Consider the following 57,671-nt stretch of genomic DNA (forward strand, 5'->3'; position numbering starts at 1 on the left):
CAGGCCGTTGGGCCAGGCAAGACCGCCTGCAAGTTTGCGGGAGGTCCTTGCCGCGAGGTCGAACTCCCAGATGCTGCCAGAAGCATTTCCTTCCATGAGGTCCCATTTCCATCGCGATGGTCGATTGGTTGCAGAACCGAACGCGACCACGAGCCTGGACGAGGAACGGAAAAGGCAGGCAGTCGGCGAAATAATTCCTCCACCCAAGTCGGGCTTGGGTTCCGCGCCGTCAAAGGCGCCTCCCCGGACGAGCAGCTTGCCGGCGTCCAGACCGATCGCCACGACATTGTCACCGTTGGACGCGAGGCAGGTCACATCGGCATCAAAGTGCATTTCCGACTTCGGCTGGTCGAAGTTTGTGAAAACAGTTCCGCCGCTTGAATAAAACAGCCTGCCCTGGTGGACCATAAGGTTGTCGGGCTCAGCCATGGCTGCCAGGATTAAAGCATGATCCAGTTCGTCGTTGGGTTTGAGGGCACCATCCATGGAGGGGATGGTAACGGCGTATTCTCCAGCCCCGCGCAACCAGTCTAACAGCCGAAGAATACTCATTGTCTGCCTCCCCAGTAGGAACGCGGCCCCGACCATGCGGGATCGGCATCCGGCAATGCGATCTTGCCTATGCGGTTGTTGAAGATCCCGCCCAGATAGAGATGACCTTCGTGCTCCCGCATCGATGTGATCATCGGGTGAGTTTCGCCCGCGCTGTCCCAGAGCGAGTATAAAACCTCGCCATCGAGTGTCATCTTCAAGACCGTGCCGGTGTTGAGGTTGGGATAGATCCACTCGTCAAAGGCCACGCGTTGAGCCATTCGCTTGCGAAAGTCAGGCATTTCCAGCGCGAGATCCAGGGCCTGCGTCCGCATCCCCAGCAACGCCACCCAGAAGGTCCCGTCGGACGCGCGATTAATGTTGTCGGGGTAGCCGGGCAGATTGTCGGCGATAATCTCAACTGTTCCGGCCTTTCGCCCGCCAAACCAGTAGCGGCTTACCCGGCACGCCCAAGTCTCGGCAAACAGGAGGGACTCTCCATCGTGCGCCATACAGATCCCGTTCGGGAAGATAAGATTCTTCAGGACGGTTCGCGTTGACCCGTTCTTGGGATCGTAGCAGAGGATCCTGCCGTTGCCGCGCATCTCCAGGGAATCCGACGCCCATTCGTATATATCGAAACGCACGGTGGCCTCGCTGTAGTATACTCGTCCGTCGTCGGCGATATCGAGGTCATCGGCAAAGCGGATACGGGAATCGTCACGTATTGAAAACATGCTACGGTTGGTCTGGTCGGACAATTTCCGCACCGTCCGACTTTGGTCGACCGAATAGAGTCCCATGCCTGATACGCAGACATGAAGCGTGTCGTGCTGATCGATCGCAAAGCCAAGCGTGGCACCACCTATATGAGCAAAGATCTCCGGCTTGTCATAGGAAGGAGCGCTGAACCTCATCACGTTGCCATGACGGCTGCCCGTGTAGAGATGCCCTTTGCTATCGAAAATCACGTCTTCCGCACCATCGACCATGTCCAACCCGATCGGCTCGGCGTTGGCGAGCATGTCATTCATGGCAAAGACAGTGCTGGAATCCCGGTCCGTTGCAGGACAGGACGGCATCTTGAAGTAGGTCGGAGAAATGTAGACCCGGGACAGGATCTTGCTCCGGTTCTTGATCCAGCGCACGTCGACGACGACAGCAAGGAGAAGAATGAGACCCAGCACCAGATTGGTGCCTCCACTCCTTAGGCCGAGCGATATGATGCTATTGGTGATCAGCAGCACTGTAATCGCGCCGATCAGGGCTTTGCTGACCGATCCCCGCCCTCCGCCCAGGCTGTTGCCTCCAAGCACCACAGCCGTCAACGCCAAAATCTCCATGCCGTTGCCGACGTCAGCACCCGCATTCGTCAGCCGGGCTGCATAAAGGCTCGCTGCTATTCCAGCGCAGGTTCCCGAAATGACATAACCAAGGCAGACAATGGCGCGGACGTTGATACCTGCGTTGTGCGCAGAGCGTCGCGATCCGCCCACGGCCTGGACATGCCACCCAATGCGCATTCTGGTCAGGAAGATGTGGAAAAACACAGCAGCAGCGATCATCACTACGAAACTGAGGGGAAAGCCGAGGATCGCGCCCTCGCCGAGATACTCCCAAAGCTCGTAGTTTTCGGGCTCGCCAATCACCCGATCCCCGTAGAAAGTTACCAGGCTCTCCAGCACAGCACGGGTGATGATCAGCGTAACGAGCGTCGTCAAGAATGCCCGCAACCGGAAGAAGCCCACGAGTATGCCGTTGACAAGGCCGATTGCGCCCCCAAGGGTGATCGACAATGCGATGCCGAGCGGAATGGGGACTCCCAGGCCCTGGATGAGAGCAAGCGCGACGAAATTGCAAAGACCGAAGACTGCGCCGACGCTCAGATCTATTCCACCGGACAGGATAACAATCGCCAACCCGATCGAGATGAATCCAACCTCCCCGAACTGCCGGGCGATGTCCGAGAGACCATAAAGGTCAAAGAAGCCCGGTACGATTGTCCCGAAAACCGTGATCACGAGGACGAGAAACATGACCGGGATTGCAGTATCGATCCAGGATTTCGACAGAAGCTCGCCGATCAAGTGATCTGGAAGGAGCTTGTAGCGAAGACGAGTAATAGATGCGTTCACTGCCATTGGAATGGCCTCCCTTACACCCTTTAATCGCCTACTAGCCGCCGTTCTTGCGGATGTCGTCGACGGTCCAGCAAGAGTCGGCTCTCAATGTGTCAGCCGACAGCACCTTGTTTCTCGAATAGAGCGCGAACGGCATCGACCCGGCTTTGAAGTCGGTCTGCAACAGCATTTTGACCGCGGCATTCAGGTCGCGCGCCTGATTGGCGGTATCCATGCTTACATAGTAATTGTAGGTGCCGTCCTTGACTTTGGCGCAGGCCGCCATCTCGCCACCGCCCTCAGTCGCGAGGATGATCTTTCCCTTCATGCCCGCATTCGAAATGGCGCTGGCGGCACCTGTGGCCTGGCCATCCCAGGCATCGATGATCGCGCAGAGATCGGGATGCTGTTTGATCAGCGTTGAGGCGATCGCATTGGACTTGCTCGGGTCCCAGTCGGCTGCCTGCGTTGCCACGACCTCAATCGACGCATTGTCGGCGAGTCCATCCATGATTCCTTTGACTTGATTGATGCTGGCGGGCGCTGTCGCGGCACCGGTGATGATCGCCACTTTCCCGGACCGCCCATCATTCCCGCACGCTCCGGCAACGACCTTTCCGTTTTCCAGCCCGACGGAATAGAAGTCGGTTCCGACAAAAATGTCCGGGAGCGCCGTGGTCATCTGGTTGATTTGAACGACACGGATGCCCGCTTCCTGTGCCTTGCGCACGACGCGCGATAGCGATGTCGTATCCGGTGGCTGGATTACAAGCAGATCCGGTTTTTCGCGGATTGCCGCCTGCATTCCCTGGACGAAATTGTCGGTGACCCAATTCGGATCGCGAATGATGATTTCGTATCCCAATCGCGTCGCTTCGCGCTCAAGCCCCGCCACCCAAGCCTGCGAAATGTCGTAGCTCAAAGCGAGCGGCATATAGACGATTTTCTTCCCCTTTAGCGCTTCGTAAGATTTGACGCTAAGGCCATCGTCAGGGCGTTCCGCGAATGCCGGCATGACCATCAGGCCGGCTGCGCAAAAGACCGCAATCGCAGTTGCTTTCAGTATTGGCATCGAAATCCTCCTCCTCTTGAAAGATGTGATAGTCGAGGGCCCAAGGCTCATATGTCGCCTTGCTTCTCTGTCTGTTCGTCTCGCGGGTTCATGTAAGAATCGACAAGTATGGCCAGCAGCAAGATCGCTCCCTTGACGATGCTTTGTATCGAGTAGGGGATGTCGAGAAGCGTCATGCCATTGAGTAGAATCCCGATGAGTACCGTTCCGGCCAGCACGTTTCTCACCGCGCCCTTCCCCCCATTCAGTCCGATACCGCCTATCACCACGACCAAGATGATGTCGTACACCATGGTCGAGTTGATGATCCGGGTGCTCATGCTTGAGACCGACGCAAGCGTCATCAGTCCACCAATGAAAGCGGTCAGCGACGACAGGATGTATTGAAGCACTGTCATGGTCCGCACGGAGATGCCCGCGAGCCGGGCGGCGGCAGGATTATCGCCCATTGCGTAAACGAAACGGCCGAATTTGGTGTAGCGGAGGAAGACGTGAAAAGCGCAGGCGATGAGCACCAGCGCGTAGACTATCAACGGGATCCCAAGAGCATTCGTGTTCCCGACGAAGGGGAGCAATGTCGCATCGTCAGGCAGGTAGTTCACGTCCTGCTCGATCAAAAAAAACTGACCAAATCCGTAGACGGCAACGCCTCCGGCAAGCGTTGCGAAAATGGCCGGGACCTCGCCGTATGCGATCAACACGCCCTGCGCCAGGCCCACCGCCAACGCGAAGCCGAGACCACAGGCTCCCGCAATCAGCGGGGACATCCCGCTATTGTAGAGCACGAGAAAAAAAGCGGTCGAAATAACCATCACCGGCACGATTGCCAGGTCGATCCCACGGCCGATGACCACGACCGACATGGCGAGCGCAAGCACCCCAAGGACGGAGACGTTCTTGAGAAGCGACAGGAGGTTGTCGACCGAAAGGAAGCCGTCGGTCGCGATGGAGAATATTATGAACAATCCAAGTGCGGTAGCGACGACAATCTGCTCCTGACTAAGCGGCGTTGTCGCGGGCAGATCTTTCTTGACTGCTTCCATGGCGTCCTCCCGACACAAGAATTCTAACAACCGTTTGATTGCACACAGCCTTCAGAGAGTCAATTTACATCGAACAAAATCTCGAAAATTATATAATATAATCATATACATATAAAAACATATGCCAAAGCTTCGAGAAGCCGAAGCACTCTCGATCGGGTACGACAGGGTTGCGGCGTTCTAGCGGCGCTCGGAATTTGTCGGGCCGACAGCCTCGTCGACAACAAGGGGCTTGAGAACCAAGGACAGTATTGTCTCGCCCTTGTGATTGTTCGTTTCCAACAACAGCGAAACAATGCCTCGTCCCGCGGTCTTGGAGGGCCGTTTGTCAAGCACCGTGATGCGGACGCATATCGTGTCATTTGGCCTCAGCGGCCGGACAAAGCGAAGATCGTCGATCCCAAGCCCGGCCAAAGCGGTGTCCTTGACCAGCCCGTGATCAAAATAGAGGCGATAGCTCAACATCAGGGTCTGGAGACCGCTTCCGATCAATTCGCCGAAGATGCTCTCCTGCGCGGCAAAACGGTCGATATGAAACGGTTGCGGATCCCAAAGCAGCGCGAAATCGATGATCGAGCTCTCTGTGACCGTCATTCGCGCGGTATGATACACCGCGCCCGGCTCAAATTCTTCGTAGACAAGTCCACGAGCGACCATCAGCCAATCTCGACGATGGCGATCTCGCCGCCGATCGGAACCAGATCGCCGACATTTGCGACCCTTTGCAAGAGGCGGCCGGCGGCCGGCGACACGACTTCGAAATTGGCCTTGTCACCTTCAACGGTGGCTATGACCTCGTCGGCAGCCACGCTATCACCCTCGTTCTTTTCCCAAGATGACAGTGTGACTTCCTCAATCGTCAGACCCAGCTTCGGCACTTTCACTCTGATTTTCATGACCTGCTCCTATCTGCCCGTGTATTGCGGTGCACGCTTTTCAAGGAAGGCACTCATGCCCTCCTTCTGGTCTTCGGTTGAAAACAGGCTTGCGAACTCCCGAAGCTCGTATTCCAGCGCCACGTCCCAACTCGCTTCGCTACCGGTATTGACGCTGGCCTTGGCGGCCCCCAGCGCAAGGAGTGCCTTTTCGGCAAGCTGGAGCGCCAAGGCCGTCGCCGCCGCGAACAGTTCACTTTCGGGCACACAGCGGTTGGCCAATTGCCACTCGACGGCCTCCGCGCCGGATAGCAACCGCCCGAGCATCAGAAGTTCCTTGGCACGCAATCGCCCCATGAAGCGCGTCAAACGTATTGCTGCTCCGGCGCCCGGGATGACGCCTATGTTGATTTCGGAAAGGCCAAACCGGGCCGATTCCGCAGCGAGCACGAAGTCGCAGGCAAGCGAAAGCTCCGTTCCCCCGCCCGTGGCCCATCCCTTCACCGCAGCGATGACCGGTTTGCGGCAAAGCTCTAGCGTGCGGAACAGGTCGAGCCAGCCTCTGTTATAGTCGAGAACATCGGCTGTACTGAAATCGCGAAGCTCGCTGATATCGGCACCCGCGGTGAAGGCGTGATCACCGGCCCCGGTGAAAATGATCGTGCGAACAGCAGCGTCCCGCTCGGCCTCACGCACGGCGGCGGTGCATTCGGCGACGCATCTGCGGTTGATGGCATTGAGCACTTTGGGGCGATTGAAAGTGATCCACCGCGCGGTGTCCTCGGTGGACACAAGGATTGTCTCGTACGTCATGCCACGACCCCCATCATTTCTGAAACTGTGTCGGCGATGCGTTGGGCTGATGGCAGATAGATCTGCTCCAGCGACGGGGTAAACGGACAAGGGGCAAAGGGGGGCGTAACCCGGCAGGGAGGAGCCTTCAACCTGTCGAGCGATGTTTCGGCGATCTGGGCGATCACCTCGGACCCAACACCGAACGGGCTATGCGCCTCGTGGACCACGCACAATCGGCCCGTCCGCTCGACTGAGGCCCGCACCGCACTTGAGTCCATCGGGCTGATCGAACGAAGGTCAATCACTTCAGCCTCGCAACCGCGCGATGCAAGCAGCTCAGCAGCGGCAAGGCTGCTTTGGACCATTTGCCCCATTGTGACGATGGTAACGTCGCGTCCCGCACGACGTACGGACGCCTTGCCGAGCGGAACCAATGTCTCGTCGCCTGGATCTCCCACGTCGCCGGAGGTTCCAATGAGCTTCTTGCTGAGCAGGCAGACAACCGGATTGTCATCCCGGATCGCCGATTTCATCATCCCCAACAGATCTACAGGCGTAGATGGCATGATCACTTTCAGTCCCGGGACATGGGCAAACCATGCCGCGAGGCTCTGGGAGTGCTGGGGACCGGCGTTCACGCCGCCGCCGCCAAACGTGTAGAGCACCATTGGAACGGTTACCTGTCCGCCAAGCATGTAGCGAAGCTTTGCCGCCTGGTTCACCAACGGCTCCATGCAACATGTGAGGAAATCCTCGAAACCGATTTCGACAATAGGCCTTAGCCCCGTCATGGCTGCTCCGACGGCCGCGGAGACGAAACCATTCTCCGCGATCGGCGTGTCGCGAACGCGCGTGCTGCCGAAGGCGTCGTAGAGCCCCCGCGTTTGCGCGAAGATGCCGCCACTGGCGCCCACGTCTTCACCCATCAGAATGACGGATTCGTCACGTGCCATCTCTTCGCTGATCGCCCGGGTGAGCGCCTGATAGTATTTAAGCCGCGGCATTTTCATCTCCCGCATAGACGTCTTCGACAAGAACAGATGGCGGCGGGCTCTGAAGCCCAGCGGCCCAATCGGCAGCTTCGCAAACCTCCTGGATTGCCTGCTGTTCGATCCCGGCAAGATCGTCGACAGTCAGCCCGTAGCCGGCCGCGCGCTCTTTCAAACGCAGGATCGGGTCGAAAGACTGGCCGTTCTTCTTTTCCTCGTCGTTCTTGTAGACCTGCGGATCCCCCTCATAGTGGCCGTGCCACCGAAAGGTTTTCGCCTCAATCAGGCTCGGCCCATCCCCGCGCCTGGCTTTATCGACTGCGACCTTGACGGCCGAATAGACGGCCATGACATCTTCACCGTCAACGACAACCCCATCGAATCCGTAGGCAGCGGCCCGGGACGCGACGTCGTTGACAGCGACGTGCACCTCGTAGGGGGAAAGTTCGGCGTATCGGTTTGCTTCGCAGAAAAACACGATCGGCAACTTCCAGATCGCCGCCATGTTCATCGCTTCGTGGGCGATACCGGCGCCGGATGCGCCCTCGCCAAAAAAGGCGACGACCACGTTCGGCTGCTGGCGGATCTGGAGCGATAGAGCAGCACCAATACCCAATCCCATCGACTGACCAACGATACCGTTCGCCCCCAGCACGCCCGCCGACACGTCCGCGATGTGCATGGATCCGCTGCGTCCTTTTGAATAGCCCTGCGCTTTGGCAAACAGCTCGGCCATCATCCTTTTGGCATCAGCGCCTTTCGCCAGACAATGCCCGTGCCCGCGATGCGTGCTGGTGATGTAGTCGTTGGCTTGAAGGGCAGCACAGGCACCAGCCGCGCAAGCTTCCTGACCGAGCGAAAGGTGGATGAAACCCGGCAGTTCGCCATTTTTATAACGTTCCGCAGCGACGAGCTCGAAGGTACGAATCTCGCACATCGTTTTGAACAGGTGGGATACGAGTTCCCTTGAAAGCTTCCCGGTCATCTCAGCACCCCAAGGCACGGGCGATCAGCAACTGCTGGATCTCCGTGGTGCCCTCCCCAATTTCAAGTATCTGGGCTTCGCGATAGAGGCGGTTGACACGGTATTCGTGCATGAACCCGTACCCGCCATGGATCTGGTAGGCGTCGGTTGCCGCCTGGACAGCCAGGCGTGTGCCAACGAGCTTGAGCATCGCCGCCTCGGTGTGGCACTCCATGCCTTTCGCATGCATCCACGCGACGTAGTGGGCAAAACGGCGGGTAGCCTCCGCATGGGCGGCCATATCGGCGAGCTTGGCCTGTGTGAGCTGAAAGGAACTCAGCGGCTTTCCGAACTGGTGCCGGCTCTGGGAGTAAGCGCGAGCCTCCTCGAGGCATGCCTGAATCAACCCGCAACCAAGCGTACCAAACACGATCCGCCCAAGGTTCAATGCCGAAAGCGCCTGTTTTAGCCCCGCCCCCTCCACGCCGAGGAGGTTGTCCTGCGGCAGCAGCACGTCGTTGAAGATCAGCTCGCGATTGTCCATGCCGTGCCAAGCCATCTTGTCAAACGATTGACCGAGCTCGTAGCCGGGCGTGCCTGTTGGCAGGATGAATGAGGAGATCAGATTCCGACCATCGGAACGTTGGCCAGTTACCGCCATCACGACGGTTCCGTCGCTGATGGCGGTACCGGCGTTGCTGATGAAGATCTTGTTGCCGTTCAGTTTCCATTGGCCGTTGGTTTCTCGCGTCGCCTTGGTTCGCATCCCACCGGCGTCGGAGCCTGCGCCGGCCTCTGTCAGCGCGATCGCGCCGAGCTTGGAACCGTTGGCAAAGGCCGGCAGCCATTCTTCCTTCTGCGCCTGCGTGCCGAGTTGCACGTACATATTGGCAACCATGACGTGGACTTGCCAAATGAGGGCGAACGTCTGGCTCACCGCGCCCATTTCCTCTATCGCGAGGACATAGGTGAGCGAGTCGAGCCCGCTGCCCCCGAACTCTTCCGGGATCATGATCCCTGCCATCCCGAGGTCGCCCCATCTGCGCCAGAGCTCGTAAGGGAATTCGTGGTCGCGATCCATCTTCTCCTGGACCGGCGCCACCTCGGTGCGAGCAAACTCTCGCACCATGTTCTTCAATTCCGTCTGTTCCGGATTGAGCGAGAAATCCACAGCATCCTCCGTTCGCAACAACACCGCGACGCCTTCACCTCCGCGCCCGGCAACCGTCCCCAATCTAAATACACCGAGACGGGAAAAAATCAAACGCTTGTTTGACAGATTTTTTCGGAGGATCTACATTTTGCAGGAGGACAGCTCGACGGGAGTGCATTTTACGCCACTCGAAAGCAGGTCACGGCCAAGGAGGCCGTCTCGCCCGGTCGGGGAGCTGGATAGGGTTGGTCACGGGAGGATTGACGTGAATAGAGACTATGGATTTGATCACCTGCCGGGATCGTTGCATGACCTGATCGACATGCGCGCCGGGACTGCGCCGGACCGCACCTTCGTGATCTTCAACGAGGCTGCCTACACTTACAAGCATATCGCGGACCTATCGCTGCGCTACGCAGACAGACTGCGCCAGAACGGCATCCGGCCGGGACACCGCGTGATGGTCCTCATGCACAGCTGCGAGGTCTATCTGGCCATATGGTTTGCGATCTCGCGGGTTGGCGCAATCGAATCCCCGGTCAATCCGGCGTATAAGGGGCAACTGCTGCGTCAGCTCATCGAAACCGCAGACCCAGCCCTGTGTATCGTCGCAGACGATTTCCTCGACGAGTTCAGGTTGAGCAGTGAAGGGCTCGTGGATCCAAGCATGATCTACAGTCCGGACAGCTTCCTCGCTCTGCAATGGGTCGAGCCATGCCCGCGCCTCCAGATAGATCCCCGCGATACCGCGGCGATCATCTTTACGTCGGGAACGACAGGGCGCTCCAAGGCAGTGATGATTAGCCACAATCATCAGCTCTCGTTCGGGCAGGCTTTCGCAGAGATTACGGGCCTTAGCGAAAGCGACACCGCCTACAATTTCCTGCCGTTCTTCCACATCGCCGCTAAATTCGTCGCGCTCGCCACGCTACTGACGGGCGCAAAGATGCTCTTGCGTCCGGGTTTCAGCGCTTCCAATTTTTGGCCGGACGTGCGGCGGCATGGTGCGACGGTATGCTCGGCCGTCGGCGGACTATGCCATATGCTGCAAAGCCAGCCGCAGATGCCTGACGATTCCTCCAATCCCATGAGGCTAATCTATGCCGTTCCGGTGCCATGGGAATTCAAACAATCGTTTGAAGAACGCTTTGGCCTCAGACTGGTGGAAGGCTATGGCGGCACGGAATGCAATCTGGTCGCCTACTCGCGGCTCGACGAGCCGACACCACGCGGCTCCTGTGGCAGGCCGAGCCCCTACTTCGACATAGAAATCCAGGATGGCAACGGGCGCCGTGCAGCTCCTGGCGAAGGTGGCGAAATCTGCGTTAGGCCGAAGCATCCCGCAACGATGATGAATGGTTATTTCGGGATGCCGGAAAAGAGCCTCGAGACAATGACCGATTTCTGGTTTCACACAGGAGACCGGGGATATTTCGATACGGATGGCTATCTCTTTTTCCTCGACCGCCTCAAGGATTCCATCCGGCGCCGAGGCGAGAACATATCTTCCTTTGAGGTTGAGCGGATATTGAACAGCCATCCGGCCATCGCCGAGTCCGCTGTTATTCCCGAGCCTTCCGAACTCGGTGAAGATGAAGTGAAGGCAGTTATCGTTCTCAAACCAAACCAGCAGGCCAGCGAAGAGGACATTTTCAGGTTTGCGGTCGACAACATGCCGTATTTCATGGTCCCCCGCTTTGTGGAACTTCGAAAAGAGCTTCCCCGAACACCAACGATGAAGATAAAGAAGGCGGAGTTGACGTCGCAGGGCAACAGCCAGGGGACTTGGGATTGCGAAAAGGCGGGGCTTCGGGCAACCCGCCTGGGCCTTGTGCTCCTCGGAACCCGAGGCTCCTGATGCTGATGTGGATGGCGACGTATGCAAACGAGTATATTTGAGGATGAATTGTAATGGCTAATGCCGGATTGGAAGGGGCGTCGAGGAGAGATATCGTCGTCGAGGCTGCGGCTAAGCAATTCGCCAAACACGGCTACGATGCGACGACCATGCGCAATATCGCTTCGTTGACGGGCATATTGCCGGGGTCAATGTATTACTACTTCACATCAAAGGAAGAACTCTTCGCCGCCGTGCATGAAAAGGCGATCAATCACATTTGCCTGGGAGTGATCCGGATGATCAACCCCAGCGCTGATGCGTGGACGCGACTGGAACAGGCATCGCAGGGCTACTTGGACGCCATGCTCAACTCGAATGTTTATGCCAGTCTGATTGTGACCGAGTTTCCGCGTCGAAGGTCGCGCAAACTGCGCGAAAAGCTCGTTTCGGACCGCAGGCGGTTCGAACAGCTCTTTGTCGAGATCATCGATGAGCTCCCCCTCAAACCAGGTGTTGATCGGAGCTATTGGCGACTGGCATTGCTCGGAATGCTGGCCTGGACCTACGTCTGGTACAAACCGAGTGGCGACCCGCCCGCCGTTGTGGCCAAGACCCTGATCGACCTTCTGAAGAACCAGACGGCAGAAGACAGGTAGCGCGCCGCGCTTCCGTTGGTGCAGACGGAAACGAAGGTGGCCGCTGCGTGCTATCGGTCCAAAACTTCGCGCACGATGATGATCGGCAAGTGACCATCGGGAAGGAAATTGGCCTCGTCGGCGCGGGTTTCCTCGTATTGCGGCGTGCCGGCACCCGCCCGCATGGCAGCCGTCGATTCGAACCAGGTGATGGCAAGTCCGTCATAACGCGGCGTTGCTCCGCCTTCATAGGCGCACAACGCGAGGTGGTTCTGCTCGTAACGCAGGATAGACGGTATTGTGGCGCCAAGTGGGCCGTGGACATTGCGCCAGTAGTGGCGAAAAGTCAGGAGATCCATGCCGGGCCTTCGATTGACGAATTCGATGTTTTTCACCGCACCCGACGGCACGACCCTGTCTTTGACGCGGTAAACCTCGACGGCCATAGTCAGACATCTGTGCCCGCGCAACAGTAATTGGCGCCGGCGCAGGATTGTCTTGTAAAGGTGGGACTTGCAGAAATAGTCGGCAAGCGCATCCGACTCTAGTACAAACTCCTCCACGGCGTCGAAAAGCAGCTCGCCCTTGCGATAGCCTTGGACGAGCGTGTGCGACTGAACGTACCGGCGCAGCCCGGGAATTGGCGGATCCTTCGAGCTGACCTGAGCCAGCTTGTGATGAAACTCCTCAACGCCTAGGCCTTCGGCGCGTTTGTGGAGATGAACTATTTTGCGCATGACATATCCTCAGCTAAAGACGTCATTCCGTCTCGGGTCCATAGGCATCTCTTTGCTGCCTAGCGCGCCGCATCAGCCACCAGCCAAACTGGTCGGGCCATTTCTGCCATGCCGCATTGCCCTCAAGATGCAAAGCCGCCTCGCAGGGCCAATTGGGGTTCATCAGGGCCTCTCTAGCAATGCTGATGAGATCGGCCCGGCCTTCCGCCAAGATGGCTTCGGCCTGTTTCGGGCTGCGGATCAGGCCGACGGCGATCGTCGCGATTCCCGCCTCGTTTCTCACCCGCTCAGAATAGGGGACATGAAATCCGGGCTCGCGTGCCAGGAGGTTTTGATGCTTCTCGAGCTTCATGCCACCTGACGAACAATCCACGACATCGACGCCCCGCTCCTTGGCAGCGGTCGCGAAACGTACGGAATCTTCGATCGACCAGCCGACGTTGATGCCGTCGACGCTGGAAATGCGAACGAATAGCGGCTTGTCCGCCGGCCAGACTTCTCGCACCGCCTCTATTACCGAAAGAGGCAGGCGCATGCGGTTCTCGAGACTGCCTCCATAGTCATCCTGCCGTTTGTTCGCGAGTGGAGACAGGAATGAATGGAGAAGGTATCCGTGCGCGCAGTGCAGTTCGACAACGTCGAAACCCGCTGTGTCAGCCCTTTTTGCGGCTGTAGCGAAATCCGAGACCAACCTCTCGATATCCGCCTTGTCCATCTCGGTAGGCACGGGCCATCCATCGTCGAATGGCTCGCCCGTCACTGCCTCGGTATCCCAGGGACCGCCTCCCTTTTGATCGGCATCCGCCGACCCAAGAGGTCCCGCCCCTTCCCAGGGACGCTGGCTGGAGCCTTTGAAGCCACTATGGGAAAGCTGGATACCGGCGGCGCTGCCGGATGCATGAAGAAAAGCGGCAATACGTTGCAGCGGGATGGCGTGTTGGTCGCTCCACAAGCCAACGCAGCCATGGGTGATGCGTCCACGTTGGCTGACGGCCGTCGCCTCGACAAAAACGAGGCCCGCACCACCAAGAGCAAAGCGTCCGAGGTGGACCAGGTGCAAGTCGCCGGCCATGCCATCGACGGCGCTATACATGCACATGGGCGATATGACGACCCGGTTCTTAAGCGTCAGGCCGCGCAAGGTTATCGGAGAGAAAAGCTGCGACGGCACGCTCTGCGTGACCGCAGCAGAGAGGTTAGACAAGCCCAAGATACGACTCCCTTATTTTCTGATCCTTAGAAAGCTCGGCACTCGTGCCGGAAAGCGCAATCCTTCCCTTTTCGATGACGCAAGCCCGCTCACTCACCTCCAATCCCCGGCCCACGTCCTGCTCGACCAGAAGGATCTGCATGTCTCCTTCGGCCAGCCGCGGAATGAGATCGAATATTTGATCGACGATGATCGGTGCCAGACCCTGGGACGGCTCGTCGAGAATAAGCAGGCGTGGGTTACTCATCATTGCGCGGGCGATGGCAAGCATCTGCTGTTCCCCACCGGACAGCATGCCTGCCTGCTGCTCACGCCGCTCCGCAAGCCGGGGAAACCGGCTCATTTCCCGCTCCATCCGCTCGATGAGCGCGTGACGGGGAAGCCCCGTCCCGCCGACCTGGAGGTTCTCCGTGACAGACATCGAGGGAAAGGTGCCGCGACCGCTCGGGACCATGCGCAGCCCCTGCTTTGCGATTTCGTGGGGCGCCAGGCGGTCGATGCGCTTTCCGTCCATCCAAACCTCGCCTGTCGTCCAGGGTAGAAGTCCACACAGAGCGCGCAGAAACGTCGTCTTGCCTGCACCGTTCGATCCCACGACGCTGGTCACGGCACATCCGGTAAGATCCATCGAGAGGCGCTCGACGATCGTCACGCCCCTTCGATAGCCGCCGGAGAGATTAGATACCTTCAGCATAGCGCCCTCCGAGATAAACGTTGATGACCTCGGGATTGCGGCTGACTTCGGCAGGTGTTCCGTCGGCCAGCTTGGTTCCTTGCGCAATCACCACGATGCGGTCGCATATGGACATCACCGACCGCATATCGTGTTCAACAAAGATGATGCTGATGCCCCTCGCCCGCAATTGACGCAGGATACCCAGAATTCGGTCGCCATCGCTGGCGTTGAGGCCGGCAAGGATCTCATCGGTCATCAGCAACCGCGGTTCAGAAGCAATTGCCCGCGCGATCTCGACCCGCTTCTGATCGGCATTCGATAGTGTGTCGACAAAGGAATCCGTCAGATGGGACAGCTCACAGACTTTCAACGCCTCGTGGGTAACGTCTCCCGCCGGCCGTTTGCGCGCCTTTTGCGGGCTGCGGAAAAGGCTAGCGGTATGGACGTTTTCCCGAACGGTCATGCCGGAAATCAGCGAGACCGACTGGAAGGTCCGCACGGCGCCGAGAGCGGAGATTTCATCCGGACGTTTGCCGACAATGCTCTCGCCACTGAGTGTTATGCGGCCGCCGGTCGGTGGCAGCAAACCGGAGATGAGATTGAAGAGCGTCGTCTTTCCGGCGCCGTTCGGTCCAATCAGGCCCACCATTTCGTCGGAGCCGACGGTAAAGGACACGCTCTCAAGGGCGACTAGGCCACCGAAATGGCGCGACACACTTTCTACTTGGAGAAGAGGTGCGCGGGAAAGTGTCATTGTCCCTGCCTCCCGATCGTTTTTGCAACAGCGATTGGGGTCTGCGGCATTACCGGTGTCTTTCGGGTCATCGTCCAGAAAACGCTCATCAGGCCGCCGGGAGCAAACGTAATGATCGCCACGATCAATGCGCCGTAGATCAGGCGGTGATAGCTGAGGAAGTTGCCCCACGTCAGTTGGTCGATGGCACTCAACGCGACCGCGCCCAAAATCGGACCCAGTACTGTTCCGGCACCGCCGAAAATCGTCGCCAGGATCATGTTCAGAGTGAACTTCATATCGAGTACGCTTTGCACCGAAACGAAGGACAGGAAGGGAGCAAATGCCGCGCCCAGGATACCCGGCCAGATAGCGCTGAAGACGAACGCAACAATCTTGTACTGAAGAACACGGATGCCGATCGACGATGCCAGCACCTCGTCCTTTCTCAAGGTGTGCAGAGCGTAGCCGATTCTGGACTTGGCCAGCCACATGACCGAGGCAATCAGCACTGTGACGAGCGAAAGGAACAGGTAGAAATACTGCAGCAGACTATAGGGCAGCGTTACCGTCCAGCCCACGTCGAATTCCCTAAGCCCGCGCGTATACGGCCACTGCTGCAAAACAGTGTCGAAGATAAGCATGACAGCGAGGGTCGAGAGAGCGAAATAAAGCCCCTTCTGACGAAAAATCGGTAAGAAGAGGCCCGCGATGACGCCCGCGACGAGCCCTCCGAGCAGCATGGCGACCGCAAGCGGCAACTCGTAGCGGACAATGCTTATCGCTCCGACGAAGCCGCCGATGCCGAAGAAGACGCCATGGCCGAAGCTCGCGTAACCGGCAAAGCCACCGATGACGTTCCATGATGACGCAAGACCGATGTTCACTAAGACGAATACGGCGACCCGCACCCAATACTCATTCACCGCCAATGGCAACGTTCCAGCAAGGGCTGCTGCCGCTACCAGTGCGGCCAACTGCACATTCAGCGGCGCTTGACGCAGAGACCAGGCCCATCGTCCGATTGTGTAGAGCATGATTATTTCCTCACTACAGCGTCGGTTCCCATCAGACCTTGCGGCCGGAAAAGCAGGAACAGCAGAAGAACCGAAAAGGTGACGGCAGGTGCGATGGTCGGGACGTAGAACGACGCAGCGAAGGAAAGCACACCAAAGATCAGGCCACCCGCGAGCGCTCCCAACATGCTTCCAAGGCCACCGATGACGATCACGAGGAAGGAATCCACCGTCCAGGTGAAGTCCATGTAAGGAGCAAGCGGGCTGATCGTAATGAACATGCCGCCGGCAAGCCCGGTCCAGACGCCGGACACGAACATGGTCTTTTCGTAAGTGGCGTTCAGGTTGATGCCGCTCAGTTGTGCCGATTGCGGCGCATCCCTGCACGCCCGCACCGAACGGCCGAACTCAGTATGTTTTATCAGCACAAACAGCGCCAATGCCGAGACCAGGCTGACCAGGAATAGCAGAAAGTCAAAGCTGGGAACGAAGGTCGTTCCCAGGAAGAACCCGGGCGGAAGGCCGGTCTCGATTCTAAGCGTCCGCTCCTCCGACCCCCAGAAGCGGATGCCGAGTTCAGTGATGACCGTTGCAATGCCGAACGTTTGCACCAGAACCATGAGTGGCTCCAGATGAAACGTCCTTGCTATGAAGAGCCGCTGTATCAGGACGGCGAGCACGCCTGTTCCCACGGCTCCGACAGCAAGCGCCAAAATGTAAGGCAATCCCCATTGGGTGGCCGCGTAGTGGGTTAACAGCCCTCCAAAGACGACAAGTGCGCCATGGGCAAAATTGACGATCCCGATAACCCCCAGCACAAGGCTGAAGCCAAATGCTGCAAGCGCAAAAATACCGCCCCGCAACAGTCCATAAACGACGACATCCAGCATCGTGATACTCCGCAAATGTGTGGCTGACGCTGGCGCCTTCACCAGGCCGCTTTGGGATAAACTCCCTCGGCGGTCGCCATTTCAGCTGGAGCGATAATCTTCTGCGCAGCCGGGTTTCCGAACCATTGAACGGCGGGGGCGGCATCCCGCTTGATGCGTCCGACCTTGTCGAAGGCGATCGGCCCCCAAATGGAGTTCTGTCTCTCAAGCGCGAAAAGCTTCTTGCGAAGCGTTTCGGAATTGAACGGGTCCGCAGGATCAGCATCCTTGAGCGCCTCTTGGAAAATCCAGGGACAAATATAGCTGAAGGCGGCCTGATAGGTCGGCACGTAGCCGTAGGTTTCTTTGAACTTGGACGCAAAGTCCGCCGCCGAGGCGAACTTGTCGTCGGAATACTTGAACTCGGGAAGCCAGACTGTCGTGCCGATTATCCCTTCCATCTTGCCTGCAAGTGCTTCGCGCACTGCCGGATTTCCGGTCAGATGCCCTCCGACAAAAGCCTTCGGGTTGATGCCGAGCGCCGACATCTCCTGCACCAACTTGATGCAGATGACATCCCAGCCTGTGTTGTAGACAATATCGACATCCCCGGCGCCCTTGAGCTTAAGAGCAACAGGACGAAGGTCCTGCGTGTTCATCGGCAGAACAACTTCGCTTACGACCTCGATGCCGAACTCGGCGCACTTGTCTTTCACGCCTTGCCCGATCTCGTGATAGACGGGATCATCCATCGTGATCAGCGCCAGAGTGGCCGGCTTCGGCGTACACGAAGACAGGAAGTTCATGGCACCAACGCCATAGGTGCCAACGCGGCCATTGGCCGTAAACGCGGTTTGGCCGCCAAGTTCGTCATCGATCCGAACCGATGAAGCGCCGGACTGCACGAAGACCTTGCCATATTTTTGAAGGATGGCGCCCTGGGCAAGGATGGTGTCGGTGCCATAGGTGCCGACAATGATGTCGACCTTGTCGTCGCTGATCAGTTTCTCGGTCAGCTGTGCCGCGCGAGATGCGTTGTTCTCATCGTCGTAGATCGTCAGCTTGATGTTCCGCTGCTTGCCCGCAACGAGCATTTTGCCATCATATACCTTTGTGAAGAAATCGTAGCCGTCGCGGCAAATGCGCGACACCTTCTCGTATGCGCCGGTGAGCGGCAAAGAAGCTCCGATGTGGACCACGTCGTCTGCAGCACCAGCCTGCCGAGCGTAGAACGGAAGAGGCAATGCGGCCAGAGACAGGGCGCTCGCGCCCTTCAGGAGCGAACGCCGGGTCACATTTGCTGCCAGTAGTTGATTGCTCATAGCTGTCTCCTCCCAAAGACGTCCACGAATTCCATCGTCTTCGACAGAACCATAACCAAACGCTAGTTTGAATTTGTCATTCTGTCAAATTAAATTGCCATGCTGGATGTGAGGCACATCGTTTTTTAGTTTTTTGGTTCTTTTTCAATATTTTATCAGAAACATCCCGTAGAAAAAAACTTCGACGAATGAAAAAATTCAAACATGCGTTTGTTTTTTTGAGAAAGGCATGTATTGTTTGAGTGACTGGAAACCGGAGAACTCCATGGCGTACCAAATCATGGCGGGGAGCAAGCATACGGACGATAAGCGCGAGCCAGGGGCGAGCCAATCTCCCGCCCTACCACACCCTCCTCTTAGGGGCATACGGGTGCTCGATCTTACCCGGCTGCTGCCCGGCGCCTTTTGCACGCAGCTGCTCGCCGACTTCGGCGCAGAGGTGATCAAAATTGAGCAGCCGGGATTGGGCGACTATTGGCGGTGGACGGAGCCCAAGGTGAAGCTTCAGAGCGCGCAGTTTCTGGCATTGAACCGCGGGAAGCGCAGCATAACGCTGGATCTCAAAGCCGCAGAAGCACACGAGGCGTTTCTGCGGCTTTGCGAAACCGCTGACGTCGTCATCGAAGGATTTCGCCCAGGGGTCATGGATCGTCTCGGGCTCGGATACGATGTGCTTAAGGGACGCAATCCCCGTCTGGTCGTCTGCGCGCTCACCGGGTTTGGCCAGGAGGGTCCATTGGCTCAGGTGGCTGCCCATGACCTGAATTATGTCGGGATGACTGGGCTTCTGCAGCTCGCTAACGGCAAGACGGCGTCCCCGATGGCCACCGGCTTGCCAATCGGCGACATTGGCGGCGGTGCATTGATGGCGACCGCAGGCATTCTTGCGGCGCTGTTTGACGTGTCGCGCGGCGGAATCGGCCGTTTCGTCGACGTATCGGTTGCAGATGGGCTCCATGCCTGGACCGGATTCATGACCGCTCGCTGGAACGTCCCGGATCTCAAAGAGGATACGGCGCCGCCGTTTGATGCGCCCTTCAACAAGCCCTTTTATAGCGTTTACGCAACCAGCGACGGCCGCCACATGGTTACCGGGGCTTATGAACGAAAATTTTGGGTGACCTTGTGTGAGGTCCTCGAATTGCCTGAGTGGCTCGATCGTCAATGGGTCTCCGGTTCCGAAGAGGAAGATCTTCGCGCAGCGATTGCTGCCGCATTCGCACGCAAGAGCTTTGCGGAGTGGACCAGAATTTTCAGCGAGCGAGAAGCGTGTGTCACCCCGGTTCTAACCGCCCGTGAGGCGATGGAGAGCGACCATGCCCGGGCGCGCGGGACCGTAATCACAGTGAATGATCCGGTTGAGGGCAAACTTCACCATGTCGGCAACCCAATCCGGTTTGATCGGAACGCCTTCAACTCACTGACGCCGGCACCGGCACTTGGTGAGGACAATGACGGCCTTCTGGCCGAGATTGGCTATTCCGTCGACGAAATCGCCATGATGCGTGTGAACAAGACGATCTGAAACATGGAGACGGTGTAATGGCATCCAACATCATCGGCTGGGCCCACACAAAGTTCGGAAAGCTCTCGGGAGAAACGGTTGAAACCCTGATCACATCGGTCGCTCATGAGGCATTGACGCATGCTGCAGTCGACGCGGCAGATATCGACGCGATCTTCCTCGGCCACTTCAACGCGGGCTTCAGTGCACAGGACTTCACAGCCTCGCTGGTGCTTGAGACGGACCACGCGCTTCGTTTCAAGCCGGCGACACGCGTCGAGAACGCATGTGCGACCGGAACTGCTGCGGTAAATCAGGCTTTGTTCTGGCTGGAGGCGAACAAGGGCCGAACCGCACTGGTGGTCGGTGTCGAGCAGATGACCAACGCTTCAGCGGAAGACATCGGGGCGAACCTCCTGAAAGCGTCCTATCTTCCCGAAAGCGGGACGACCGGTGCGGGCTTCGCAGGTGTCTTCGGACAGATCGCCGACCTCTATTTCCAAACCTATGGCGATCATAGCGACGCGCTCGCATCGATCGCGGCCAAGGCCCATTCCAACGGCGTTCTGAACCCCTATGCGCAACTAAGAAAGGACCTCGGCTTCGACTTTTGCCGCCATGAAAGCCCGCAAAATCCACGTGTCGCCGGCCCTCTGAAGAGAACCGACTGCTCGCCCGTCTCGGATGGCGCCGCGGCGATCGTGATCGCAAGCGACGATTTCGCCGTCTGCTCGCCCCGGGCGGTCAGGTTTAGGGCCAATGTACATGTTCAGGACTTCCTTCCACTCAGCCGACGCGACATTCTCAGGTTCGAGGGCTGCAACATCGCCTGGCGCAAGGCTCTTGAAACTACCAGCCTCTCGCTCGATGACCTCTCCTTCGTTGAAACGCATGATTGTTTCACGATTGCAGAGCTTCTCGAATACGAAGCTATGGGACTGACGAAACCGGGCAAGGGGGCGACCGCTGTCCATGAAGGCTGGACGCGCCGTGATGGGAAGCTTCCAGTAAACCCCTCAGGTGGCCTCAAGTCGAAAGGCCATCCGATCGGTGCGACTGGGGTCTCCATGCATGCGCTTACAGCCATGCAATTGTGCGGCGATGCCGGTGACATGCAGATCAGCAATGCCACGATCGCCGGCATATACAACATGGGCGGCGCGGCCGTTGCAAATTACGTTTCGATCCTCGAGCGTACCCGATAGCCCCGATTGCCACACAAGACCCAGGAAAGGCGCCATGTCAGCTCCATCACTCGAGAACCGCGTGCTGAGCCAGCAGTTGCTTGATGCGGCGGAAACACATTCGGACGCACCGTTTTTGACCTTCGGCGCGGTCACAACAACGTTTGGAGAGTTCGACCAGATAGCAACGCGTGTTGCCAGCGGCTTGATGACGACAAATCTTGCCCGTCATGGGAAGCTGGCGATCTTTGCCCGAAACTCGTTGGAGTTCGTCGCCTTCTGGTTCGGATGCGCGCGGATCGGGGCGCTCTATGTGCCAATCAATACCGACTACAAGGGCGCCATCCTGCAGCACCAGCTCACCCACGCGGAAGTCACCCATATCCTCATTGATCCGGAATTCCTGGACGCACTCGCAGATGTCATCGCCGATTTGCCGCTTCTGAAACACGTGATCGTGACAGGTTCGGCGGAACTACCAACGGTCGTCACCGCGCAAGCGACAGTCCACTTTTCATCGGACCTGATGTGTGAAAGCGCCCGCACCATTTCATTCATGCCCCGCTATTCCGATGGGCTCGCCATCAGCTTCACATCCGGGACGACGGGTCCATCAAAGGGCGTCCTGGTCGACAATGCCCATGTGGTTGCCTTTGCACTCGACTGGATGCGGTATCTAAACTTCCAGCCGCATGAGAGAATATATACCCCCCTGCCCTTGTTTCATGCGATCGGGGCCTGGCTGGGTGTCGTTCCCTCGCTCATCAACCGCAGCCATATCACGATATCGCCCCGGTTCTCCGCGTCCAACTACTGGAATGACGTGCGCGCGGCGAGAGCGGATGTGGCGCACGGCATATTTTCGATGATCCCGATCCTGATGAAACAACCGGAGCGCCCGGAAGACGCGTCGCAGCCGGCCCGGGCATTCTATGTCGGGAACCAGAACCCGGCGTTCGAAGAACGGTTTAAATGCCGGATTGTCGAGGTCTATGGGGCGACCGAAACCGGGATCGTTGCCGGCACGGACTACGGCGCAGAAAGAGTGCGACACTCCTGCGGGAAACCAAACGCGGAAACCTTCGAAGTCGCAGTGATGGATGAGCATGACCAGATTGTGCCGGCCGGTATCTCCGGCGAAATCGTGGTAAGGCCCAAGAGGTCATTCTCGATGCTGAGGGAGTACTATCGCAATCCTGAGGCAACCATCGCGACATTTCGGAACTTATGGTTCCACACCGGTGACAACGGACGTTTCGATACCGAGGGGAACCTGTTTTTCATCGACCGAAAGAAGGATACGATCCGCAAGCGCGGAGAAAACATCTCCTCATATGAGCTGGAATTCGCCGTGAACCAACATCCCGCCATCCTTGAATCGGCCGCGGTAGCGGTGACGTCTGAACTCGGAGAAGACGATGTGAAGATGGTCGTCGTGCTAAAAGAAGGCGCAACGCTTTCCGCTCCCGATTTCTGGCTGTTTTGTGAAGAGAAGCTCCCGCGGTTCTGGATACCCACTTTACTGGAGTTTCGAACCGAACTGCCGAAGACCGGAAATCACAAGGTTCAGAAATTCCTTCTGAAAAAATTCGCTGGCGCTAGCCTCTCCTATGTCCGCGATGCGCGAACGGGAGAGATTCGTACATTCGTACCTGCAGAGATGGCTGGCTCGTCGCAGACCGAGGCGCGCTAACCGGGTGTCGCCCTGATCAGTAGGTTTCATCAGGCCCAGGTCGTCGAAGTCCGCGCCGGATGGCGGCCGAGCGGACGATGGTAAAGTTTCAACAGTGAACTCAGTTCGCGCGTCAAGGAGACCAACGAATGAAAATACTTGTGACGGTGAAGCGGGTGGTTGACTACAACGTCAAGATCCGCGTGAAGGCAGACGGTTCGGGCGTCGAGCTCGCGAACGTGAAGATGTCGATGAACCCCTTCGACGAAATCTCGGTCGAAGAAGCGCTCAGGCTGAAGGAAGCCGGCAAGGCGGAGGAAGTCGTCGTCGTTTCCGTTGGTCCGGCCAAGGCCGAAGAGACGCTGCGCACGGCCCTTGCCATGGGTGCCGACCGCGCCATCCTGGTTGAGACCGAAGACCAGGTCGAGCCGCTCGCTGTGGCCAAGATCGTCAAGGGCGTTGCCGAAGCCGAACAGCCGGGCCTAATCATCGTCGGCAAGCAGGCGATCGACGACGATTCGAACCAGACCGGCCAGATGCTGTCGGCCCTGCTCGGCTGGGCCCAGGGCACCTTTGCCTCCAAGGTCGAGATCGGCGATGGCAAGGCAACCGTGACCCGCGAAGTCGACGGCGGTCTGCAGACCATCGACATCAAGCTGCCGGCAGTTGTCACCACCGACCTGCGCCTCAACGAGCCGCGCTACGCCTCGCTGCCGAACATCATGAAGGCGAAGAAGAAGCCGCTCGACAGACACACCCCTGCGGACTTCGGCGTCGACACCGCTGCCCGCCTCAAGGTGCTGAAGACCGAGGAGCCGTCGGGCCGCAAGGCCGGCATCAAGGTCAAGTCGGTCGCCGAGCTCGTCGAAAAGCTCAAGACCGAAGCCGGCGTGCTCTGATTTAAGGAAGGGAGATATCATCATGGCCATTCTTCTTCTGGCTGACCACGACAGCAACCACCTTTCCGACCAGACCGCCAAGGCGCTGACCGCCGCCTCCAAGATCGCCAGTGGGACTGGAGCCGACGTGCATGTGCTGGTCGCCGGTAGCGGCGCCAAGGCCGCAGCCGAACAGGCGGCCAAGCTTGCCGGCGTTGCCAAGGTGCTCGTCGCCGACGACGCCTCGCTTGCCAACAACCTCGCAGAGCCGCTGGCAGCCCTCATCGTATCGCTCGCCGGCAACTACGACACGATCGTCGCAGCCGCGACCTCGGTCGGCAAGAACGTCCTGCCGCGTGTCGCAGCGCTGCTCGACGTCGCCCAGGTCTCGGAAATCATCGAGGTCGTCTCGTCCGACACTTATCGGCGCCCGATCTATGCCGGCAACGCCATCCAGACGGTGCAGACGACCGAAGCCAAGCGCGTCATCACCGTGCGCACCGCCTCCTTCCCTCCCCAGCCTGACGGGGCCACCTCGGCTGCCGTTGAGATTGTCTCGACGGCAGCCACTTTTTCTACCCTGTCAGAGTTTCTCTCGGAGGATACGAGCAAAAACGACTGGCCGGAACTGACCTCGGCCAAAGTCATCATCTCCGGCGGCCGCGCGCTGGGCTCCTCGGAGAAGTTCCAGGAAGTCATTCTGCCTGTGGCCGATAAGCTCGGTGCTGCCGTCGGTGCCTCGCGCGCCGCCGTCGATGCCGGCTACGCGCCGAACGACTGGCAGGTCGGTCAGACCGGCAAGGTGGTCGCACCCGATCTTTACATCGCCTGCGGCATCTCCGGTGCGATCCAGCACCTCGCCGGCATGAAGGATTCGAAGGTCATCGTCGCGATCAACAAGGACGAAGAGGCGCCGATCTTCCAGGTCGCCGACTACGGCCTCGTTGCCGATCTCTTCGACGCCCTGCCGGAGTTGCAAAAAGCCCTGTAGACCGACCGGAACACCTCGCAGCCCGGATTGGCGGGCAGCGAGGCTTTGTCCTCGCATCGTTTGTCTGGGACCATAGCTGGAGTTGTAGACATCGTGGCGCCGCCGGCCAACTAGCCAATGGCATCGCGGATTTTCGGATCGGTCCGGCCGTCGGGACAGACTACTCAGAGAAGCCGCGACTTTATCTCACGAATGTACGCGCTCCTGAGAGTCTGAGGCGTTTAGTCTCCTGAACGTCGATTTCAAACAAAACATTCGCGCCCGTCGGCCGAACAGACACGGCATATACTTCCGCCGCTTTCTCCGGAGTAAGCCATCCGCGATTCACGCACTTGAGAACCCTTACCGGGTCGCGAAGAGTTGGATCTCCGTATCCCCCTCCTCCAGAGGCTTTAAAAGCGATCTTTGATCCGTCTTCAATAACAACTTCTGCAAAGGCTGGTAACCTCACCTCTTTACCGGAGTGATCAATTTTCCACGTCGCACTGGCGTCGCCGTCTAAGCCGCCAAGTACACCCTTTGGCGGAAAGGTTGTTCCATCAGCCGCGTAGACGATCGTCATGTCATGATCGAGCGGATAGAAGGTGCCGCCGACCGCAGGGGCACCTTCGAACTCCCCAAAACCCTGGCTGTCGGCTATGACACCGCGGCTCTCGATAACTATCGGGTACATTGACTCGTCCACCTCCACGGAATCGAGTTGGATCAGTCCTGCGTTAGCGGGCCCGCAATAGGTGAGCCAGCCATCGTACCCGCTGCGTGCGCCACCTCCGGCATAGCCGACAAATATCTGGTTGACGTAGGATCGCCCGCCCTTGAACGGATCGCGACCAGAGATGACCCCAATGCCTGCGGGAAGATGAGACCCTCCTTCCGCCTGTCCGTACGGCGCGCCCATCTCCGAGAACACGCAGTTGCCCGCCATCATGAGGCGGTCGTTGACGTTAGTCGTGGCTACCGACGTACCGACCTGCGGAGCGGGCTTCCCGACCACGCTCCCGTCCCGCAGGAGCACCTTGATCTGCGACTTAGCCCCCTCGTTATGGGGAATCGACTCGTCGAGATTGTTGAACACGCCTATGCGGCAGGAACCTGTTGCTGTGTTCTCCGACAGATTGAGGCCGCCGGGGACGTTATCGATGTTATCGCGGGCATCGACGACAATTTCCCCAGCCTGGGGATCGACTGTCACGGCGATTTTGACTGGGATTCCATCATCCGCCACTCCGGGAACGGGATCGTGCCTTGTTTCGTAGGTATAGGTTCCAGCCGGAAGCTTGGCGATCGCGGCCTTGGCGCAGCGGGCACCGTAGTCAAACCAGTCTTCTACGAAATCCATGACGACGTCTCTGCCGTACTTGCCGACCAGTTCCGCGATCCGCTTCTCTCCTGTCCGGCAAGCGCCAATCTGGGCACGCACATCCCCCAGCCATAGCTCCGGAACGCGGTTTCTCATGCTGCCGATCCGCAGGATGTCCGCCTTCTCCGTGTAATTCTCGGCCACACGTACACACGGGAAGTGGATGCCCTCGTCAAAGATAGTCTTTGCGAATGGTAAGTAGGTCGACGGTACGGGAGCGCCCGTGTCCGCGTGGTGTGATAGCGCGATCATCCAGAAGAGAGGCACGCCGTCATGAAAGACGGGCATACCAACGATTAGGTCGGCATGATGGGTACCGCCCGTGAATGGGCAATTGTTGAAGAAGATGTCGCCAGGCTTGATGTCGTCGAAAAATTCCGTGATCGGGCGCGTGGCGAGGTCCATGGACATGACGTGAATAGGAAGGGCGTCCTCTACGGAAACCAGGCGGTGGTCGTAAGTGAGGATGGCGCAGCTGAAGTCACGCGCGTTCTTGATGACCGCAGAACGGCTGGCGCGCATCACGACGAGCGTCATCTCGCGCACGATCGCTTCGAAACGGCTCTTGAGGACGGACATCAGGAAAGGGTCGACACGACGGTTCATCTGCTCCGCCTCGAACTTCGCAACTGTATTCATGTGATCCTCCTGCGGTCAGTCAACCGTGACGACGACATTTCCGTAGTCATCGATCGCTGCGTGATGGCTCTTCTTGAGAAAGGCGGTGAAGGTGTCCGCGTCGATGACGCACGGTCCGTCGACCGACGCTCCAGAGCCGAGGGACGAGAGCTTGTAGACCGGGATGTCCTCGCGCCGACCGAGCGAATGACTGTACACGCTCCGGATTCCCGCGCCCGCGACGGGTCCAACCTGAGGCGGAACCTTGTGGTTCAGCCAGACATCCTGTCCGTCACGTTTGCCGATCGACCTGAGCTTCCATCCCGTGAATTCAACGACGTCTCCGTCTGACCTGATGGAGTAGATGCGCTCGTGCATCCGGTGGAAATCCTCGATAAGGCGCTGAAGCTGGCTCGTCGTTATCGCTCCGTCCTTAGGCGTGAAGGGCACTTCGATCTCGAACGACTGGTACTCGTATCGCCCGAGGAAGGCGAACTCGAATCGCTGGTTCTCCCGCGACACCCCTGCTTCGGCAAGGAACTGTCGGCCCGCTTTGAGCAGTCCTCCAAGAGCGTCGGTGATACCTTCCGCGTCGAACGCCTCGCTGGAGGTAAGCAAGACGGCAGTGTCCTCTCGGCGGATGTCCGAGATAAGCCCACCGAACGCGCTCAGACCCGCCATGAACCTCGGGATCATATATCTCTTGAGGCCGAGGATGTCGGCCATTTCAGCGATATGTATCGCCGTCGCGCCACCGCCGCAGACGAAGAAGCTGTCTCGCGGGTTGATCCCCTCGCGCACGGTGATCTCTTCGATCGCGGCGACCATGTTATGATTGCTGGTGGTATAGATCGCGAAGGCTGCTTCCTCGATCGACAAGCCAAGAGGGGCAGCAACTCCTGCCAGCGCGCGCTCTGCTAGCTCCCGGCTCAACGTCATCTTGCCACCGAGGAAGTAGTCGGGGTCGATTATGCCCAGGACGACGTTGGCATCCGTCACCGTCGGCTTCGTGCCACCTCGCTGGTAGCAGGCAGGGCCTGGCCGCGCCCCGGCGCTGTGAGGACCCACGTGCAGCATGCCGCCCGCATCGACCGAGGCGATCGAGCCGCCGCCAGCTCCGACCGATCTCACGTCTACCTTGGGGATGCCGAGTGAGTCATCGTGGATCATGCTGTCGGGGGTGACGATGATCTGATGGCTTCGGAGAGCCGACACGTCGAAGGTCGTGCCGCCCATGTCGCCGACGATGATGTCCGGCTCGGACGATAGAGCCAGCGCCGCCATCGGTGCGAGTGTAGGCCCAGACATGACGCTGTAGATGGGCTTTCGGATCATCTCAGGTACGGGCATCATCCCGCCTACGCAATTTGCCAGAAGAAGCTCTCCCGCGAAGTGCGCCTCGTCCAATGCCATTTTGAGGCGCTCGATATAGGTGCGGACGATCGGATTGATCGACGCGTCGATCGCCGCGGCGATCACGCGCTTGTATTCCCGCGGCATCGGGTTGATCTCGTGGCTTAGGGTCACAGGGATCCCGGGCAGCTCTCGCTCGAGTATTTCCCGGGCCTTCAACTCATGCTGACTGTTTACGACGGACCAAAGAAGCCCGACAGCGACCGCTTCGACGCCCGATGCCCGGAAGTCGGCGGCGGCGCGGACTACGTCCTCCTCTACCAAGCTGGTGAGGATGCGGCCTCGAGCATCGATCCTCTCGGTCACCGTCCGGGTCAGATGTCGGGGTACGTAAGGCTCCGGGTAGTCCAGTTTCCACTGGAAGGCTCCTTTGCGCGGACCCTCGCGCAGCACCAGAATATCCTGGTGTCCGGCTGTCAGAACCAAACCTACCTTGACCGTCTTCTTCTCGACCAGAGCGTTCGTCGAGACGGTGGACCCATGGACGATAAGATCGATGTCCTTGAGGAAGGTATCCGGCGCGAGCCCATAGCCCTCCGCGGCCACGTTCAGGACATTGATGAAGCCCTTTTCAAACTCTCCCGGCGTGGTGGGCGACTTGAAGATCGAGATTTCGCCATTCTTGTCCGAGACAAGGCAATCAGTGAACGTCCCACCGATATCGATACAAACCTGATATCCCATAGCTTCCTCTGCTAATGTTTGCTTTGGCCACGGCTCGTGACCAGGGCAATGATGATGATCGCTCCAAGGCAGATTTGCTGCAGATAGCCGTCCACCTGGGTGAGGTTCATGCCGTTCGACAGCACGGTGACGAACAGTGCGCCGAGAAGCGCTGCTCCCACGCCCCCTTCGCCGCCCGAAAGCTTCACGCCTCCAACTACGGCCGCCGCGATAGATTCGAGTGTCAGGTTGCCTCCGAGGTTCGGTTCGCCGGAGCCGGTACGCGCCGTCAGCATCAGAGCGCCGAGACCGATGAGCGTTCCGCACAAGCAGTAGGCTGCCGCAACAATGGGCCCGCTCTTGATCCCGGCAGCCACACCGGCCTTTGGATTGGCACCGATGATGTAGAGGCTGCGCCCGAAACGGGTCCAGTTCATGAGCACGGATAGTGCCGCGAAGAGCAGTCCGGCGACGATCACCGGAACGGGTAGTCCCAAGACGGAGCCTTGAGCAAAGAACTCGCTGAACTGCACAGGGAAACCACTTACGGGAAAGCCGTCGCTCACTGTCGAGGCAAGCGAGAGTACAATGTTCGCGACTCCGAGCGTCGTCACAAGCGGGTTTATTCCGATGCCGGCGATCAGCACGCCGTTTGTCGCGCCGATCAAAGCAGCAACCGCCAAGCCGGCGAGTATTCCTGCCGCGATCCCCACAGACGGCTCACCCGCGGCAACCATAACCATCGCAGAGATAACGCTGACGAGCGATACCGTGAAGCCGAGCGAGAGATCGAACCCCCGGGTCACGATTACGACCGTCTGTGCCATCGCGAAGATGGCCAGGTAGCTGGTTTGAGTAACGATGTTGAAGATGTTCACTTGCGAGAACACGCGCGGCTCGACTACCGAGAAGCCTATGAACACGGCGAGGACCGCGGCGGGGAGCGTCCAGTTTCGCAGCTTCGTCATGTCGAAGGAACGTCTTGCGGCAAGAGCGAATTCGGCCATCATTTCCTCCTCGAGAGAGACCGCTCTATCCACAGAGCCGCGATCAGTATGAGTCCCAGCATCAGCGTCTGGAAGCGGCTGTCGACCTTGAGGAGGTTCATGGCATTGTTGGTCACGGTCAGGAAAAGGGCTGCTACCGCAACCAGCTCGGCCCGTCCGATGCCTCCCCTCAACGACACGCCTCCTATGACGGCAGCCGCGATCGTCTCGAGGGCGAGGGTAGCGCCGATCGTCCCCTGGCCGGAGCCAAGGCGCGCTGTCATCAGGTATCCGGTCGTCGCCGCTAAGCAACTCGCGATCACATAGGCCACCATCGTCGTTCGCACGATGGCGACGCCTGAGAGCCTGGCGGAGCGAAGATCGCTACCCACAGCGTAAAGATGCCTTCCAAATGCCGTTTGGCGCTGCAGGACGACGAGGCCGACAGTTACGGCTAGCGCGATCATGACTACGATGGGGATACCCCCGACCTGCCCTCGTCCGAGACCGTCGGAGAACTGCTGTATGACGCCATAGATCGGTATGCCCTGAGTGTAGTACAGGGTCGCTCCCGTGATCATGGAAGTTGTAGCAAGCGTGACCATGAAGGGCGAGAGCTTCAATACCGCCACGAGGAAGCCATTCACGAAACCCACCAGGCAGCCTACGAGAAGGCAGGCCGCCAGTGCTGCCAGCGAGAGCGCGATCGGCATGTCCGGGGCGATGGAGGATAGATACAACATCACGGTAGCAGTCAGCACCGAAGAGATCGCTACCATTGCTCCCACGGAAAGATCGAATCCGCCCGTCGTCATCACGACCATCTGGGCGAGTGCGGGAAGCAAAAGGAAGGAGAAGTTCCTGAGGAGGTTCAGGATGTTGAGGCGGTTTATGAACCTTGGTTCCAGAAGGCATGTCCCCACCGCCGCGATAACGAGGAACGTAAGGACAATACCCCCCTGGGCGATGAATTTCTCGCGCCTGCTTCGACCGGGTCCGGCCGACACGCCTGAGACGGCTATGCTTGTCACTGCAGTCTCCTTTCCTCTGCCGGATTCCCGAAATAGTGGGAGAGGACGGCAGCTTCGGTCTTTTCGTCTCCGTTAAGCTCCGCAACTACCGAGCTTTGATGCATCACGTAGATTCTCGACGACAGGTTGATGAGTTCAGGGAGTTCCGACGTCGACAGGATGACACAGGCTCCTCGTTCGACCAGACGCTTGATAAGTTGATACACATCCGACTTGGCTCCGACGTCGATGCCGACCGTCGGTTCGTCGAACACGTAGACCTCGTAGTCCCTAATCAGCCCCCGTGCGAGCATGGCCTTCTGCTGATTGCCCCCGGAGAATGACGACACGGGGCTCTCGGGAGAGAGAGGCCGGAGCCTGAGTTCCTGCAGAGGCTCGCGAACGACGCGCCGCTCCCGCAGGACGTCCAGGAAGGGACCAGCCTTCAACGATCGCAAATCCAAGGAACTCATCGTCACGTTTTCCCGTACCGGGCGGGAGAGCGCGAGTCCCTCCGCGCCCCTATCGGGCGGAAAGTAACAAAGACCCCGCTCGAGCATCGAATGCGGGTGCGGTCTAGCGACCGTCTCGCCGAAAAGCTCCACGGTTCCCTGCTTTATGGAGGTCAGGCCGAAGATCGCGCGGCAGAGTTCGCTTCGCCCGCAGCCTACCAGACCCGCAAGGCCAACCACCTCGCCCGCTTTCGCGACAAGCGAGGCTTCTCGCACCGCGCCATCAACGGTCGACAATCCCCTGACCTGGACCGCGACTTTACCCGGGACATAGCTGATTTCGGGGAAGAGCTGCCCCATCGGGCGGCCGACCATCATCTCGATCAGCCCCTCGTCTGAAACCTCTGCGGTGTTGATCGTTCCGATCTTGCGCCCGCCACGCAGAACAGTGACCCGATCAGACAGATTGCGAATTTCGGACATACGGTGTGATACGTAGACAATTCCGACGCCCGCACGCTTTAGCTGGGCGATGGCGTCGAACAACTTTTCAGCCTCTCCGTCAGTAAGAGACGCCGTCGGCTCGTCCAATATCAACACCCTCGGATCGGTCCTTAGGGCCTTTGCTATCTCTACCATTTGCTTCTGCGCGCGTGTGAGGTGCGAGACCTGCTGATCGAGATCGATATCAAAGGCTAGCCGCTTCAGCAGTTGCTCGGCCTCCTTTCGCATTCCCCTGCGGTCCAGGAAGAACCCTCGGCGCTTCTCGCGACCGAGAAACAGACTCTCGAGGACGGTCAGGTCGGGAGGCAGACTGAATTCCTGGAACACGGCCGCCACCCCGAGTGCGCTGGCCAGGGACGGAGACATGGAGGTATGGCTCCTTCCCTGGACTTCGATCGAGCCTGTCGTGGGGGAGAATGTGCCGACCAGGAGATTGATCAGCGTAGACTTGCCTGCACCGTTCTCGCCGAGAAGCGCGTGGACTTCGCCGCTTCGAAGATCGAAGTCGACTGCCTCCAGCGCGATCGCGCCTTCGAAACGCTTTCCGAGATTCTGACCTACCAACATCTGCTTCTCCGTAGATGCACCATCGACCGCATTCGCTGCGGTTGTCACTTCACGGAGAATTCAGGCTTGGTCCCTTCGGGGGCGAATATCTGGGTCGTATCGAAGGTGGCGATGTTGTCCTTCGTCACGATGCCAGGCGCAACGAGAAGCACCTTTTCGTACGGCTTCTTTTCGAGAGCACGGACAGCCAGGTCAACGCTAATCCGTCCCATCATGACGGGGAATTCAGAAGCAAATCCCACGACCTTTCCTTCGGCGACCGCTTTGAGCATGGTCTGGTTCTCATATGAAGCCATGATCGTCGCATCTTCCAAGCCCGCATCTGCGACTGCTCCGATTGCCGCTTCAGCTGTAGGAGCCCCGCCCCAGATTACGTTCATGTCAGGATAGGTCTGCAGCGCGTCCTCGACGAGTCTGAGCTGGGCGGGCACGCTGGCCTCGCCGTATTGCTCGGCCAGCAGCGTGATGTTTCCGGTCTTCAAGGCGTCGCGGAAACCGGACATATAACTCTCGGCCCATCCGCTGCCTTGCGGCCCAGGGAAGCCCACGGCGGCCCCCTTCTTGTCCCCCAGGTACTTCTTGAGGAACTCGCCTGTCTGAAGCCCCTTCTGATAGGTATCCGGGGTGATACGGGCAGTAATAGGAGTTTCAAGGATCGGGTTCGCCACGGCGATATTAACAACGCCCTTCTTCATCCCCTCGTTAATCTTCGAGGCAAGCCCTGCTTCGGAAATCGGAGCGATGAGGATCGCGTCGGCACCCGCCGCTAAGCAATCGTCGTACTGCGCGATCTGCTTTGGGAGCGCCGTGTAACCCCCAGCTTGGAAGGCGCTCACCTTCACCCCAAGGCGTTTCGCTTCTTCGATCAAGCCGTAGTTTACAGAGACCCAGTAGCTGTCTTGCATGTGGGGATAGAGGACGCAGATGTTCCAGGGCTTTTCCGCCTTCTGAAGCGGCGTATATTCGATCTGCTCGACCTTCTTTAGGTCGCCATCCTTTGCAGCTGCGATCTTAAACGGCCACCAGTCTTTGGCATGACTTGGCTGGGCAGAAAGAACGAGTGCGATGACCGTTACGACCGATGAGATGCGTGACAACGTCTGCATGATTTGCTCCCGATTTAGATGTGGTTCCCATGAGCCTTCTGGCTTCTTTTGATTAGCTTATATCTTATAAGTTATTTATCAAGGAGTTTTTTCGCCTAAAGCTTAGGCGTCGGAAACTCTTCCAAATCCTTGCAAGGCAGGAGTAATGGCGTATCTCAGGGTCACCATGATGACCCTGGCTTTGGGAGAGTCGGAGCTCGCAGACAGCATTTCCGACTAACGCAGTGGTAATGAAAGGACGGTTCCGGCGGATCGCGATCAAGCCAGGCGCAATCGCGCAATCGGCTATGCGGTAAGCCAACCTGTTGACGTTGATGTGGGTGAGATCATCGTTTGTCCCCGCGAGCCCCTTTTGGTCGCGGACGCGATTGAATAGCCAAGTTCGACGCCGACTTGCCGATCACGCGCGGCACTGTCGCGTTCCTCTTGGAGTAAGACGTATGGACGGGCAGACGTCTTTCTTCACCGTGCAATACCTAAACCAGAAAGGAACCGCCGCGCGACTGTCTCGAGCGTTCCGAGATCGTATCCGCCTTCCTGTACGAGAAGGAGAGGAACCTCAATGGAACCCAACATGGTACCAATCGTCTCGTATGCCTTCTCGGTCACCCGTAACCCGTTGGCTGGATCGGTGGCGAGAGCGTCGAATCCTAACGAGACGAAGATAGCGACCGGATCGTGCTTCAGGGCTGCAAATAAGCATGTTCTGAACCCTTCTACGAACTCAACATCCGCAGCGCCCTCTCGCATCGGCCAGTTGAGCGTGGACCCCGTTGCCCCAGGACCGCCAACCTCATCGCGGTATCCCGTGAAGTGAGGGTAGTATCCCTTAGGGCTGCGGTGGACGGAGGAGAAGAAGACTCGATCATCGTTCCAGAAAATGTCCTGGGTTCCATTGCCGTGGTGTACATCGATATCAATTATCGCCACCCGTTCCGCTTCTCCGGCGAACCACTTCGCGGCAATAGCAACGTTGTTCAAGTAAGTTGCTCCTCCACCGAAATCGCGTCCGGCATGGTGACCTGACGGACGGCAGAGGGCATAAACCTGCCGTTCACCGTTTTTAACGAGCTCAGCTGCCGGGAGCGCCGCCTGCGCCGCCCAGTAGGCAGCAAGCCAAGTACCTTCGTTCACGGGAGTGATCTGATCCCGCAGATGAAAGCCCGCCTTGGCGATTACGCTCCAGTCATCGCGGCAAGCCGGGCGTCTGGTCTCGAACACGGCAGGAATCACCCGCGCGGGCAGACCAGAGCTTTTCCATTCCTGGTACGCGGTGGCCAGAAAGTCGAGGTAAGCGGCCGAGTGAACCGTAGCTAGCGGAGCGCGGCCGTGGTCCGTGGCGTCCACGATTTCAAGGGACGCGCTCTTGACCGCACGCAGCAGGGCGTCCAGTCTTTCCGGGACATCACGGCTGGAACGCGCCACGCCATTCTCGACCACATTGCCTGGAAAGTGTGCCCGATGATGGGTCGAACAGACAACCTTCATCTCAGGCCGCCGAAGGAAGCCGCCTCGTACACCTCGGCGACCGCCCAGATGCGTTTGTCCCGCCGTGCCTCGATCCAAGTCCTTGAGTCGAAAGCCTGGTCCGGGGGCAGCTCGGGGTCAGCTTGAGGTCTCGGGAGCTAGCCATGATATTTGCTCCCTGAAATTCAAGCCGGGATCAGGACTGCGTCACTGCTGTCCCACCCGAGGGACAGCACCTGAGACGGCTTAATGTCGATGTTCGTGCCGGCGTTGGGGACCTTCGCCACCAGTGTGGAGGTCGCGTCGAGCCTGACATGCACGCGCTTGTGGTCCCCGAGATAGATCACCTCCTCGACGGTTCCGCCACAGGAATTGGTGCATGCGTCTGCGGAGCCAATTCTCAAGCGCTCCGGGCGCACCGAGACGATGACCCGCTGGCGCTCCCTAAAGGGCTCGCTGCTGCGAACGACCATGCTGTGACCGGTCTCTGTCTGCACCGCGTATTCATCGCCGTTATGCCCGGAAATGTGCCCGGCCAGACGGTTATTCTCCCCGATAAAGCCTGCCACAAAAGCTGTAGCGGGCCGCTCGTACAACTCGGCTGGATGAGCTAGTTGTTCGATCTTTCCCGCATTGAACACTGCGACGCGGTCGGACATCGTCAGCGCCTCCGACTGGTCGTGGGTCACGTAGACGATAGTGATGCCGAGGCGCTCGTGCAGGTGCTTGATCTCCAGCTGGAGATGCTCGCGCAGGTTCTTATCCAGAGCCCCCAACGGCTCGTCCATAAGCACGACATCGGGCTCGAAAACGATAGCGCGCGCCAGGGCAATACGCTGCTGTTGCCCGCCGGAAAGTTGTGCAGGCTTGCGATCGGCGAAGGCTCCCATCTGGACAACATCGAGGACTTTGCGAACACGGTTTTCGCGCTCGGCCTTGGCGGCCTTGCGAACGCGGAGCGGGTAATCCAGGTTCTCCGCGACGGTCATATGCGGGAAGAGCGCGTAGTTCTGGAACACCATTCCGATGTTGCGGCGATGAGGCGGCACTGAATCCAGTGAGCGCCCCGCAATGCGGATATGGCCTCCGCTTGGTGCCTCAAAGCCCGCGAGCATCATCAGGCTTGTCGTCTTGCCGGAGCCGGAAGGCCCCAACATCGTCAGGAACTCGCCTTGCGAGATCGAGAGGCTGAGGTCGTCAACGACGAGATTGCGACCGTCGTAGCTCTTGTCGACATTGATGAATTCTACGTAGTTGGATGATGACATAACGGTTCCCCTTTTTCGTGATGCGTTTATGCCGCTGCGTGAACCGGAGGTCGTCTGCCTGTCCAGGGACGCGCTTCCTCAAGTTGGGCCGCAAGCTGGAAAAGCGTCCCTTCATCGTTGAAGCGGCCCGTGAACTGCGTGCCGATTGGAAGCCCGCTGCTAGTCCAGTAGACAGGCACGCTCATGGACGGCAGGCCAGCCATGTTCGCGAAAGTGGTGAAAGCCAGGAACTGGAGGAACCGCTCCATGACTTCCTCGCCGCCATGGATATCAGCGTCGAAGTGACCGAGCAAAGGTGGTGGTGATCCGAGGGTGGGTGTGAGCCAGAGATCGAAGTCGCCGAGGAACGTCGCGATAATCCGGCCTACGCCATGGAACCAGTTGAGGTCTACCAGATAGTCGGCTGCCGTTACCCCCGCGCCCACGCCGTAAAGATACTTATTGAAGGGCTCAACGCCGGAGGCAAGGCTTTCCGGGGTGACGTTCCTGCTGCGTGCGAGAGCCGTGATGGCTCTCGTGGCAGTCATTGCCCAGAACCGCTTGTAGTAGGTTCGATAAGTCTCCGCATCCAGTTGCGGGCTGGCCTCAACGACCTCATGGCCCAGGCTTTCACAGAGCTTGGCCGTCTCGAATGTCGCATTGACGCATTCGGGATCGACATGGGTGCCGAGCAAGGATGTGGTGCTGAACGCGATCCGGAGCCTTCCCGGTCTTGACTTCGCGGCCTCGGCATAGCCCCGCTCCGGAGGGGGTGCGGTATACGGGTCTCCAGCCATCGCTCCGCGAGTTGCATCGAGCAGCGCCGCACTGTCCCGCACCGTCATCGAGAGGACGTGTTCGTTGACGATCCCGCCCGTGCTGTCACCAAGGTCCGGGCCAAGAGTGATCCTGCCCCGCGACGGCTTCAGGCCAAACACGCCGCAACACGACGCCGGGATTCGGATCGACCCTGCACCGTCGCCGCCATGCGCGGCGGGAACAATACCCGCCGCGACGGCGGCTCCAGCGCCGCCGCTCGAACCTCCGCTTGATCGCGAGGTATCCCACGGATTGCGGGTCGGCCCAAAGAGCTTGGGTTCCGTAGTCCCCAGGGTGCCGAACTCACAAAGGTTGGTTTTCCCGAACGTGCTAAGGCCGGCCTTTCGGTATCTTCGCATCAGCTGGCTGTCGTGGTCCGGCACGAAGTCCTTCGTGATCTCCGAAGCACCCGTCGTGGGCACCCCGGCCATGTGGCAGTACAGGTCCTTGACGAGAAACGGCGCTCCGGAGAAGACGCTGTCCTTATTTGCTGCCCGCGCTTCCCGGCGGGCCTCGTCATGAAGCGGCCTGATGATCGCGTTCACCTGGGGGTTCGTCTTTTCCGCCCGCCGTATGGCCGCTTCGAGCAACTCCTCCGCGACCACCTGCCCCGCCTTAACAAGCGCGGCCTGCGCGGTAAGATCGAGTTCTGTGAGTTCATCCATGGCTCGCGCTCACTTCTGGATTTCGGCCGCAGCGTCGTCGAGTGCTGCGGCGATGCCGCTAACAAGCTCGTCGATCTGAGACTTCGTCATGATGAAGGGCGGACAAATGGAGATCACATCGCCCATATTGCGGATCATGACCCCGTGGGCGCGGCAGCGCCGTTCGACAAACACTCCCACCTTGAGAGCCGGATCGAATGGCGTTCTCGTTGCCTTATCGGCAACGAGCTCAATCCCCGCGAGGAAGCCCGCTCCCCGTATTTCGCCTACCAATGGGTGTTTTGCGATTGACGCCTCGAGCTTGTCGAAAAGGTGATTTCCGAGCTCCCGCGCACGGCCAGGGACATCCATCTCCCGGTAAGTGCGGAGAACCTCGGCGGCCACGGCCGCTGTTACAGGATGACCAGAATAGGTGAAGCCGTGACCGAAGACTCCGATGCGGTCCGCCTCGTCGGCGATCGTTTGGTACACGTGGTCCCCGATCACCGCAGCGGCGATCGGGACGTAGCCCGACGACAGGCCCTTCGCGATCGACATCATGTCCGGCACAAAGCCGAAAGTCTCGCATCCGAACCAATTGCCGCTACGTCCGAAGCCACAAACTACCTCGTCGGAAAGGAGGAGAATGTCGTGGCGCGTGAGAATTTCCCGGACGCGCGGGAAGTATCCGGCGGGAGGCGTAACAACCCCGCCTGCCCCCATGATCGGCTCGGCGATCATCGCAGCGATCCTATCGGGCCCCTCTGCCGCGATCAGATTTTCCAGGTCGACGATGAGGCGACCGCAGTAGGCTTCCTCGGATTCACCCGGCAAGCCGTATTTGTAGAAGTGGGGCTTCTGCGCATAGAGGACGTTGAGGCCAGGCAGATTGAAGCTCTCATGCATGTGCGGCAGGCCGCCCAGAGCTGCTCCCATAACCGTGCTGCCGTGAAATGCGCCCTTTCGGCTGATGATCTTCCGCTTCGATGGCTTGCCGCGCGCGATGTTGTAATACCAGGCGAGCTTGACCATCGTGTCGTTCGCCTCGGAACCGGAGTTGACCAGGAACACCCTGCTTCCCGGGATTGGCGACAGCTCGGCCACCTGTTCCACAGCGTCAACACAGGGATCATTGGAGCGATGATTGAAGGTGTGATAAGTAGCAAGCGTCTTCATCTGCGCGGCCGCTACCTCTGCCAGGCGCTCGTTTTCGAAGCCGAGCGAAGCGCACCACAGACCTCCCATTCCCTCAATGTAGCGGTTACCGAGCTCGTCAATAACGTAGCAGCCGTCCCCCTTCGTGATCATCAGCGGACCGTCAAGATCGTGACGACGCGGATTGGTCTGGGAATGGAAATGGTACGCCATGTCGCGTGCTCTAAGCGAGTTCAGCAAAGCAATGCCCTCCGAATTTGTCTTGGTAATTTATAAGTTATAAGTTATCAGAGGAGGGTTGCAAGCGATTTGGCGAGGGCTCGGTAACTTTTTTATCGCACCGCCCAATCCGCATGGTTATTATAAGATATAAGTGGGTTGGCAGCTCCGAATGTTTCCGGTAAATCTGCAACCGACGATGAGGAGTTATCTGAATGAACACCATGGAGATGCAGCCGGGGGAAATCGGCAGCCTATCCGCGCGCATTTACAACAAGGTGCGCGAAGGCTTGATCGTGGGGAACTTCGCTCCCGGCGAGAGGCTGCTGATGCAGGACCTTGCAGAGCAGCTGGGAACCAGCGTTACCCCGGTTCGCGAGGCCTGCCTCAGGCTTGTCAGCGAGCAGGCGCTGGAACTCCGCTCCGGCAGATTCGTTACCGTACCGGAACTCAGCCGCGACCGGTATGTCCAGATCAAGCTCATCAGGATGGCGCTTGAAGGACTAGCTGCCGAGCTTGCGGTGGACAACGTTGGGGAAGAGGACACGAAGCAACTCGAGACCTTCCATTCGACCTTCGTTGCCGGTGAGAAAGCAGGAGACTTCGAAGCGGCCCGGACCGCCAACAGGTCCTTCCACTTCGGCGTTTACCGTCTCTCGAAGATGCCGATGCTTATCGGGCAGATCGAGAGCATGTGGGTCTCCATGGGACCGATCCTGAATGTCTACTACAGGGAAATCCCGCACGAGTACGTGGGCGCTGAAGAGCACGAGCACTTGATGGAAGCTTTGAGGACCGGGAACAAAAAGAAGGCCCGTGCTGCGATCGAAAACGATATCAACCGCGCGGCGACGAGCCTCCTCAGATATTTCGACGAGCGGAAGCTGGCATAGCTCCCACCCTCCTTCTTATAAGCCGTTGGACACTTCTGCTACCCGAGGCGTCCGCAAGCCTGCCGTCTCACCACCGTCTACGGTGATCACGGTCCCATTGACGTAGGTAGATTGTTCGGAAAGCAGCCATGCCACCACGTCCGCGACCTCCTCGGGGGTTCCGAAGCGGTTTGCGGGTATACGGAGTTCCAACTGCTTTTTCCTGAGCGGATCGGCCATGATCTTGTTCATCATTCGTGTCGCGATCTGCCCGGGGCATACGGCGTTGAAGCGAACCTCCTCCCCGAACTCGAGAGCCAGCGCTTCCGTCATCCCGATGACGGCAGCCTTGGAAGCGCAGTAGACGGCGAGACCTTCCTCTCCTGTCTTTCCGGCAATGCTGGCAATGTTGACGACCGAGCCACGTCCTTTCCGTAGTCCTTCGAGAGCGTGGCGCGTGAAGAGGAATGCGCTACGAGCGTTTACGGCGAGAACTTCGTCCCAGTCGACCTGAGTGGCATCCGCGAACGAGATGCGTTTCGACATCCCGGCATTGTTGACCAACCCCGTGAGACGCCCCTCACTTAGTTCCAGAGCGCGCTCCACAACCAGCTTGCAATCGCTCTCCTGGCTGACGTCACCCGACATGAAGGTAATGTTAGGGTTGGCCGCTGCCAGTTCCGCACCGGCAGCGACATCCCTACCTGTCGCGACTACCTGTTTTCCGGCAGCCGCCAACGTCTCGACGCAGGCGCGCCCGATACCATGCGTGGCACCTGTCACTATAATCATCTTTGACTTACTCCGGGCTATCTCGCCGTGGCCTTATTGGCCGCCGCGCGTGTCTGCACAAGGGCTCCGCAGCCCATTAGGACGACTGAAATGATGACGAGCAGGGTCGACATGGCAAGGATCGACGGATCGATGTTGTCCCTGAGACCGTCGAACATCTGGCGAGGCAATGTTCGCTGACCCGGCCCGCTGATGAAGAGTGCCACGACGACCTCGTCGAAGGAGAAGACGAAGGCGAAAAGCGCGCCGGAAACCACGCCGGGAGCGATCAGTGGCAGCGTTACGGTCCGGAAGGCGTGGAACGGCGATGCCCCGAGGCTCGCAGCAGCGCGGACAAGGTTCATGTCGAAGTTCTTGAGGGTAGCCGTTACCGTAATCACAACGAATGGAACCGCAAGGACCGCGTGGGCGAGAACCAGCCCGAGGAAGGAGGCCACGAGACCGAGCTTCGCAAAGAAAAAGTACATGCCCACCCCGCTGATCACGACGGGGACGATCATCGGCGAGATGACGACGGCGAGGATTGCCGACCGGGCTGGAAGATGACCCCTTGAAAGACCGAGGGCTGCCACCGTGCCGAGGATGCTGGCGACGACGGTTGCGCCCACCCCGATAATCAGGCTGTTCAGCAGCGCCGACATCCACGGGTGCGGCTGAAGTATCTTGTAATACCACTGCAGGGAAAAGCCGGGCAGCGGATACGAGAGGAAGTTGGCCGAACTGAAGGAGATCGGAATGATGGCGAGACTCGGGCCGATCAGGAACACCATCGCCAGAATAGAGAATGCGACCTGCACCCGTCTGATACTCAATGGCATAGCTCACTCCATCCCGACTATGCGGCCGATCCCGACGATCCTGCCGACGATGATGTAAATTCCCAGGATGCAGCCTAGAAGCAAGACGCCAAGCGCGGCCGACATGCCCCAGTTGATCGTCGTATTCGCATAAAAGGCGACGAAGTAGCTGAGCATCTGATCTGACGCGCCACCGACGAGGGTCGGCGTGACGTAGTATCCGGCGGCGATAATGAAGGTCAGGAGACATCCTGCTCCGATGCCAGGCAGGGTCAACGGAAGATAGACCCTGACGAATGTTGTCAGCGGCCCCGCTCCCAGAGACGACGAAGCCCGGACATAGGACGGCGAGATGCCCTTCATCACGCTGATCAACGGCAGAACCATGAACGGCAGCAGGATGTGCACCATCGCGATGTAGAGCCCCGTCCTGTTGAACACGAGTTCGAGTGGCGCGCTGGTCAGGCCCAGAGTCTGCAGCGCGCGGTTCACGATGCCTTCCTTCTGGAGGATCACGATCCAGGCGCTTGTCCGAACAAGGAGGGAAGTCCAGAACGGCAGGAGCACGCAGGCCAGCATGATCGCCGAGAAACGCCCTCCAACGGAAACGACCGCGTTCGCGATCGGGTATGCGAGAAGCACGCAAATGATCGTGACTAAGGCGCTGATGGTTAGCGTACGTGTGAGCGTCGAGAGGAACAACCGCTCTTCCGGGGGAGCGAGCTTCACCCCTCCGTCGTCTCCCGGGCGCAGATCGACCGCAGACAGCAGGTAGAAGGCCGTGAGTGCCGAACCGTTGCGCTGGATCACCCTCCAGTACGCGGGATCGTTCCATTGCTCGTCAATGTCGACGAGTTGCTGCTGGGCCGACTGTATCGGTGCGTTGCGCACGTTGCGGATGGTCTTGGCCAGCAGACTCCGGAACCCCGTGATCTCGTAATTCAGTCGACGTCCAGCTTCCGCGAGCACATTAGGCTCGACGTCGGATTTGATGTCCGAAACGAGGGCCTCGTAAGCGGCCGCAGGCGGAGAGGCTGAGCCGTCCCACGACCGTAGAGCTTCGAGAGTGCGAGGCAGGGCGTTCCTGACCTCGGGATTGTTGACTGCGTAGAATAGCATCGTTCCAAGCGGTAATACGAATGCGAACACGATGAAGGCGACGAGCGGCCCGATCAGCGCGATCGAGATTACGGTCTGCCTTCTCCGGTCGGCGCGGAAACCAGCCGCGAGCGCGGAAGCGCGCCCCGGCTGGGCGGCGGCAGTCCCGGAGGACTGCCGCACTACGATGTCGGCCGTCATTGAGCTCGCCATGTCGCGAACCTCGCCTCGAGTGCCTCGCCGTTATCGGCCCAGAACTCGCTGTTGAGGCCGACCGCGGATTGGAGGTTCGCCTCAGTCGTCGGGAGGTCCCTCGCTAGCTCGGGATTGACGCGCTGGATGGCCTTCTTGTTGGTTACGCCATACGCGATGTATTGCGGAAAGGCCGATTGCGCGGCATCGGAAGCTGCGAACGCAATGAACCTCTCCGCGTTCTCGCGGTTGGCGGAGCCCTTCACAATGCCCCAATAGTCTATGCCGTAGACTTGGCCGTCCCAGATGAGGGCGAAGTTCTTGCCTGTCGCATTGGCGGCGGACACGCGACCGTTGAAGGTTGCCGTGGCGACGACATCGCCTGCCGCCAGCCGCTCAAGGGACTCCGCCCCAGACGTCCACCAGATAGTGTTGGGCTTGATCTGGTCGAGCTTAGCAAAGGCACGGTCCTGCCCCGCCTTCGTGGAAAGTACTTTGTAAACCTCAGCGGGCGGAACGCCATCGGCGAGAAGCGCGATCTCAAGGGTCATCTTCGCCGTCTGCCGGAATCCGCGTTTCCCAGGCCACTTCTTCAAGTCCCAGAAGTCGGCCCAGTTCTTTGGTCCGTCCGACAACTTGGTCTTGTCGTAACTCGGGACCATCGACCAGACGAACGCCCCGACACCGCAGTCGCTGTATGCCTCGGGAATGAAGTCTTTCTTCTTGCCGATCTTGCTCCAGTCGAGCTCTTCGAAGAGACCCTCCGCGCAACCCGAGAGAAGCGTGTTCTGCTCGACCTGCATGACGTCCCAGGAGACGCTGCCGCTCGACACCATGGCGCGGACCTTAGCCATCTGGCCCGAGTAGGAATCTTCGGTGACGGCTACGCCCGAGGATGTCGCGAAGGGTTCGAAAAAAGCCTTCCGCTCGGCGTCCTGAAGCACACCGCCCGCCCCGACGACCGTCAGCTTGCCTGAATCAGCCAATGAGGTGGAAGTCACGCCGAGGCTAGCGAGCAGCAATAGCCCGCCGAAAAGGTTGCGATATGACATAAAGTTCCTCCTCCTTATTGGGCTACCCAGCGATTGAAGCGCTGCTGCAGTTCCTCTTCGTGATCGACCCAGAACGGCGTGCTAAGCGCCAGCGCGCCTGACATGTTCTGTTCGGCCGTGGGAAGTTGCGGAGCGATTTCAGCCGAGATGCTGGCCGCCGCCTTGGCGTTCGTGACGCCGTAAACCATCTTTTCCGCGAAAGCCTTCTGTGGTTCGGGGCTGGTCATGTACGTGACGAGATCGAACGCCTCGTCCTTGTTCCCACCTCTGGGGATTGCCCAGAAGTCCATGGCGTAGAGCTGGTTGGTCCACGACATCTTGAAGTGCTTGCCTTGTTGGTTGGCGGCGATGACCCGTCCATTGTAGGCGGAGGTCATGGTGACCTCCCCGGAAGCAAGCCACTCCATCGGCTGAGCGCCGCTCTCCCACCACTGGATGTTCGGCTTGAGCTGATCGAGCTTTGCGAAAGCGCGGTCCTGCCCCGCTTTCGTCGCCAGGACCTTGTACAGCTCCTCCGGCTTGACGCCGTCCGCAAGGAGCGCGATTTCTAGCGTCATCCGCGCCTGCTTGCGCAGGCCACGCTTCCCCGGCCACTTCTTGACATCCCAGAAGTCTGTCCAAGACGTCACGCCAGTCGTCTTGTCGACGTCGTAGGCCAGTATCTTGGACCATACGAAAGCACCCACTCCGCAGTCCGATTTCGCAGGCACGATGATGTCCGGCGAGCTCGGCAGGGTCGTCCAATTGAACGTTTCGAGAAGTCCCTGGTCACAGGCGAGGATCATCTCGTTCTCGTCCATCTGCACGACGTCCCAGGTCGTGGTCCCTGTCTCCACCATCGCCTTCACTTTGGCGATTCCCCCCGTGTAGGTCTCCTCAAGAAGAGGCGCTCCCGACTTCTGCTCGTATGGCTTGAACAGAGTATCGCGCATGGCTTCCTGCGTTGCGCCGCCGAAGCCGACGACCGTAAGATCGCGTGCAAGTGTGGGAGATGCGGTCGCAATGCATGCAACCGTAGCCATCAATGCGAATAACCGATGTCTCATTGGTTCCCCTTTTTTGTTGAGATCAGGTTCGGAAGCTAAGCTGCGGCCGACCGGGCGAGGTCAGCCATCGTGGTGTCGATAAGCTCAAGAGTGTCGTTCAGCACGCTCTGGTCGTGGCTGAGCGAGAGATAGAGGCGCTTCAGCTGAAGAGGCTGGAATATATGCCGCTGGGCAATCAACGCCCGGCGGAAGCGCATGTCGAGCTCGTTGTCGTTGCGGAGCAGGTCGGCGTATTCCTTGAACTCGCCGTCGAAGAAGTAGACGAGCCAGACCGATCCGAATCCCGCTGTCTGGGCCTTGATGCCATGGCGCGCGATGATCCCGTCGATCTCGTTGCGGAGATAGCTTCCGAGGTCGAACAGGCGGTCGTAGACGCCAGGTTTGGACAGCTCTTCAATCGTGGCTTTCACGGCTGCCAGAGACGACGGCGTCCCGTTGAAGGTTCCGCCCATAAAGACGGCTCCCTCACCTGTTCGCCCGACGCGCTCCATGATGTCCCGTTTTCCGGCAACGAGGCCGATCGGATAGCCGCTAGTCGCGGCCTTCCCGAAGGTGGCTAGGTCCGGTGTGATCCCGACGATAGACTGATAGCCACCAAGCGCGTGCCGGAACCCGGTGATCACTTCGTCGAAAATGAGCACGACGCCGTTCTCGGTGGTGATCCTCCTGAGGTCCCGCAGGAACTGGTTCTGGGCGATGACCGCGCCCATGTTGTGTGCGATCGGCTCGATTATGATCGCGGCAACCTCGCCGGGATTGGCTCTGATGTATTCCTCGACGGCGTTCGCGTCGTTGTATGGAAATACCTTCGTGTACCGCGCCGCGTCGTAGAGGATGCCGTCTGACATCGGGTCGAACGAGTTGATCATCTGGCGGCTCGACTGCCCGTTCATGGCGACGTAGTCATGCCAGCCGTGGTAGCCGCCCTGGAACTTGATGATCTGCTTTCGCCCGGTATATGCCCTAGCCAGCCGGAGAGCGTGATAGGTGGCTTCCGATCCGCTGCTGCAGAACGCGACTTGGTCGGCGCAGGGAATGGCGTTAACAAGTAGCTCTGCCACCTCAACTTCGAGTTCGAGCACGCCTGCACCGACTAGATCGAGGCTTTCCCCGACTTTGGCGATCGCTTCAGAGATTGCGGGGTTTCGGTGACCGAGCACGTTGGCACCGAACGCGCAGTGGTAGTCGGTGTAGCGGTTTCCGTCCGCGTCATAGAGGTAGGGGCCTTCTGCCCTGGAAAAGGCAATGGGCACTCCCAACCGACGGCTGGGGCTGAGAAGGCCACCTGGGATGACGGCTTCGGCGCGGCTTGCAATAGTTTCGTTGTTCGTAGTCACCGGGTGTCTCCCTAGACGTTCTCGAGTACGACAGCGCGAATGCCGTCACCGTCGAGGCGGTAGTGCCGGTAAAGGTGGGTCGGAGGCGCGATCAGGCTGTACTCGTCCCTGATCCCATGCCGGACCAGGCGCGCGCCTTTACCTTTTTCCGCAAGAACTTCCGCAACGGCACCGCCGAGACCGCCGAGGATGTTATGCTCTTCGACCGTCAGGATGATCTTCGAGCGCGCAGACGCTTCGATGATTGCTTCCTCGTCGAGTGGCTTGATGGAATGCATGTCGATCAGGCCGACCGAGTGACCAGCCGCGTTGAGCTCTTCCATGGCCTTCTTCGCTCCATGGACCGGATAGCCCGCCGCGATGATCGTCAGGTCGGTACCGATTCCGTGGACGATCCCCTTGCCGAGCTGGAATTCGACGCCGTTCTCGTAGACGACCGGGTCGTGACCGCGGTGGATGCGGAAGTAAATCGGCAGCGGGTAGTCGACCGTCGCCTTGAGGGCCGCCGCGAGCGCAGGTCCGTCGGCAGTGGAGACGACCGCGAGGTTGGCGATGCTCCTCGTGATCGCGATGTCTTCCGTTGCGTGATGCGAGGTCCCATAGAAACCAAGCGAGATGCCAGTATGATGCCCGATCAGGCGAACTGGCTGCTTGCAATAAGCGACGTCCATGCGTATCTGCTCGCAGCAGAGCAACGCCAGAAACGAGGCGAACGTGGCGACATAAGGGATGACTCCGGTCGTCGCCATCCCGGCCGCAGCCGAGACCATGTTCTGCTCTGAAATGCCGAATTGAACAAAGCGCTCTGGATAGCGCTGTGCAAACGCGACTAGACCATTGGAGTATTGCAGGTCCGCTGTCCCGGCCATCACCGGATGACCAGCCTCCGCAAGTTCGATCAGGGCGTTTGACAGGGTCGGAAGCGAGGGAGCGCGGCGGTTGACTTCGCGGTACTGCCACGAGTCCTTAGAAATCAGCTGGTTCATTGTGAAATCACCGTATTGAGGATTGTTTCGCGGGCATTGACCTCGTCTTCCGCGCCGAGGTATCCGAGATGCCAGCCGGGCTCCGTTTCCATGTAGTCGATGCCCTTGCCCTTCACCGTCTGCGCGATGATGCAGCACGGCTTGGTGCGGCTCTTGTCAGCCTTCACCTGTCGGAGAAGCGTGGTGAGCGCGTGGAGATCGTGGCCGTTCACCGTGTGGACTTCCCAGCCGAACGCGCGCCATTTCTCGTCCAGCGGCTCGACAGCGAGAATGTCGTCGACCTTTCCGTCGAGCTGGTAGCCATTGCGATCCACGATCGCGATGAGGTTGGAGAGACCATGGCTGGAGGCCGACAGCGCGGCCTCCCAGACCTGGCCTTCCTGCATCTCGCCGTCCCCGAGCAGGACAAAGGCGTTGAAATCCCGATTCTGGAAGCGCCCGCCGAGGAGCATTCCGACGCCATTCGAGAGGGCGTGGCCGATGGACCCTGAGCTGAAGTCGACGCCGGGCACCTTGGTCATGTCAGGGTGATCGCCGAGGGGGCTTCCCAGCCGCGTATAGGTGCCCAGCCAAGACAGATCGAAGAAGCCGAGGTCCGCGAGAATGGGAAACAAACCAACGGCCGCATGTCCCTTCCCCATGAGGAAGCGGTCACGATCCGCCCACGCCGGCTCGCCCTTTCGTATCCGCATCACGTCGTAATAGAGCGCCGCAAAGATCTCTGCGCACGAGAACACTGAGGTGTAATGGCCAACCTTTGCGATCGATATCAAACGGATCGTTTCCAGTCGGACGAACCGAGCGCGCTCTATAAGGAATTCAACCTCCGCATCAGACAATGCGGCGCCATTGAGCGCCATCGCTTGATGGCCGCTTGAAGAATGTAGCACTGACAAGGCAAGCTCCCGTTTTGCTCCCTAACTTATAAGTTATAAGATATAGAAAGGAGCCGCAAACGCAACTGGCTTTTTCAAAAAATCGCTAAACTCGCGAGAGGAACAAATACGAGGTGCCGTGACATTCCAGCATCCTCCAAGGCCGACAGCTCGTCTCCAGGTGCTTCACTAAGTGTCGACTTCAGCGCCGCAGCAATGGTACCTATGTTCGGTGGCACGCAGGATGGAGCAGGCGTTGCGGCTGTGCCTCGTCAGTGAGCACTAAGACCGGACGAGGTGAGATTATGGTAGCGAGCGACGAGCCGTATTTCCGCGCTAACACGATTTCCCAAACGGATCCACGAACTCATGATGACTGATAGCGTTGGGAGAGACCTCATCGTATCGCCATCATGCCGCAGATGGGAGATGCAAGAGGTCCGCCTGAAAAAGTCGAGAGCGCCGCGGCGTGAGCCGCGACGCGCAAGCCAAGTGCGCTTTTTCGGCTAGAGCCCAGCGCAACACAAGGTTTTCAAGGCTTTTCCCAATGGCCCGAAATCGTGATCATGGCAAGCAACTTCAGTGTATTGCCGTAGTAATCTTCAGCTGCGATGGTTCGCTGCGACATGTTCGCCCATAATGAATTCAGCCAGCGTTGGTTGGATGGTTCGATCGAAGCGGAGACAGCGAGCATCGACACGAACGCGACTGAGTTGCGCCCGCTTTCTGAGCCAGGTTTGCCGCTTAGAAGATAAGTGTCAGCAAGTTTTGTGGGATCCCCACCGGTAGCACGCACCACCCAACTGTTGAGCGGCTTGAGGGCCGCCAGCGCTCTCGGTTCACCGTCAAGTAGATAGTCAACAGCAACCCGCCAAGGATACCGAGCTGCATTCCAGGAATAGGCCCCGTCGTTAGCGCCCTCCAGGAAGTTTGCGGCAGCCGGCCGTGGCTTCGAGGGGAGGTTAACGACAAAATCTGGCATCAACGCAGTGTTCCGGCTGTATTTCGCGCGGATCGCGGACATAATTGAATAGGTCTCATCGCGCACCTGATACCAGCTCGGATCGCCCGACTTGTCGGCAAAGACCTTGAAATGCGAAACCATGAAATCGGATGATCTGCTTGTCGAAGCGTACTGCCCGTCGTCAACATCATCCACCCAGTCGCCGATGCGCACAAAGTGGCTATCCGCATCGATGTCGTGCTTTCGGATCGCCGCGATCACCTTTAACGCTTCCTGGCGATAGTTCACATCGCCGCTACTGCCCCATTTCTTGTGCGCGAGGAGTAACGCGTAAGCTATATCAAGATCGCCGTCTGACGCACTGGTGTCACCGGCCACGGCAGACGCGTTGCCGCAGCCTTTAACTTGATTCCAAGCCATGAGCCCTGGATCGGATTTGGCAGGATGGTCGTGGAAATAGCGAACCATGCCATCAAACACCACGCGCGCATTTGGATCGAAGTCGGCCATCAAAACAGAGATCAGCATCCCGTAGCCGTGGGCCTCGGACACTGTGATTGTTGAATTTGCGGTTCCCCCACCGACTGCCTTTCCGTCCGCTGCAACGCCGACATAATATCGTCCCTCTCCGCAGCCCTGGACAAGATAAACTGACCGCCACTTCTTGTAGAAATCGAACAGAGACCGGTCGAGCTCCTGCTGCGTCATGCCTGCAGGTCGGTTTCCTCGCCTGGGTTCAGCGGCATGCGCCGATATTCCGAAGATCATAAAAAAGCTGGCGGCAAACGCAAATATTCGTCTCTTGATAGCCATGATTTCTCCGGTTGACAGCCCGTCAGGGTGCTGAAGCGTCGAGGAGTTCTAAGTTGGTCTTGGAGTTTTTTGTGTCCACTTCCCGGTCTCGGTATGGCTCCGGACGCGGGTCTGCGGTTCATCTCGGTGAACTACTGAGGGAAGCGGATGGGATCACCCGTGCCTATTTGGTACTTGCCTGGTCGGAATACTGCAGAGGCACCCAATCATAATTCGTGTCGTCTCGCCTGATATGGCCGATTCCCGGAAACGAAATATGAGCACCGGCGACCAGATATCGCTCGCGCGCAGCGTCCTCGAACGCGGCGGCGCGAGCTTCAATTGCGCCCTGCTGCTCCACGTCGAATTCGATCGCCACGCCTGGCTCATCGAACTGCATGATCTCCCCGTGCGTGATGTCACCCCAAAACACTATTTTTTTGCCCGAGTCCCCTACGACGATGCTGCTATGGCCAGGGGTGTGGCCGGGTCGAAGAATGGAACCGAATCCGGCAAACACCTGGCCGTTAGGTTCAAAGACCTTAAGCCTGCCTTTGTTAATGTATGGATCAACGGTTTCTCTGGCCTGTTTGAACTGAACTGACGGTACGTTGGCCGGGCGATCCTGTTCTTTTGTTTCAAGCCAGAATTCGTATTCCAGACGGTTGATGTGCAGGACCGCTTTGGGAAAGATGCATTTCCCGTCCCTCGACAGCCCCCCGCTGTGATCAGTGTGAACATGGGTGAGAATGATTTCGTCGACTTGATCCGCCTGATATCCCGCTGCCCCGAGACTGCTCAAAAGCTTGCCGAGGCTTGGACCAAGATAGCTGCCGGTGCCTGCATCAATAAGAACCAGCCGCTCACCCGTGTTGATCAAAAAGGCATTGACGGAGACGGTCGCTGGCTCTGCCTGAAACGATGCGGCCAGTACCGTTCGTGCGTGTTCTTCAGTCGTGTGCGTATACAGTTTCGAGAGTGGGAGCTCAAGCGTTCCGTCTGAGAGCGCTGTAACCTCCAAGCTCCCCAGTGGCAGCCGGTAAAAGCCTGGAGCTTGTGTCCTTTGGAGGGGCGCTTTTGCGCGCGCCGAGGGCATCGAGAACATCGACGTGGCCGTTGCACCGGCAGCTATCTTTAGCACATCTCGTCTTACGTACATCCTTCTCTCCAGTTGTACTGTCTTGCACCTGTTGCAGAATGTCTTAAGGATTGCCGGCCCAACGAACAAATCGATCCCAGTCATGAATACTATCGACCATTTCAATCTGCGCTCCTTTGATCTCAACCTCTTGATCGCTTTCGACGCGCTAGTGGAGACGGGAAGCGTAACCAAGGCGGCCCAGCGACTAAAAATCCAGCAGCCGGCTATGAGCCACAGCCTCGCGACCCTGAGGATCCTCCTGGAAGATCCACTTTTCGTGAGGGTAGGCCACGTCATGCAACCCACACCACGCGCGCGTGCCTTTGCGACGCCCGTTCGCAACATACTTCGCCAGGCACAGGAGACGTTGACAGCTGTGTCCATCTTCGATCCCGCGACGGAAGAACGGACGTTTCGCCTCGCGCTTTCGCCTGAGGCGGATCTTCTTCTCCTGCCGGAACTAACTCGACATTTGTGCCAGATTGCTCCCGGGATCCGGCTCCTGAGCCGAACTGCGGCACCAGAACAAGTCGATGGCTTGCTCGGCCTGGGTGAAGTTGACCTCGCAATCGGCTGCATCAACGGCTCGGACAGCCGACATACCTCCGAGAAACTGTACGAGGCGGAGGTGATGTGCTGCTTCAAAGAGCACCTGCTAGCGCTCGACAACCCGCTGGGTCTTGACGATTACCTTGGCGCCAAACATGCCGTTATAACCCACACCGATAGCCTCCATGGCTGCATTCGCGACGCCCTTCAGTTTTCGGGGATCGACCTCGATGTGGTGGTCGCGAGCCCGGACTTCGTGACTGTCCTCAGCGCGGCAACAATCTCACCGGTTATTGCTACCGTACCCTCGCGGATAGCCGAAAGCTTCGCGCCGCTGTTAGGATTGGCGGTCTCTCCCGCGCCGGTAAAACTCGTCTTTCCTCCAGTTTCGATGACCTGGTCCATCTACGCTGACAGTGATCAGGCAAATATGTGGCTGCGTCGGCAGATCCGACTGGTACTGGGTATGTCCTTCATCGATGTATCTCAACATCTCGCCGTGTCCTAACTGAGCTGTTCAATGCAAAATCACCCCCAGGGCAATACTGTCAATCAGCGTCCAAAATTCACCCCTCCACAAGGGGGTCAAATTTGGGCTCTGACTCATTTTTGATGCAGTTGTAACGATGCTGCGTTGCTGGTTTCCACAAAGGAATCAGCATGATGAGCACTAAACTCTGCGCTTCCGATTTGGTACCGGCTGGCTTCATTGCTGAACGCATCACGCGCGTTGGCGATGAGACCTGCATCCTGCTTTCCCGATCCAGCGCAACGGCGGCTTGTCCAGCGTGCGGACGAATGTCTCGAACGGTCCGAAGTCGCTATTGCCGCCAGGTCGCGGACCTTCCCCTATCAGGAAGGCGCGTCAGGCTTTTCGTGCGCACTCGGAGGTTCGCTTGTGATGCCGTGCTTTGTGGGAGACAGATATTCGCCGAGCGGTTCGGCGATGCACTGCCGCCTTATGCCAGACGAACCGGACGCCTCGAGCATGTTGTCCATCACTTGGCCCTCGCGCTTGGTGGGCGCCCGGCGGCCCGTTTTGCCCAACGTCTGATGCTTCCCGTCAGCAACGACACCTTGCTACGCGTCATCCGCAGGCAAGGCCTTCCGCCATCAGCCCCGCCCTCGGTGATTGGCATCGATGATTGGGCCTGGCGTCGCAATCATCGCTACGGCACGATCGTGTGTGATCTGGAACGGCGGCGGCCGGTCAGTCTGCTGCCAGACCGCGAGCCAGCGACGGCGGAGGCTTGGCTGCGGCAGAACCCCCAAATCCAAATCGTTGCCCGCGACCGTGGCGGCGCTTACGGGCTGGCGGCCGCAAGGGCGTTACCTGATGCAGTGCAGGTCGCTGATCGATGGCATTTGATGGAGAATGCCAGCCGTGCATTCCTGGACGCGGTCCGCAAATCGATGCGGCAAATCCGCAAGACGCTCGGCGCAACGCGCGTCGATCCGAAGCTGCTGACTGCGGCCGAACGCCTTCAATACGAAGGGTATATCCGACGGGAACAGACCAACGCGGCTATCATGGCGCTTGGCAAAGGACGGCATGACGATCAAGGAAATCGTGCGCCGCACCGGTCATAGCCGCGGCTTGGTCCGCCAGGTACTCAAAGGGCAACGAAACGATGTCTTTCGGTCCAGAGAAAGTTCGTTGGAAATGTATCTGGAATGGCTCGACGCACAATGGGCTGCCGGCAAGCGGAACGGCACTGATCTATGGCGGCGTTTGAGAACACAGGGCTTTCGCGGTTCGCGCCGGGTCGTGAGTGAATGGGCCACACGGCGGAAGCGGGCCGACAAGGCGGATGCGGAATCGTTGACCCGCACTCCCTCCGCCAGGACGATTGCTCGCCTTTTAACAACTAACAGAGACAACCTGACGAAATCCGAAACCGTCACCATCGCCGCGATCGAAAGCGGCGTCCCGTTGCTCATTGCGGCTCGCGATATCATTACCGACTTCCATCTGATGGTTCGGCGCAAAGTGGAAAACCAGCTCATGCCGTGGATCGACCGCGCCCGAGACAGTCTGGTCGCCTCCTTTGGCAACGGCGTAGCGAAAGACATTCAGGCGGTTCGGGAGGCGATCGTCTCACCATGGTCCAATGGGCAAACCGAAGGGCAGATCACCAAGCTCAAGCTGGTAAAACGCCAAATGTACGGGCGCGGAAAGCTCGATCTTCTTCAAGCCCGGCTGATCGGTGCAACATGAGAGTAATGCACCAAATCTGCGGCAGAGCCAAATTTGCACGCCGGAACACAGTTCACGCGATATTTTCCGTTCTGCCCGATGGGATCTCCGTTCCGTAAGGGATCAGCAATAGCTGATTTCTCGTCACGAGACGATGGTCTCCCGGATGCAGGTGAATTGCGAATCCGAATGGCCCTTCCGTGACGTCCGAACTCGGAATCGCCTGGCAGTCACCATCGGCATCGTTGCCATTGCAACAGGCGGGTGGGTAGGTCCAACCGCCAGCCGCCATGTGGGCGTCGCTCGATGCGAACGGACCCATCAATAGAACCGCAAAAGGCACCCAAAGTGCTGTTGCTGGTGAGGACCCCATGGACCGCCCCGGCGTCGTCCTTGGCTTCGCGAGCCGGTTGAATTGTGCGCCCCACGGGGCATGCGAAGCAATAGTTTGTGTGAACGTTCGTCGTTTCGTTGGACCGGGAGTTGGTGGCAATCGCTCGATAGCGATGCCGCAAGACTGCTCCCATCTCGATGACCCAATGCCCGCCGTGCTGCCGCGACTCAACCCATTTGCGCTAGGCTGCGCATATCGAGCTCTTGCCTATCTCATCAGCACCGCCCCCAATGTGGCTTTTACTTACCGATTTCAAACGAACAAATGTCATATGGCCGTTAGGGTTAGCCGCTAGATTCGAGACAAATTTCCGCTAACGATTTCACTGAATATCTCGATTTGCCCAAAGCGCTTCATGATCGAACTTCAGCACCGGCTGCGATTTCGGACGAGCAGTGGTCGATGGCGCGTCGCGTCGCCCGTGAGATGGACAGGATTCTCGATGACGGCGGTCCGAGGCGGGCCGCCATCATGCGCGCGGCAGCCGAACTCCGATTGACGGCGCGACAAGTCTACAACCTCCTCGCCCGTTATCGCACGGAGCGGACGGTGACAGCCTTGCTGCCGCGCATTGCCATCAGCCGGCGCAAGCGGCTGCCAGACGGGATCGAGGAAATCATCAGCACGACACTGCGCGAGCACTGGCTGACGCTCGAGGCGCCTCCGCTCGCCCCCGTTGTTGCCGAGATCCGCGCCCGCTGTGAGGAAGCCGGTCTTGCGCTGCCGTCCTATGTTACGATTGCCCGGCGCATACCGGCGTTGTTTTCGGCTGAAGAGATTGCGAAGAAGCGCTCCGCCAATCCGAAGCACCTGCTGCGGCTCAAGCCGCGACCGGGCTACATCCATGCGCCGCATCCGCTCGACGTCTGCCAGATCGACCATACCCCGACCGACATTCATTTCGTGGAGGTCGTCGACGGGGCGGGTATGTTCGTCGGCCGTCCGTATTTGACCATCGTCACCGATGTGGCGACGCGGGCCATACTCGGCTTCTGCCTCACCCTGGAAAAGCCGTCGGTCCTGTCGGTCGCGCTTTGTCTCGCCCAGGCCATCTGCCGGAAGGATGCCTGGCTTGCGGCGCACAATCTCAATCACGCCTGGCCGATGTTCGGCCGGCCGCGTCTACTCGTCACAGACTCGGCCAAAGAGTTCAAAGGACATGCCTTCCAACGCGGCTGCGACGATTATGGCATTCGCATCCGGTATCGTGACCGTGGCCGGGTCCATCAAGGCGGCGTGGTCGAGCGGCTACTGGGCAAGCTCAATGGAGTTCTCGCGACATACCCCGGTTCGTCTGGGCGCTCGGTGGCCGATCGCGACGAGTACCCGGCCGAGCGGCGCGCCTGCCTGAGCTTCGCCAACCTGGAGCGTTGCGTGGCGCTGGCCATCATCGATCACAACCTTCAGGAAAATCCCAAGACGCTGAAGGTGCCGTTCATCGAATGGCAATGCAACGCTGCGGCTCCGCCTGAGTGCGGCGACGAACCGCAGCGGGTGCTGTTGTCGTTTCTGCCGGGGACCGAACGGCAATTGTCGCCACAAGGAATCAGCATGTTCGCCTTGCACTATTATTCGCCGTGGCTCGGCATCATCGTTCCACAGCGCGACCGGCTCGCTAAGCTGGAGGTCAGATACGATCCGCGCGACATTAGTCGTGTCTACGTCCGGGACCCGGAAACCCGATTGTTTCGACCTGTCGAGCGACGCGATGGCCACCTCACGCCAGTGACCCTGTGGGAACATGAGACCGAGCGCGCGCGTCGACGCGCGACAAACCAGCGCTCCAGCGTCGAGAAGGTGGCGGTTCGCCGCGAGATCGCAGCCATTGTCACGACCACGAAGCCTTCCAAGCGTCGGCTGCGCGACGCCGTCCGCAGTGCACATGCCGCCGCAGCGCAAAAGCCTTACGCGGTCATGGAGCCGCAAACACCGGATCTCAAAGATCATCCAGCGCGCCAGAAGAAGCGGCTGCCGGTGGAGGACTGGTAACTGCATGTCGGATCATCTGCTTGATCATGTCCGGCCATACCTCGATCGTGATCCGGAGGAGCGGATCGCCTATATTCGTGCGCCCCGATGGATTGGACATCACGTTGCAAGGGACAGCCATCGACGTCTAGCTGAGCTGCTGTCGCGACCACCGTCGTTTCGGACCCAGGGCCTGATGCTGGTCGGCCCCTATGCCAATGGCAAGACGATGATTGCCGAGCGGTTCGCCGTCGAACACCTGAGAAGCTCGCCCGAACAAAGGGTATGGATAGCCCAGACACGTGAAGGCGCCGGGCTCGGCCACTTCTATGCCAGCATTCTACGGGCACTCCGCGCGCCGGGCGGGGACATCTGGGACGTCGGCCGCAAGGCCGAGCAACTGGATCACTTGCTGGCGAACCTCAAGCCGAGGGTGCTGATTTTCGACGAATTTCATAATGCGCTGCGGGGCCGCGCGCGCGATGTCGAGGCTGTCTTTGCCTTCCTGCGGCGGATCGGCCGGCAATACGACATCTCGCCGGTGCTGATCGGCGAGGTGGCCATCTACGACTTCGTCAACGCCACCAGCGAGATGGCGAGCCGTTTCGACCTGGTGGCAGTCCCTCGATGGCAATACGACGAGAACTATCTCATGCTCCTCGACAGTCTCGAAGCGGCTTTGCCGCTTGCCCGAACCTCGGACTTGTCGAACGAACCGATGGCGCGCCGGGTATTCAGCATCTCGGAAGGCTTGATCGGCGAAATCATCGCCATCGTCACCAAGGCCGCCGTCGCGGCCATCCGATCCGGGAGCGAACGCATTACCAGGGCCGGTGTCGATGAACTGCGCCACGTGCCGATTTCGCACCGGCGCAACGCGGCTCTGCGCGAGAGTCTTCTATGACGGCGATCGACGCTCACGCGCCGACCATCCGCCTTCGCGAACAATATCGTGATGTCGTTTCTGACCGGTGGCCGGTCATCATCGCGCCACAGCCCGACGAATTGCTGTCGAGTTGGCTTCACAGGCTTGCCTATGCCAATGGCGTCACTGCCCGAGCATTTCCCCGGGTTCTCGGGCTTAATCCGGGAATGTGGTCGGCATCCCTGGACCTCCGGCTTCCGATCGATGTGGAAAGCCAGCTTCGCATACATGCCGGTGTTTCGCCCTGTCAGCTATCGGCAATGACGTTGTCACACACTTTGCCGAAGCAACTCTTGCTGCCGCTTCGCAACAGCACTCGGCGAGATGGTCCGACTTGGCTGCAGTTCTGCTCTCGATGTCTCGCCGAGGATGCACATCCGTATTTTCGGCGGCGATGGCGGCTGGCGACCCGGATCTCATGCGACAGACATGGCGCGAGATTGCGTGACCGATGCCCCTCCTGCCGCAGCCGCATCGCCGTCTTCGACCAGAGCAAACTGGTGCCGCAACAATACTGTGCCCGCTGCGGCTATGACTTGCGTTGTGCATCGACTGTCAGCTTGTGCTCAGCGGCAAAACGGCTCGACCGCTTAATTGACGAACTTTGCGGACTGGAAGCGATCAGCAGCTCGCCCGCCGGCGGCGCGCTCGTTCG

Annotated in this window: 49 protein-coding genes and 1 pseudogene (2 of these 50 cut by a window edge); 13 read left to right on the forward strand and 37 right to left on the reverse strand. The window is 59.0% G+C overall.

Annotated elements, in window-relative coordinates; all coding sequences use genetic code 11:
• The 10 genes from AC3WWH_RS25975 to AC3WWH_RS26020 all read right to left on the reverse strand — a co-directional run.
• Positions 1-552, reverse strand: the 5' portion of a protein-coding gene (locus AC3WWH_RS25975; RefSeq protein ID WP_063891534.1) for a hypothetical protein. Its footprint begins 531 nt before the window's first position; 552 of the gene's 1,083 nt are visible here — the first part of the coding sequence; the start codon lies at positions 550-552; its stop codon lies off the left edge, out of view.
• Positions 549-2,672 (reverse strand): ABC transporter permease, encoded by a 2,124-nt coding sequence (locus tag AC3WWH_RS25980; protein ID WP_058324343.1) that lies wholly within the window; start codon positions 2,670-2,672, stop codon positions 549-551. Before AC3WWH_RS25980 ends, AC3WWH_RS25975 begins: the two co-directional genes overlap by 4 nt.
• A gap of 34 nt (positions 2,673-2,706) precedes the next feature.
• Positions 2,707-3,774 (reverse strand): sugar ABC transporter substrate-binding protein, encoded by a 1,068-nt coding sequence (locus AC3WWH_RS25985; protein WP_082641165.1) that lies wholly within the window; start codon positions 3,772-3,774, stop codon positions 2,707-2,709.
• Complete coding sequence (locus AC3WWH_RS25990; RefSeq protein WP_058324341.1) at positions 3,771-4,766, reverse strand: ABC transporter permease; 996 nt, start codon at positions 4,764-4,766, stop codon at positions 3,771-3,773. Before AC3WWH_RS25990 ends, AC3WWH_RS25985 begins: the two co-directional genes overlap by 4 nt.
• 180 nt (positions 4,767-4,946) lie before the next feature.
• Positions 4,947-5,423: a MaoC/PaaZ C-terminal domain-containing protein gene (locus tag AC3WWH_RS25995; RefSeq protein ID WP_058324340.1), complete on the reverse strand. Its 477-nt coding sequence runs from the start codon at positions 5,421-5,423 to the stop codon at positions 4,947-4,949.
• A complete protein-coding gene (locus tag AC3WWH_RS26000) occupies positions 5,423-5,662 on the reverse strand; it encodes a biotin/lipoyl-containing protein (protein WP_058324339.1) in 240 nt (79 codons plus the stop codon). Before AC3WWH_RS26000 ends, AC3WWH_RS25995 begins: the two co-directional genes overlap by 1 nt.
• Before the next feature lie 9 nt (positions 5,663-5,671).
• Positions 5,672-6,454, reverse strand: a complete 783-nt coding sequence (locus AC3WWH_RS26005; protein WP_058324338.1) for an enoyl-CoA hydratase/isomerase family protein — start codon at positions 6,452-6,454, stop codon at positions 5,672-5,674.
• Positions 6,451-7,455 carry an alpha-ketoacid dehydrogenase subunit beta gene (locus AC3WWH_RS26010; RefSeq protein WP_245299259.1) on the reverse strand — a complete coding sequence of 335 codons (1,005 nt, stop codon included), beginning with the start codon at positions 7,453-7,455 and terminating at the stop codon, positions 6,451-6,453. The genes AC3WWH_RS26005 and AC3WWH_RS26010 overlap by 4 nt, the downstream gene beginning before the upstream one ends.
• Complete coding sequence (locus AC3WWH_RS26015; RefSeq protein ID WP_058324336.1) at positions 7,427-8,410, reverse strand: thiamine pyrophosphate-dependent dehydrogenase E1 component subunit alpha; 984 nt, start codon at positions 8,408-8,410, stop codon at positions 7,427-7,429. Before AC3WWH_RS26015 ends, AC3WWH_RS26010 begins: the two co-directional genes overlap by 29 nt.
• A 1-nt stretch (position 8,411) precedes the next feature.
• A complete protein-coding gene (locus tag AC3WWH_RS26020; protein ID WP_058324335.1) occupies positions 8,412-9,560 on the reverse strand; it encodes an acyl-CoA dehydrogenase family protein in 1,149 nt (382 codons plus the stop codon).
• 247 nt (positions 9,561-9,807) lie between these two features.
• On the opposite strand from AC3WWH_RS26020, the gene AC3WWH_RS26025 reads away from it, so the two are divergent.
• A complete protein-coding gene (locus AC3WWH_RS26025) occupies positions 9,808-11,400 on the forward strand; it encodes an AMP-binding protein (RefSeq protein WP_058324334.1) in 1,593 nt (530 codons plus the stop codon).
• 53 nt (positions 11,401-11,453) lie between these two features.
• On the forward strand, positions 11,454-12,038 hold the full coding sequence (locus tag AC3WWH_RS26030) for a TetR/AcrR family transcriptional regulator (protein ID WP_058324333.1): 585 nt from the start codon (positions 11,454-11,456) through the stop codon (positions 12,036-12,038).
• A gap of 50 nt (positions 12,039-12,088) precedes the next feature.
• On the opposite strand, the gene AC3WWH_RS26035 is transcribed toward AC3WWH_RS26030, so the two are convergent.
• Genes AC3WWH_RS26035 through AC3WWH_RS26065 form a run of 7 tightly spaced genes read right to left on the reverse strand, consistent with a single transcriptional unit; the run spans position 12,089 to position 18,580 of the window.
• Positions 12,089-12,754 (reverse strand): EthD domain-containing protein, encoded by a 666-nt coding sequence (locus AC3WWH_RS26035; RefSeq protein ID WP_058324332.1) that lies wholly within the window; start codon positions 12,752-12,754, stop codon positions 12,089-12,091.
• A gap of 22 nt (positions 12,755-12,776) precedes the next feature.
• The gene (locus AC3WWH_RS26040) at positions 12,777-13,925 is read right to left on the reverse strand and encodes an NADH:flavin oxidoreductase/NADH oxidase (RefSeq protein ID WP_082641159.1); all 1,149 of its coding nucleotides are present in this window, start codon (positions 13,923-13,925) and stop codon (positions 12,777-12,779) included.
• 25 nt (positions 13,926-13,950) lie between these two features.
• Positions 13,951-14,616 carry an ABC transporter ATP-binding protein gene (locus tag AC3WWH_RS26045; RefSeq protein WP_058324331.1) on the reverse strand — a complete coding sequence of 222 codons (666 nt, stop codon included), beginning with the start codon at positions 14,614-14,616 and terminating at the stop codon, positions 13,951-13,953.
• Between the two features lie 25 nt (positions 14,617-14,641).
• Positions 14,642-15,394 carry an ABC transporter ATP-binding protein gene (locus AC3WWH_RS26050; RefSeq protein ID WP_058324330.1) on the reverse strand — a complete coding sequence of 251 codons (753 nt, stop codon included), beginning with the start codon at positions 15,392-15,394 and terminating at the stop codon, positions 14,642-14,644.
• The gene (locus AC3WWH_RS26055; protein WP_058324329.1) at positions 15,391-16,410 is read right to left on the reverse strand and encodes a branched-chain amino acid ABC transporter permease; all 1,020 of its coding nucleotides are present in this window, start codon (positions 16,408-16,410) and stop codon (positions 15,391-15,393) included. Before AC3WWH_RS26055 ends, AC3WWH_RS26050 begins: the two co-directional genes overlap by 4 nt.
• A gap of 2 nt (positions 16,411-16,412) precedes the next feature.
• Positions 16,413-17,279: a branched-chain amino acid ABC transporter permease gene (locus tag AC3WWH_RS26060; protein ID WP_058324328.1), complete on the reverse strand. Its 867-nt coding sequence runs from the start codon at positions 17,277-17,279 to the stop codon at positions 16,413-16,415.
• Positions 17,280-17,317: 38 nt separating this feature from the next.
• Positions 17,318-18,580, reverse strand: coding sequence for an amino acid ABC transporter substrate-binding protein (locus AC3WWH_RS26065; protein WP_058324327.1), 1,263 nt, complete (start codon positions 18,578-18,580; stop codon positions 17,318-17,320).
• Between the two features lie 280 nt (positions 18,581-18,860).
• Here AC3WWH_RS26065 and AC3WWH_RS26070 point away from each other — a divergent pair, with 280 nt between their 5' ends.
• The 5 genes from AC3WWH_RS26070 (at position 18,861) to AC3WWH_RS26090 (ending at position 24,809) form a co-directional block, all read left to right on the forward strand.
• Positions 18,861-20,105 carry a CaiB/BaiF CoA transferase family protein gene (locus AC3WWH_RS26070; RefSeq protein ID WP_063891536.1) on the forward strand — a complete coding sequence of 415 codons (1,245 nt, stop codon included), beginning with the start codon at positions 18,861-18,863 and terminating at the stop codon, positions 20,103-20,105.
• Between the two features lie 17 nt (positions 20,106-20,122).
• A complete protein-coding gene (locus AC3WWH_RS26075; RefSeq protein ID WP_058324325.1) occupies positions 20,123-21,289 on the forward strand; it encodes an acetyl-CoA acetyltransferase in 1,167 nt (388 codons plus the stop codon).
• A gap of 34 nt (positions 21,290-21,323) precedes the next feature.
• On the forward strand, positions 21,324-22,961 hold the full coding sequence (locus tag AC3WWH_RS26080) for an AMP-binding protein (protein ID WP_058324324.1): 1,638 nt from the start codon (positions 21,324-21,326) through the stop codon (positions 22,959-22,961).
• 128 nt (positions 22,962-23,089) lie between these two features.
• Positions 23,090-23,839: an electron transfer flavoprotein subunit beta/FixA family protein gene (locus AC3WWH_RS26085; RefSeq protein WP_492377322.1), complete on the forward strand. Its 750-nt coding sequence runs from the start codon at positions 23,090-23,092 to the stop codon at positions 23,837-23,839.
• A gap of 22 nt (positions 23,840-23,861) precedes the next feature.
• Positions 23,862-24,809, forward strand: coding sequence for an electron transfer flavoprotein subunit alpha/FixB family protein (locus AC3WWH_RS26090; protein ID WP_492377323.1), 948 nt, complete (start codon positions 23,862-23,864; stop codon positions 24,807-24,809).
• 181 nt (positions 24,810-24,990) lie between these two features.
• Here AC3WWH_RS26090 and AC3WWH_RS26095 read toward each other — a convergent pair whose 3' ends face one another.
• The 10 genes from AC3WWH_RS26095 to AC3WWH_RS26140 all read right to left on the reverse strand — a co-directional run bounded on the left by AC3WWH_RS26095 (position 24,991) and on the right by AC3WWH_RS26140 (position 39,060).
• Positions 24,991-26,808, reverse strand: a complete 1,818-nt coding sequence (locus AC3WWH_RS26095) for a hydantoinase B/oxoprolinase family protein (protein ID WP_058323384.1) — start codon at positions 26,806-26,808, stop codon at positions 24,991-24,993.
• A gap of 15 nt (positions 26,809-26,823) precedes the next feature.
• Positions 26,824-28,884: a hydantoinase/oxoprolinase family protein gene (locus AC3WWH_RS26100; protein WP_113398888.1), complete on the reverse strand. Its 2,061-nt coding sequence runs from the start codon at positions 28,882-28,884 to the stop codon at positions 26,824-26,826.
• An 11-nt stretch (positions 28,885-28,895) separates the two neighbouring features.
• The gene (locus tag AC3WWH_RS26105) at positions 28,896-29,873 is read right to left on the reverse strand and encodes an ABC transporter permease (RefSeq protein ID WP_492377324.1); all 978 of its coding nucleotides are present in this window, start codon (positions 29,871-29,873) and stop codon (positions 28,896-28,898) included.
• Positions 29,870-30,880, reverse strand: coding sequence for an ABC transporter permease (locus AC3WWH_RS26110; protein ID WP_058323381.1), 1,011 nt, complete (start codon positions 30,878-30,880; stop codon positions 29,870-29,872). Before AC3WWH_RS26110 ends, AC3WWH_RS26105 begins: the two co-directional genes overlap by 4 nt.
• A complete protein-coding gene (locus AC3WWH_RS26115; protein ID WP_058323380.1) occupies positions 30,877-32,382 on the reverse strand; it encodes a sugar ABC transporter ATP-binding protein in 1,506 nt (501 codons plus the stop codon). The genes AC3WWH_RS26110 and AC3WWH_RS26115 overlap by 4 nt, the downstream gene beginning before the upstream one ends.
• A gap of 44 nt (positions 32,383-32,426) precedes the next feature.
• A complete protein-coding gene (gene torT, locus AC3WWH_RS26120) occupies positions 32,427-33,488 on the reverse strand; it encodes a TMAO reductase system periplasmic protein TorT (RefSeq protein WP_058323379.1) in 1,062 nt (353 codons plus the stop codon).
• Between the two features lie 462 nt (positions 33,489-33,950).
• Positions 33,951-34,976, reverse strand: coding sequence for a histone deacetylase family protein (locus tag AC3WWH_RS26125; protein WP_058323378.1), 1,026 nt, complete (start codon positions 34,974-34,976; stop codon positions 33,951-33,953).
• Between the two features lie 164 nt (positions 34,977-35,140).
• Positions 35,141-36,223 (reverse strand): ABC transporter ATP-binding protein, encoded by a 1,083-nt coding sequence (locus tag AC3WWH_RS26130; RefSeq protein WP_058323377.1) that lies wholly within the window; start codon positions 36,221-36,223, stop codon positions 35,141-35,143.
• Positions 36,224-36,249: 26 nt separating this feature from the next.
• Positions 36,250-37,686 carry an amidase gene (locus tag AC3WWH_RS26135; RefSeq protein WP_058323376.1) on the reverse strand — a complete coding sequence of 479 codons (1,437 nt, stop codon included), beginning with the start codon at positions 37,684-37,686 and terminating at the stop codon, positions 36,250-36,252.
• A 9-nt stretch (positions 37,687-37,695) separates the two neighbouring features.
• A complete protein-coding gene (locus tag AC3WWH_RS26140) occupies positions 37,696-39,060 on the reverse strand; it encodes an aminotransferase (RefSeq protein WP_082640963.1) in 1,365 nt (454 codons plus the stop codon).
• Between the two features lie 194 nt (positions 39,061-39,254).
• Between AC3WWH_RS26140 and AC3WWH_RS26145 the strand changes: the two genes are divergently transcribed.
• The gene (locus AC3WWH_RS26145; RefSeq protein ID WP_058323375.1) at positions 39,255-39,932 is read left to right on the forward strand and encodes a GntR family transcriptional regulator; all 678 of its coding nucleotides are present in this window, start codon (positions 39,255-39,257) and stop codon (positions 39,930-39,932) included.
• Positions 39,933-39,947: 15 nt separating this feature from the next.
• On the opposite strand, the gene AC3WWH_RS26150 is transcribed toward AC3WWH_RS26145, so the two are convergent.
• The 10 genes from AC3WWH_RS26150 to AC3WWH_RS26195 form a co-directional block, all read right to left on the reverse strand.
• Positions 39,948-40,703, reverse strand: a complete 756-nt coding sequence (locus AC3WWH_RS26150; RefSeq protein WP_058323374.1) for an SDR family NAD(P)-dependent oxidoreductase — start codon at positions 40,701-40,703, stop codon at positions 39,948-39,950.
• A 17-nt stretch (positions 40,704-40,720) separates the two neighbouring features.
• The gene (locus AC3WWH_RS26155) at positions 40,721-41,521 is read right to left on the reverse strand and encodes an ABC transporter permease (protein WP_058323373.1); all 801 of its coding nucleotides are present in this window, start codon (positions 41,519-41,521) and stop codon (positions 40,721-40,723) included.
• 3 nt (positions 41,522-41,524) lie between these two features.
• Positions 41,525-42,799: an ABC transporter permease gene (locus AC3WWH_RS26160; RefSeq protein ID WP_063891508.1), complete on the reverse strand. Its 1,275-nt coding sequence runs from the start codon at positions 42,797-42,799 to the stop codon at positions 41,525-41,527.
• On the reverse strand, positions 42,796-43,842 hold the full coding sequence (locus tag AC3WWH_RS26165; protein WP_058323372.1) for an ABC transporter substrate-binding protein: 1,047 nt from the start codon (positions 43,840-43,842) through the stop codon (positions 42,796-42,798). The genes AC3WWH_RS26160 and AC3WWH_RS26165 overlap by 4 nt, the downstream gene beginning before the upstream one ends.
• Positions 43,843-43,856: 14 nt before the next feature.
• Positions 43,857-44,888 (reverse strand): ABC transporter substrate-binding protein, encoded by a 1,032-nt coding sequence (locus AC3WWH_RS26170; protein WP_058323371.1) that lies wholly within the window; start codon positions 44,886-44,888, stop codon positions 43,857-43,859.
• Between the two features lie 35 nt (positions 44,889-44,923).
• Entirely contained in the window at positions 44,924-46,225 is a 1,302-nt protein-coding gene (locus tag AC3WWH_RS26175; protein ID WP_058323370.1) for an aspartate aminotransferase family protein, read from the reverse strand.
• Between the two features lie 11 nt (positions 46,226-46,236).
• Positions 46,237-47,211, reverse strand: coding sequence for a transketolase family protein (locus tag AC3WWH_RS26180; protein WP_058323369.1), 975 nt, complete (start codon positions 47,209-47,211; stop codon positions 46,237-46,239).
• Positions 47,208-48,071, reverse strand: coding sequence for a transketolase (locus AC3WWH_RS26185; protein WP_058323368.1), 864 nt, complete (start codon positions 48,069-48,071; stop codon positions 47,208-47,210). Before AC3WWH_RS26185 ends, AC3WWH_RS26180 begins: the two co-directional genes overlap by 4 nt.
• Positions 48,072-48,618: 547 nt before the next feature.
• Positions 48,619-49,863 carry a family 8 glycosyl hydrolase gene (locus tag AC3WWH_RS26190; RefSeq protein WP_082640961.1) on the reverse strand — a complete coding sequence of 415 codons (1,245 nt, stop codon included), beginning with the start codon at positions 49,861-49,863 and terminating at the stop codon, positions 48,619-48,621.
• Positions 49,864-50,026: 163 nt separating this feature from the next.
• Complete coding sequence (locus AC3WWH_RS26195) at positions 50,027-51,001, reverse strand: MBL fold metallo-hydrolase (protein WP_058323386.1); 975 nt, start codon at positions 50,999-51,001, stop codon at positions 50,027-50,029.
• A gap of 82 nt (positions 51,002-51,083) precedes the next feature.
• Here AC3WWH_RS26195 and AC3WWH_RS26200 point away from each other — a divergent pair, with 82 nt between their 5' ends.
• The 5 genes and pseudogenes from AC3WWH_RS26200 to AC3WWH_RS26220 all read left to right on the forward strand — a co-directional run.
• Positions 51,084-52,040 carry a LysR family transcriptional regulator gene (locus tag AC3WWH_RS26200; RefSeq protein ID WP_113398890.1) on the forward strand — a complete coding sequence of 319 codons (957 nt, stop codon included), beginning with the start codon at positions 51,084-51,086 and terminating at the stop codon, positions 52,038-52,040.
• Between the two features lie 155 nt (positions 52,041-52,195).
• Positions 52,196-53,750: pseudogene (locus AC3WWH_RS26205) on the forward strand (ISL3 family transposase).
• A gap of 775 nt (positions 53,751-54,525) precedes the next feature.
• Entirely contained in the window at positions 54,526-56,112 is a 1,587-nt protein-coding gene (locus AC3WWH_RS26210) for a transposase (protein WP_492377325.1), read from the forward strand.
• Positions 56,113-56,116: 4 nt separating this feature from the next.
• Positions 56,117-56,995, forward strand: a complete 879-nt coding sequence (locus tag AC3WWH_RS26215) for a TniB family NTP-binding protein (RefSeq protein ID WP_058323366.1) — start codon at positions 56,117-56,119, stop codon at positions 56,993-56,995.
• Positions 56,992-57,671, forward strand: the 5' portion of a protein-coding gene (locus tag AC3WWH_RS26220; protein ID WP_082640959.1) for a TniQ family protein. Its footprint extends 373 nt past the window's final position; 680 of the gene's 1,053 nt are visible here — the first part of the coding sequence; the start codon lies at positions 56,992-56,994; its stop codon lies beyond the right edge, outside the window. The genes AC3WWH_RS26215 and AC3WWH_RS26220 overlap by 4 nt, the downstream gene beginning before the upstream one ends.

The organism is Ensifer sp. EB106-03-01-XG145 (genome assembly GCF_058792075.1).

Coding starts and splice junctions, on each gene's coding strand:
- AC3WWH_RS25980 (WP_058324343.1), bottom strand. CDS start 2,672: ATGGCAGTGAACGCATCTATTACTCGTCTTCGCTACAAGCTCCTTCCA.
- AC3WWH_RS25985 (WP_082641165.1), bottom strand. CDS start 3,774: ATGAGCCTTGGGCCCTCGACTATCACATCTTTCAAGAGGAGGAGGATT.
- AC3WWH_RS25990 (WP_058324341.1), bottom strand. CDS start 4,766: ATGGAAGCAGTCAAGAAAGATCTGCCCGCGACAACGCCGCTTAGTCAG.
- AC3WWH_RS25995 (WP_058324340.1), bottom strand. CDS start 5,423: ATGGTCGCTCGTGGACTTGTCTACGAAGAATTTGAGCCGGGCGCGGTG.
- AC3WWH_RS26000 (WP_058324339.1), bottom strand. CDS start 5,662: ATGAAAATCAGAGTGAAAGTGCCGAAGCTGGGTCTGACGATTGAGGAA.
- AC3WWH_RS26005 (WP_058324338.1), bottom strand. CDS start 6,454: ATGACGTACGAGACAATCCTTGTGTCCACCGAGGACACCGCGCGGTGG.
- AC3WWH_RS26010 (WP_245299259.1), bottom strand. CDS start 7,455: ATGCGGGAGATGAAAATGCCGCGGCTTAAATACTATCAGGCGCTCACC.
- AC3WWH_RS26015 (WP_058324336.1), bottom strand. CDS start 8,410: ATGACCGGGAAGCTTTCAAGGGAACTCGTATCCCACCTGTTCAAAACG.
- AC3WWH_RS26030 (WP_058324333.1), top strand. CDS start 11,454: ATGGCTAATGCCGGATTGGAAGGGGCGTCGAGGAGAGATATCGTCGTC.
- AC3WWH_RS26035 (WP_058324332.1), bottom strand. CDS start 12,754: ATGCGCAAAATAGTTCATCTCCACAAACGCGCCGAAGGCCTAGGCGTT.
- AC3WWH_RS26050 (WP_058324330.1), bottom strand. CDS start 15,394: ATGACACTTTCCCGCGCACCTCTTCTCCAAGTAGAAAGTGTGTCGCGC.
- AC3WWH_RS26055 (WP_058324329.1), bottom strand. CDS start 16,410: ATGCTCTACACAATCGGACGATGGGCCTGGTCTCTGCGTCAAGCGCCG.
- AC3WWH_RS26060 (WP_058324328.1), bottom strand. CDS start 17,279: ATGCTGGATGTCGTCGTTTATGGACTGTTGCGGGGCGGTATTTTTGCG.
- AC3WWH_RS26065 (WP_058324327.1), bottom strand. CDS start 18,580: ATGAGCAATCAACTACTGGCAGCAAATGTGACCCGGCGTTCGCTCCTG.
- AC3WWH_RS26070 (WP_063891536.1), top strand. CDS start 18,861: ATGGCGGGGAGCAAGCATACGGACGATAAGCGCGAGCCAGGGGCGAGC.
- AC3WWH_RS26075 (WP_058324325.1), top strand. CDS start 20,123: ATGGCATCCAACATCATCGGCTGGGCCCACACAAAGTTCGGAAAGCTC.
- AC3WWH_RS26080 (WP_058324324.1), top strand. CDS start 21,324: ATGTCAGCTCCATCACTCGAGAACCGCGTGCTGAGCCAGCAGTTGCTT.
- AC3WWH_RS26085 (WP_492377322.1), top strand. CDS start 23,090: ATGAAAATACTTGTGACGGTGAAGCGGGTGGTTGACTACAACGTCAAG.
- AC3WWH_RS26090 (WP_492377323.1), top strand. CDS start 23,862: ATGGCCATTCTTCTTCTGGCTGACCACGACAGCAACCACCTTTCCGAC.
- AC3WWH_RS26095 (WP_058323384.1), bottom strand. CDS start 26,808: ATGAATACAGTTGCGAAGTTCGAGGCGGAGCAGATGAACCGTCGTGTC.
- AC3WWH_RS26100 (WP_113398888.1), bottom strand. CDS start 28,884: ATGGGATATCAGGTTTGTATCGATATCGGTGGGACGTTCACTGATTGC.
- AC3WWH_RS26105 (WP_492377324.1), bottom strand. CDS start 29,873: ATGATGGCCGAATTCGCTCTTGCCGCAAGACGTTCCTTCGACATGACG.
- AC3WWH_RS26115 (WP_058323380.1), bottom strand. CDS start 32,382: ATGTTGGTAGGTCAGAATCTCGGAAAGCGTTTCGAAGGCGCGATCGCG.
- torT (WP_058323379.1), bottom strand. CDS start 33,488: ATGCAGACGTTGTCACGCATCTCATCGGTCGTAACGGTCATCGCACTC.
- AC3WWH_RS26125 (WP_058323378.1), bottom strand. CDS start 34,976: ATGAAGGTTGTCTGTTCGACCCATCATCGGGCACACTTTCCAGGCAAT.
- AC3WWH_RS26130 (WP_058323377.1), bottom strand. CDS start 36,223: ATGTCATCATCCAACTACGTAGAATTCATCAATGTCGACAAGAGCTAC.
- AC3WWH_RS26135 (WP_058323376.1), bottom strand. CDS start 37,686: ATGGATGAACTCACAGAACTCGATCTTACCGCGCAGGCCGCGCTTGTT.
- AC3WWH_RS26145 (WP_058323375.1), top strand. CDS start 39,255: ATGAACACCATGGAGATGCAGCCGGGGGAAATCGGCAGCCTATCCGCG.
- AC3WWH_RS26150 (WP_058323374.1), bottom strand. CDS start 40,703: ATGATTATAGTGACAGGTGCCACGCATGGTATCGGGCGCGCCTGCGTC.
- AC3WWH_RS26155 (WP_058323373.1), bottom strand. CDS start 41,521: ATGCCATTGAGTATCAGACGGGTGCAGGTCGCATTCTCTATTCTGGCG.
- AC3WWH_RS26160 (WP_063891508.1), bottom strand. CDS start 42,799: ATGACGGCCGACATCGTAGTGCGGCAGTCCTCCGGGACTGCCGCCGCC.
- AC3WWH_RS26165 (WP_058323372.1), bottom strand. CDS start 43,842: ATGTCATATCGCAACCTTTTCGGCGGGCTATTGCTGCTCGCTAGCCTC.
- AC3WWH_RS26170 (WP_058323371.1), bottom strand. CDS start 44,888: ATGAGACATCGGTTATTCGCATTGATGGCTACGGTTGCATGCATTGCG.
- AC3WWH_RS26180 (WP_058323369.1), bottom strand. CDS start 47,211: ATGAACCAGCTGATTTCTAAGGACTCGTGGCAGTACCGCGAAGTCAAC.
- AC3WWH_RS26185 (WP_058323368.1), bottom strand. CDS start 48,071: ATGGCGCTCAATGGCGCCGCATTGTCTGATGCGGAGGTTGAATTCCTT.
- AC3WWH_RS26190 (WP_082640961.1), bottom strand. CDS start 49,863: ATGGCTATCAAGAGACGAATATTTGCGTTTGCCGCCAGCTTTTTTATG.
- AC3WWH_RS26195 (WP_058323386.1), bottom strand. CDS start 51,001: ATGTACGTAAGACGAGATGTGCTAAAGATAGCTGCCGGTGCAACGGCC.
- AC3WWH_RS26200 (WP_113398890.1), top strand. CDS start 51,084: ATGAATACTATCGACCATTTCAATCTGCGCTCCTTTGATCTCAACCTC.
- AC3WWH_RS26210 (WP_492377325.1), top strand. CDS start 54,526: ATGGCGCGTCGCGTCGCCCGTGAGATGGACAGGATTCTCGATGACGGC.
- AC3WWH_RS26215 (WP_058323366.1), top strand. CDS start 56,117: ATGTCGGATCATCTGCTTGATCATGTCCGGCCATACCTCGATCGTGAT.